Annotated in this window: 50 protein-coding genes, 3 tRNA genes and 1 pseudogene (2 of these 54 running past the window's edge); 26 read left to right on the top strand and 28 right to left on the bottom strand. The window is 72.7% G+C overall.

Annotation, left to right across the window (positions count from 1 at the left end):
• Window positions 1-382 carry the end of an alpha/beta hydrolase gene (locus ABT095_RS10110; protein ID WP_350528864.1) on the top strand. The gene continues 794 nt to the left of window position 1, outside the view, so only the last 382 of its 1176 coding nucleotides appear in the window; the start codon falls outside the window, past its left edge; the stop codon is at window positions 380-382.
• A 20-nt stretch (window positions 383-402) separates the two neighbouring features.
• Here ABT095_RS10110 and ABT095_RS10115 read toward each other — a convergent pair whose 3' ends face one another.
• On the bottom strand, window positions 403-1323 hold the full coding sequence (locus ABT095_RS10115) for a pyridoxal-phosphate dependent enzyme (RefSeq protein ID WP_350528865.1): 921 nt from the start codon (window positions 1321-1323) through the stop codon (window positions 403-405).
• Window positions 1324-1379: 56 nt separating this feature from the next.
• Here ABT095_RS10115 and ABT095_RS10120 point away from each other — a divergent pair.
• Window positions 1380-1804: pseudogene (locus ABT095_RS10120) on the top strand (GNAT family N-acetyltransferase).
• Window positions 1805-1811: 7 nt separating this feature from the next.
• Here the strand turns inward: ABT095_RS10120 and ABT095_RS10125 are convergent.
• The 3 genes from ABT095_RS10125 to ABT095_RS10135 form a co-directional block, all read right to left on the bottom strand.
• The gene (locus tag ABT095_RS10125; protein ID WP_350528866.1) at window positions 1812-2546 is read right to left on the bottom strand and encodes an MgtC/SapB family protein; all 735 of its coding nucleotides are present in this window, start codon (window positions 2544-2546) and stop codon (window positions 1812-1814) included.
• 285 nt (window positions 2547-2831) lie between these two features.
• Window positions 2832-4142, bottom strand: a complete 1311-nt coding sequence (locus tag ABT095_RS10130; protein WP_350528867.1) for an MFS transporter — start codon at window positions 4140-4142, stop codon at window positions 2832-2834.
• 38 nt (window positions 4143-4180) lie between these two features.
• Window positions 4181-4771: an ArsR/SmtB family transcription factor gene (locus ABT095_RS10135; RefSeq protein WP_350528868.1), complete on the bottom strand. Its 591-nt coding sequence runs from the start codon at window positions 4769-4771 to the stop codon at window positions 4181-4183.
• Between the two features lie 124 nt (window positions 4772-4895).
• On the opposite strand from ABT095_RS10135, the gene ABT095_RS10140 reads away from it, so the two are divergent.
• The 3 genes from ABT095_RS10140 to ABT095_RS10150 all read left to right on the top strand — a co-directional run bounded on the left by ABT095_RS10140 (window position 4896) and on the right by ABT095_RS10150 (window position 9281).
• The gene (locus ABT095_RS10140) at window positions 4896-6185 is read left to right on the top strand and encodes a deoxyguanosinetriphosphate triphosphohydrolase (protein WP_350528869.1); all 1290 of its coding nucleotides are present in this window, start codon (window positions 4896-4898) and stop codon (window positions 6183-6185) included.
• Between the two features lie 27 nt (window positions 6186-6212).
• Window positions 6213-8114, top strand: a complete 1902-nt coding sequence (gene dnaG, locus ABT095_RS10145; protein ID WP_350528870.1) for a DNA primase — start codon at window positions 6213-6215, stop codon at window positions 8112-8114.
• A 123-nt stretch (window positions 8115-8237) separates the two neighbouring features.
• Window positions 8238-9281, top strand: coding sequence for an RNA polymerase sigma factor (locus ABT095_RS10150; RefSeq protein ID WP_502884848.1), 1044 nt, complete (start codon window positions 8238-8240; stop codon window positions 9279-9281).
• 5 nt (window positions 9282-9286) lie between these two features.
• Here ABT095_RS10150 and gad read toward each other — a convergent pair whose 3' ends face one another.
• The 4 genes from gad to ABT095_RS10170 all read right to left on the bottom strand — a co-directional run bounded on the left by gad (window position 9287) and on the right by ABT095_RS10170 (window position 13389).
• Window positions 9287-10690 (bottom strand): glutamate decarboxylase, encoded by a 1404-nt coding sequence (gene gad / locus ABT095_RS10155; RefSeq protein ID WP_350528872.1) that lies wholly within the window; start codon window positions 10688-10690, stop codon window positions 9287-9289.
• Between the two features lie 123 nt (window positions 10691-10813).
• On the bottom strand, window positions 10814-11233 hold the full coding sequence (locus tag ABT095_RS10160; RefSeq protein WP_350528873.1) for a hypothetical protein: 420 nt from the start codon (window positions 11231-11233) through the stop codon (window positions 10814-10816).
• Between the two features lie 94 nt (window positions 11234-11327).
• Window positions 11328-12719, bottom strand: a complete 1392-nt coding sequence (locus ABT095_RS10165; RefSeq protein WP_350528874.1) for a sensor histidine kinase — start codon at window positions 12717-12719, stop codon at window positions 11328-11330.
• A complete protein-coding gene (locus ABT095_RS10170) occupies window positions 12712-13389 on the bottom strand; it encodes a response regulator transcription factor (RefSeq protein WP_350528875.1) in 678 nt (225 codons plus the stop codon). Before ABT095_RS10170 ends, ABT095_RS10165 begins: the two co-directional genes overlap by 8 nt.
• 132 nt (window positions 13390-13521) lie before the next feature.
• Here ABT095_RS10170 and ABT095_RS10175 point away from each other — a divergent pair, with 132 nt between their 5' ends.
• The 3 genes from ABT095_RS10175 (at window position 13522) to ABT095_RS10185 (ending at window position 15688) form a co-directional block, all read left to right on the top strand.
• Window positions 13522-13665, top strand: coding sequence for a hypothetical protein (locus ABT095_RS10175; RefSeq protein WP_350528876.1), 144 nt, complete (start codon window positions 13522-13524; stop codon window positions 13663-13665).
• A 203-nt stretch (window positions 13666-13868) separates the two neighbouring features.
• Window positions 13869-14978 carry an MGDG synthase family glycosyltransferase gene (locus ABT095_RS10180; RefSeq protein ID WP_350528877.1) on the top strand — a complete coding sequence of 370 codons (1110 nt, stop codon included), beginning with the start codon at window positions 13869-13871 and terminating at the stop codon, window positions 14976-14978.
• A complete protein-coding gene (locus ABT095_RS10185; protein ID WP_350528878.1) occupies window positions 14975-15688 on the top strand; it encodes a polysaccharide deacetylase family protein in 714 nt (237 codons plus the stop codon). Before ABT095_RS10180 ends, ABT095_RS10185 begins: the two co-directional genes overlap by 4 nt.
• On the opposite strand, the gene ABT095_RS10190 is transcribed toward ABT095_RS10185, so the two are convergent.
• Window positions 15685-17121, bottom strand: coding sequence for an FGGY family carbohydrate kinase (locus tag ABT095_RS10190; protein WP_350528879.1), 1437 nt, complete (start codon window positions 17119-17121; stop codon window positions 15685-15687). The genes ABT095_RS10185 and ABT095_RS10190 overlap by 4 nt on opposite strands.
• A gap of 102 nt (window positions 17122-17223) precedes the next feature.
• Window positions 17224-17517 carry a hypothetical protein gene (locus ABT095_RS10195; RefSeq protein ID WP_350528880.1) on the bottom strand — a complete coding sequence of 98 codons (294 nt, stop codon included), beginning with the start codon at window positions 17515-17517 and terminating at the stop codon, window positions 17224-17226.
• Window positions 17518-17828: 311 nt separating this feature from the next.
• Here ABT095_RS10195 and ABT095_RS10200 point away from each other — a divergent pair.
• Both ABT095_RS10200 and ABT095_RS10205 read left to right on the top strand, forming a co-directional pair.
• Window positions 17829-17901: transfer RNA gene (locus ABT095_RS10200), tRNA-Asn, on the top strand.
• 40 nt (window positions 17902-17941) lie between these two features.
• Window positions 17942-18014, top strand: a tRNA-Asn gene (locus tag ABT095_RS10205).
• Between the two features lie 90 nt (window positions 18015-18104).
• Here the strand turns inward: ABT095_RS10205 and ABT095_RS10210 are convergent.
• Together ABT095_RS10210 and ABT095_RS10215 are read right to left on the bottom strand one after the other, a co-directional pair.
• Window positions 18105-18866 (bottom strand): trypsin-like serine peptidase, encoded by a 762-nt coding sequence (locus ABT095_RS10210; RefSeq protein WP_350528881.1) that lies wholly within the window; start codon window positions 18864-18866, stop codon window positions 18105-18107.
• A gap of 123 nt (window positions 18867-18989) precedes the next feature.
• Window positions 18990-19862, bottom strand: coding sequence for a trypsin-like serine peptidase (locus tag ABT095_RS10215; protein WP_350528882.1), 873 nt, complete (start codon window positions 19860-19862; stop codon window positions 18990-18992).
• Window positions 19863-20110: 248 nt separating this feature from the next.
• Between ABT095_RS10215 and ABT095_RS10220 the strand changes: the two genes are divergently transcribed.
• Together ABT095_RS10220 and ABT095_RS10225 are read left to right on the top strand one after the other, a co-directional pair.
• Window positions 20111-20184: transfer RNA gene (locus tag ABT095_RS10220), tRNA-Ile, on the top strand.
• 324 nt (window positions 20185-20508) lie between these two features.
• Complete coding sequence (locus tag ABT095_RS10225) at window positions 20509-22596, top strand: alpha-galactosidase (protein ID WP_350528883.1); 2088 nt, start codon at window positions 20509-20511, stop codon at window positions 22594-22596.
• 71 nt (window positions 22597-22667) lie between these two features.
• Here ABT095_RS10225 and ABT095_RS10230 read toward each other — a convergent pair whose 3' ends face one another.
• Window positions 22668-23498: a polysaccharide deacetylase family protein gene (locus ABT095_RS10230; RefSeq protein WP_350528884.1), complete on the bottom strand. Its 831-nt coding sequence runs from the start codon at window positions 23496-23498 to the stop codon at window positions 22668-22670.
• Window positions 23499-23714: 216 nt separating this feature from the next.
• Here ABT095_RS10230 and ABT095_RS10235 point away from each other — a divergent pair, with 216 nt between their 5' ends.
• Together ABT095_RS10235 and ABT095_RS10240 are read left to right on the top strand one after the other, a co-directional pair.
• Entirely contained in the window at window positions 23715-24191 is a 477-nt protein-coding gene (locus ABT095_RS10235; RefSeq protein WP_350528885.1) for a hypothetical protein, read from the top strand.
• Window positions 24192-24390: 199 nt separating this feature from the next.
• On the top strand, window positions 24391-25053 hold the full coding sequence (locus tag ABT095_RS10240) for a class F sortase (RefSeq protein ID WP_350528886.1): 663 nt from the start codon (window positions 24391-24393) through the stop codon (window positions 25051-25053).
• Here ABT095_RS10240 and ABT095_RS10245 read toward each other — a convergent pair.
• On the bottom strand, window positions 24999-25763 hold the full coding sequence (locus ABT095_RS10245; RefSeq protein WP_350528887.1) for a sirohydrochlorin chelatase: 765 nt from the start codon (window positions 25761-25763) through the stop codon (window positions 24999-25001). The two genes, ABT095_RS10240 and ABT095_RS10245, sit on opposite strands and share 55 nt — an antisense overlap.
• A gap of 187 nt (window positions 25764-25950) precedes the next feature.
• Between ABT095_RS10245 and ABT095_RS10250 the strand changes: the two genes are divergently transcribed.
• From ABT095_RS10250 to nirD, 4 genes are all read left to right on the top strand, one after another.
• Window positions 25951-28023: a molybdopterin oxidoreductase family protein gene (locus ABT095_RS10250; protein WP_350528888.1), complete on the top strand. Its 2073-nt coding sequence runs from the start codon at window positions 25951-25953 to the stop codon at window positions 28021-28023.
• 212 nt (window positions 28024-28235) lie between these two features.
• Entirely contained in the window at window positions 28236-29558 is a 1323-nt protein-coding gene (locus ABT095_RS10255; protein ID WP_350528889.1) for an NAD(P)/FAD-dependent oxidoreductase, read from the top strand.
• Complete coding sequence (nirB, locus tag ABT095_RS10260) at window positions 29555-32155, top strand: nitrite reductase large subunit NirB (protein ID WP_350528890.1); 2601 nt, start codon at window positions 29555-29557, stop codon at window positions 32153-32155. Before ABT095_RS10255 ends, nirB begins: the two co-directional genes overlap by 4 nt.
• Entirely contained in the window at window positions 32152-32505 is a 354-nt protein-coding gene (nirD, locus tag ABT095_RS10265; RefSeq protein ID WP_350528891.1) for a nitrite reductase small subunit NirD, read from the top strand. The genes nirB and nirD overlap by 4 nt, the downstream gene beginning before the upstream one ends.
• Window positions 32506-32580: 75 nt before the next feature.
• Here nirD and ABT095_RS10270 read toward each other — a convergent pair whose 3' ends face one another.
• Both ABT095_RS10270 and ABT095_RS10275 read right to left on the bottom strand, forming a co-directional pair.
• The gene (locus tag ABT095_RS10270; protein WP_350528892.1) at window positions 32581-33555 is read right to left on the bottom strand and encodes an SGNH/GDSL hydrolase family protein; all 975 of its coding nucleotides are present in this window, start codon (window positions 33553-33555) and stop codon (window positions 32581-32583) included.
• 41 nt (window positions 33556-33596) lie between these two features.
• The gene (locus tag ABT095_RS10275; protein ID WP_350528893.1) at window positions 33597-34541 is read right to left on the bottom strand and encodes a proteasome assembly chaperone family protein; all 945 of its coding nucleotides are present in this window, start codon (window positions 34539-34541) and stop codon (window positions 33597-33599) included.
• A gap of 861 nt (window positions 34542-35402) precedes the next feature.
• Between ABT095_RS10275 and ABT095_RS10280 the strand changes: the two genes are divergently transcribed.
• Entirely contained in the window at window positions 35403-36122 is a 720-nt protein-coding gene (locus ABT095_RS10280) for a GNAT family N-acetyltransferase (protein WP_350528894.1), read from the top strand.
• A 92-nt stretch (window positions 36123-36214) separates the two neighbouring features.
• Here ABT095_RS10280 and ABT095_RS10285 read toward each other — a convergent pair whose 3' ends face one another.
• The 6 genes from ABT095_RS10285 to ABT095_RS10310 form a co-directional block, all read right to left on the bottom strand.
• Window positions 36215-36718, bottom strand: a complete 504-nt coding sequence (locus ABT095_RS10285) for a ribonuclease (RefSeq protein WP_350528895.1) — start codon at window positions 36716-36718, stop codon at window positions 36215-36217.
• 216 nt (window positions 36719-36934) lie between these two features.
• Window positions 36935-39643 (bottom strand): pyruvate, phosphate dikinase, encoded by a 2709-nt coding sequence (gene ppdK / locus ABT095_RS10290; protein WP_350528896.1) that lies wholly within the window; start codon window positions 39641-39643, stop codon window positions 36935-36937.
• 564 nt (window positions 39644-40207) lie between these two features.
• Entirely contained in the window at window positions 40208-41509 is a 1302-nt protein-coding gene (gene dusB, locus ABT095_RS10295; protein ID WP_350528897.1) for a tRNA dihydrouridine synthase DusB, read from the bottom strand.
• Between the two features lie 139 nt (window positions 41510-41648).
• A complete protein-coding gene (locus tag ABT095_RS10300) occupies window positions 41649-42581 on the bottom strand; it encodes a DUF4097 family beta strand repeat-containing protein (RefSeq protein WP_350528898.1) in 933 nt (310 codons plus the stop codon).
• Window positions 42582-43226: a response regulator gene (locus ABT095_RS10305; protein WP_350528899.1), complete on the bottom strand. Its 645-nt coding sequence runs from the start codon at window positions 43224-43226 to the stop codon at window positions 42582-42584.
• Window positions 43214-44443, bottom strand: coding sequence for a sensor histidine kinase (locus ABT095_RS10310; RefSeq protein WP_350528900.1), 1230 nt, complete (start codon window positions 44441-44443; stop codon window positions 43214-43216). Before ABT095_RS10310 ends, ABT095_RS10305 begins: the two co-directional genes overlap by 13 nt.
• A 134-nt stretch (window positions 44444-44577) precedes the next feature.
• On the opposite strand from ABT095_RS10310, the gene ABT095_RS10315 reads away from it, so the two are divergent.
• Complete coding sequence (locus tag ABT095_RS10315; RefSeq protein ID WP_350528901.1) at window positions 44578-45024, top strand: hypothetical protein; 447 nt, start codon at window positions 44578-44580, stop codon at window positions 45022-45024.
• Between the two features lie 465 nt (window positions 45025-45489).
• Here the strand turns inward: ABT095_RS10315 and ABT095_RS10320 are convergent, their stop codons facing one another.
• Together ABT095_RS10320 and ABT095_RS10325 are read right to left on the bottom strand one after the other, a co-directional pair.
• The gene (locus ABT095_RS10320) at window positions 45490-45645 is read right to left on the bottom strand and encodes a hypothetical protein (protein WP_350528902.1); all 156 of its coding nucleotides are present in this window, start codon (window positions 45643-45645) and stop codon (window positions 45490-45492) included.
• Window positions 45646-45711: 66 nt separating this feature from the next.
• Window positions 45712-46680: a helix-turn-helix transcriptional regulator gene (locus ABT095_RS10325; RefSeq protein WP_350528903.1), complete on the bottom strand. Its 969-nt coding sequence runs from the start codon at window positions 46678-46680 to the stop codon at window positions 45712-45714.
• Window positions 46681-46835: 155 nt separating this feature from the next.
• On the opposite strand from ABT095_RS10325, the gene ABT095_RS10330 reads away from it, so the two are divergent.
• Together ABT095_RS10330 and ybiA are read left to right on the top strand one after the other, a co-directional pair.
• Complete coding sequence (locus ABT095_RS10330; RefSeq protein WP_350528904.1) at window positions 46836-48350, top strand: MFS transporter; 1515 nt, start codon at window positions 46836-46838, stop codon at window positions 48348-48350.
• Between the two features lie 81 nt (window positions 48351-48431).
• Complete coding sequence (ybiA, locus tag ABT095_RS10335; RefSeq protein ID WP_350528905.1) at window positions 48432-49019, top strand: riboflavin biosynthesis intermediates N-glycosidase; 588 nt, start codon at window positions 48432-48434, stop codon at window positions 49017-49019.
• Window positions 49020-49212: 193 nt separating this feature from the next.
• Here the strand turns inward: ybiA and ABT095_RS10340 are convergent, their stop codons facing one another.
• Window positions 49213-50595: a glycine--tRNA ligase gene (locus ABT095_RS10340; protein WP_350528906.1), complete on the bottom strand. Its 1383-nt coding sequence runs from the start codon at window positions 50593-50595 to the stop codon at window positions 49213-49215.
• Between the two features lie 201 nt (window positions 50596-50796).
• Between ABT095_RS10340 and ABT095_RS10345 the strand changes: the two genes are divergently transcribed.
• The 4 genes from ABT095_RS10345 to ABT095_RS10360 all read left to right on the top strand — a co-directional run bounded on the left by ABT095_RS10345 (window position 50797) and on the right by ABT095_RS10360 (window position 54210).
• Window positions 50797-51801, top strand: a complete 1005-nt coding sequence (locus tag ABT095_RS10345; RefSeq protein WP_350528907.1) for a metal ABC transporter substrate-binding protein — start codon at window positions 50797-50799, stop codon at window positions 51799-51801.
• Between the two features lie 125 nt (window positions 51802-51926).
• A complete protein-coding gene (locus tag ABT095_RS10350) occupies window positions 51927-52835 on the top strand; it encodes a metal ABC transporter ATP-binding protein (RefSeq protein ID WP_502884849.1) in 909 nt (302 codons plus the stop codon).
• Entirely contained in the window at window positions 52832-53761 is a 930-nt protein-coding gene (locus tag ABT095_RS10355) for a metal ABC transporter permease (protein WP_350528908.1), read from the top strand. Before ABT095_RS10350 ends, ABT095_RS10355 begins: the two co-directional genes overlap by 4 nt.
• A gap of 35 nt (window positions 53762-53796) precedes the next feature.
• A complete protein-coding gene (locus ABT095_RS10360) occupies window positions 53797-54210 on the top strand; it encodes a Fur family transcriptional regulator (protein WP_350528909.1) in 414 nt (137 codons plus the stop codon).
• Between the two features lie 67 nt (window positions 54211-54277).
• Here ABT095_RS10360 and ABT095_RS10365 read toward each other — a convergent pair whose 3' ends face one another.
• From ABT095_RS10365 to ABT095_RS10375, 3 genes are all read right to left on the bottom strand, one after another.
• Window positions 54278-55102 (bottom strand): isoprenyl transferase, encoded by an 825-nt coding sequence (locus ABT095_RS10365; protein ID WP_350528910.1) that lies wholly within the window; start codon window positions 55100-55102, stop codon window positions 54278-54280.
• Window positions 55103-55107: 5 nt separating this feature from the next.
• A complete protein-coding gene (gene recO, locus ABT095_RS10370) occupies window positions 55108-55854 on the bottom strand; it encodes a DNA repair protein RecO (RefSeq protein ID WP_350528911.1) in 747 nt (248 codons plus the stop codon).
• Window positions 55855-56097: 243 nt separating this feature from the next.
• On the bottom strand, window positions 56098-56522 hold the 3' portion of the coding sequence (locus tag ABT095_RS10375) for a TerB family tellurite resistance protein (protein WP_350528912.1). The gene runs 121 nt beyond the window's last position; only the last 425 of its 546 coding nucleotides appear in the window; its start codon lies off the right edge, out of view; its stop codon occupies window positions 56098-56100.

A 56522-nucleotide genomic window follows, 5' to 3' on the forward strand; every position in this document is an offset into this window, starting at 1 on the left:
GGCCGGGTACTCCTCCGGCGCCCACTGCGCCACCCGCCTGGCCCTCTCGCACCCGAACCGCTACCGGGCAGCCGTCTCCTTCTCCGGCTACAACGACCCGAGCGGCGAGCCCTCCTCGCTGGTCGGCAAGGACCCGCACCTGCGCGAGGTCTCCAACCCGCTCTACCTGCTCTCGCACGCGGCCACCCCGCCGAACGTCGCCCTCTACGTGACCGGCCGCCGCGGTGACGGCCTGGAGGACGCGACCGCGCTCCAGCACGCGGCCCACGCCCCCACCACCGTCACCACCTTCGAGACCACCGGCGCCCACCTGATCTCCACCTGGCACCCGCTGGTGGTCCCGACCTTCAAGTGGCTCTCGACGATCATCCCGGCCCCGTAGCACCACCCCGGCCTCCCGGACTACGACTGGTCCGGGAGGCCCGTCACCACCACCGTCACCCGGGTACCCGCCGCGAACTCCCCTGCCGCCGCCAGCTCGTGGACCGCCAGCAGCGTCTTCGCCACGTACCGCAGCTCGATCGCCAGCCCGTGGCGCCGCTCGAACTCCTCCGCGAAAGACGCCAGTTCGACCCCGACCTTGCCGTAGCCCCCGCCGTGGTGCCCGTGGTGGACCCGCCAGTTGCCGAACTGCCGCCCGTAGGCCGCCTGGTGGAGCTCAGCGATCTCCCGCTCCAGGTACCCCTCGCCCCGCAGCACCGCCACCCCGAGCGCCCGCGCCCCCTCCGGCAGGCCCGCCGCGATCCCGGCCAGCGTGCCGCCCGTCCCGACGGCGCAGCAGAGCACGTCCCCGGCCCCCAGGCCCGGGATCTCCGCCGGAACGGCCGCCGCACCCCGGACGGCCGCCGCGTTCGAGCCGCCCTCGGGCAGCACCAGCCACCGGCCGTCGGCCTGCTCGGGGAGGTCCTCGGAGATGTCCTCGGGGAAGTCCTCCGCGGAGTCCACGCCGCCGCCCGCCAGGGCCCGGTAGCGCGAGCGGGTGACGAACCGCAGCTCCATCCCCGCCGCCTCGGCGGCCCGCAGCGACCAGTTGCGCGGCGCCGCCGCCAGCTCCTCGCCCCGGACCACCCCGATGCTCGCCAGCCCGAGCGCCGCCGCGGCGGCGGCCGTGGCCCGCAGGTGGGTCGAGTACGCCCCGCCGAAGGTCAGCAGCCCGGTCCGGCCCTCGGCGAGGGCCAGGTCGAGGTTGGGGGCGAGCTTGCGCCACTTGTTGCCGGGCACGGTGGGGTGCGCCAGGTCGTCCCGCTTGAGCCGCAGCTCCACCCCGGGCGCCAGCTCCCCGAGACTCACCAGCGGGGTCGGCAGGGCGGCGGCAGCGAGCATCCGGCCACCCTATATCCGCTGGCCCGGCCCGCCACCCGGCTGCTTGGATGCCGCCCATGAACCCCCAGGACAGCTCACTCCCCGCCGGTTACGAGATCTCCACCGACCCGGCCCGCCTCGACCCCGCCCTGATCCGACGCGAGTCAGACGCCAGACCCTTGGCCGCCCGCGCGAGAAGCAGGACACCGCGATCGCCAACTCGCTCAACTTCGGTGTGTACCAGGGGGATTCCCAGGTCGGCTACGCCCGCGTCGTCACCGACCTGGCCACCTTCGCCTGGCTGTGCGACGTCTACGTCGCCCGCGAGGCGCGCGGCCGCGGCCTGGGCACCGCCCTGGCCGCCGCCGTCCGGGACCACCTGGCCCCGCACGGCCTGCGCCGCATCCTGCTGGCCACCGGCGACGCCCACGGGGTCTACGCCAAGGTCGGCTTCGCCCCGCTGGGCGTACCGGAGAAGTGGATGATCCTAGGCCAGCAGTAGGCCCCGTTCAGGCCAGTGCTCCCCGCTCGGACGGCTCGTGCGCGTGCTCCTCGTCGAGGTGCCAGTGCAGGTCACGGACACCCGGTTCGAGGGAGAGCCGCGCGACCACCTGTTCGAGGGCCCCGGCGACGTCGCCGCTGATCGCCACGGTGGCCCGCAGCTCGGTGTGCTCGTCGGCGCGACGGGCCCGCAGAGCGGTCGGAGCCAGGTGCGAGGCGGTCAGAGCCTGGAGCAGCAGCGCGCGGATGTGCGTCTCGGCGGCGCGTTCGCACTCCAGGTGGACGGTGGCGCGGGCGGTGGAGTCCGGGTCGGTCCCCGCCGCGGGGGCCCGGTCGAGCAGGCGGCCCGCCGGGCGGAGCACCAGGTGGACGGCGAGCACCGCCAGGGTGCCGAGCAGGGCGAACCGGACCTTGCCGGAGGCCGCGAGCACCCCGACGGCCGCCGAACACCACAGCGTGGCGGCCGTGTTGAGCCCTCGGACGCCGGCGCCGTCGCGCAGGATCACCCCGCCGCCGAGGAAGCCGATGCCCGAGACGACGTAGGCGGCGACCCGGGTGGGGCTGCCCGCGTCACCGACGGCCTCGCTGTAGAGCACGAACAGGGTGGCCCCGGCCGCGACCAGGGCGTTGGTGCGCAGGCCGGCCATCCGGGCCCGCCACTGGCGCTCGACGCCGATCAGCGCGCCGCAGGCGACTCCGACGGCCAGCCGGAGGATGAAGTCGAAGGTGGTGAGGGCGTGCATCGAGATGCCTCTCTCTCGCGGAGGCATACGCCCGGGCGGCTTGCGCCGGGAACGGCAGGCCGAGGAGTCGTCAGGCGTACGCGCGGAAGCGGTGGTCACCCGGGGTCCGCGAGCGGCGGACACCGGCGGGGGCGAGGCTGGGGTGGCCCGGACTACTGCAGTCCATGTCTCTCGCCTCCTCCGCTCCGGGCCCGCCGCGACGGCGGGCACGCCTGCTCGGCCTACGAACGGCCGTTGAACAGCATAGCCCCCCCCGGCGAGCCGGGAGGGCTGGGGCGGAGCCGGTCAGCTGCGGACGGTCACCGGCCGGGCGGCGGCGGTGCTCACCGTGGCGCGGCCGGTCGGCAGGTCGCGCAGGCGCCGCATCGGCGAGCCCCAGAGGAAGACCAGCGCGGCCAGCGGCACCCCGGCGGACATGATCCACATGGTGGCCCGGACCCCGATCTCCCCGGCCAGCAGACCGGCCGAGAGCGCACCGACCGGCATGGTGCCGTAGTTGAGCACGGCCTTGCTCGCACTCAGGCGCCCGAGCAGCTCCGGCGGGCAGTACCGCTGATTGAAAGTCGAGCTGATGACATTCCCGGCCACCACCCCGGCCGAGACCCCGAAGCCGCCGATCAGGTAGCACGCCAGACCCAACCCGTCCGTGGTCAGCGGCATCAGCAGCGCCAGCGCCGGCAGCCCCAGCTCGAAGAGCAGCATCCCCCGTGCCGAGCCGACCCGCGCCGCGACCCGCCGGGCCACCGCCGCCCCGGCGATGCCGCCGGTCGAGGCCAGCGCGATCAGCAGGCCGACCAGTCCGGAGTCCAGGCCCACCTCACGCACCAGGAAGACCACCAGGACCGACTGGTACCCGGTCAGCACGAAGTTCGAGGCGGCCCCGAAGAGCGTCATCGTCCGGACCCAGACGTCCCCGGCGACCAGGCGCAGCCCCTCCCCGATCTCCTGCCCGATCGCCCGCCGCTCGGGCGCCTTCGTGGCCTCCTCCCGGTACCGGATCCGGCCGGTGCACAGCAGCGAGACCAGGAAGGTCACCGTGTTGGCGAACATCCCGCTGACCGGCCCGGCGAGCTGGGCGATCACGCCGCCCCCGCCGAGGCCGACGAGCTGGGCGGCCGAGGCGCTGCCGTGCAGCTTGGCGTTGCCCTCCGCCTGGTCCCCGGGCGACACGAGCTTCGGCAGGTAGGCGGTGTAGGCGGTCTGGAAGAAGACCGAGGCGACACCGGTCAGCATCGCGACCAGCAGCAGCTGGCCCATCGTCAGCCAGCCGGCCCAGGCCGCGAGCGGCACCGTCGCGTAGAGCAGGAGCGAGGCGGCCGAGGCCGCCAGCATGATCGGGCGCGAGCGCAGCCGGTCGACCCAGACCCCGGCCGGCAGGCCGATCAGCAGCCAGGGCAGCCAGGCTGCCGCCGGCAGCAGACTCACCGCGAAGGCCGAGGCGTGCAGCGTCTCGACGGCGATCAGCGGCAGGGTCAGCCCTGTCACCGCCGACCCGAACTTGTTGGCCACCTCCCCCGTCCACAGCCGCCGGAAGTCCGGGTGCCGCCGCAGCAACCCCTTCGTCAGCTCCGCCTCGACCTGCTCGACCTGCTCCATGACCGTGCCCTCCCCGTTCAGGTGATCCCGCTGATCCGTCAGACCTGCTCGTTGCCGCTGTCCGCCCGGGGCATCGCCCGGACCTGTACGAGCACCTGCCGCGCCCCCGGCTCCGGCTCCCCCGCCGCGGCGAGCTCCTCGTACCGGTTCACCACGGCCATCAGCTCCTCGTTGAGGGCTGTCAGCTGACCGGCCGTGAGGCGCATGTTGTTCCAGTCCGAGATCGACCCGACGCCCAGCCACTCGCCCTGCCACTCGGCGGCCAGCGACTCGGCCACCCGCTGCTGCTGCACCTGCAGCATCTCCCGCAGATACTCGTCGGCGACCAGCTTGGTGCCCGGGTCGTCCCGGAAGTCCGTGGTGGCCAGCACGTGCTGGGCGCGCACCCGGCGCCACCACCGCTCGCGCTTGGTGCCGCGCCCGGCCTCCTCCTCGATGAAGCCGTGCTCGGCGAGCTGCCGCAGGTGCCAGCTGACGGTGCCGGTGTTCTCGCCCAGCCGCTCGGCCAGGCGGGCCGAGGTCGCCGGGCCGGTGGTGAGGTCCTCGAGGATGCGGACCCGCAGCGGGTGCGCCAGGCCTCGCAGCGCCCGCGCGTCCAACCGCCGCTTCGGCGGCTCTTCGGTGTTCATGGCTTCAACCTACCTTGCAGAGAAGTCTCTGCATAGAGTTCTTTGCAGAGACTTCTCTGCATCATGCCGCCGCCGCGCGCGGCACCGGCCCAATGTCCGTCACCGGGCGTACGGTGAAAGGCATATGGACGACACCGCGCACCGCCCCGAGGACTCGTACGCCCCCTCCGCCGAAGCCCGCTGGCTCCCCGAGCCGGACAAGCGCCCGGGCCGGACGGCCTTCCAGCGCGACCGCGCCCGCGTGCTGCACTCCGCCGCGCTGCGCCGCCTGGCCGGCATTACCCAGGTCGTCGCCCCGATGACCAGCGACTTCCCCCGCACCCGGCTGACCCACTCGCTGGAGTGCGCCCAGGTCGGCCGGGAGCTCGGCGCGGCGCTCGGCTGCGACCCCGATCTGGTGGAGACGGGCTGCCTGGCCCACGACATCGGGCACCCGCCGTTCGGCCACACCGGCGAGGAGGCGCTCGACCAGGCCGCCGAGGCCTGCGGCGGCTTCGAGGGCAACGCGCAGTCGCTGCGCATCCTGACCCGCCTGGAGCCCAAGCGCTTCGCCCCGCTGGACGAGGAGCCGGCCCGGCTCGCCCCCTGGCCCGGCCACAGCGTGGGCCTCAACCTCACCCGCGCCGCCCTCGACGCCGCCACCAAGTACCCCTGGACGCGCGGCGCCCACCCCACCGACCCGGCCTCCACCAAGTACGGCGTCTACGCCGACGACCTGCCGGTCTTCCGCTGGCTGCGCAAGGGCTCGCCGGCCGACCGCAAGTGCTTCGAGGCCACCGTGATGGACTGGTCCGACGACGTCGCGTACTCCACCCACGACGTGGAGGACGGCCTGCAGGCCGGCCACATCGACCCGGCCGCGCTGCGCTCGGCCGAGGAGCGGGCCGAGCTGTTCAAGATCGCCGAGCGGTACGCCCCGGAGGCCGACCCCGAGGAGTTCGGCGAGGCGCTGGACCGGCTGCTCGCCCAGGAGTGGTGGCCGCGCTCCTACGACGGCTCGGCCCGCGCCCGGGCCGGGCTCAAGGACCTCACCAGCCAGCTGATCGGCCGCTTCTGCCTGGCCGCCGAGCAGGCCACCCGGGCCCGCTACGGCCCCGGCCGGCTCACCCGCTACGCCGCCGAGCTGGTCGTCCCGGCCGCCGTCCGGGTCGAGTGCGCCGTGCTCAAGGCCGTGGCCGTGCGCTACGTGATGCAGCGCGACGAGCAGGCCCAGCTCCGCTCCCGCCAGCGGATCGTGATCGCCGAGCTGGCCGACACCCTCTACCGCACCGCCCCGCACGGCCTCGACCCGGTCTTCGCCGCCCTGCACCGCGAGGCCGAGGACGACCGCGCCGCCCTGCGCGCCGTGATCGACCAGATCGCCACGCTGACCGACGCCTCGGCACTGGCCCTGCACGCGAAACTCTGCGGGTAGCCGAGCGGGTTCCCGTACACTTCCGGGGTGGCAGGGCGGATCAGGGACGAGGACGTACAGGCGGTGCGCAACGCGCTGCCCATCGACGCGGTGGTCGGCGACTACGTCCAGTTGGTCAACGGGGGCGGAGCGCAGCTCAAGGGCGTCTGCCCGTTCCACGACGAGAAGTCCGCCTCCTTCTACGTGCACCCCGGCAAGGGCGTCTTCCACTGCTTCGGCTGCCAGGAGAGCGGCGACTCGATCTCCTTCCTGATGAAGATCGAGCACTTCTCCTTCGCCGAGGCCGTCGAGCGGATGGCCGCCCAGGCGGGCATCACCCTCCGCTACGAGGAGGGCGGCTACAACACCCGGGGCCAGCAGGGCGAGCGCACCCGCCTGGTCGAGGCCCACAAGGTGGCCGCCGCCTGGTTCCAGGAGCAGCTGGCCTCCCCCGAGGCCGAGATCGCCCGGAACTTCCTCGCCGAGCGCGGCTTCGACGAGGCCGCCGCCAAGCACTTCGGGGTCGGCTACGCCCCGGCCGGCTGGGAGCACCTGGTGCGCTACCTGCGCGGCAAGGGCTTCACCGACAAGGAGATCCTGCTCGGCGGCCTGGCCTCGCAGGGCCAGCGCGGCGGCCTGATCGACCGCTTCCGGGGCCGCCTGCTCTGGCCGATCCGGGACACCGCGGGCGAGGTGATCGGCTTCGGCGCCCGCCGCCTGCGCGAGGACGACAACGGGCCGAAGTACCTCAACACCCCCGAGACGCCGATCTACAAGAAGTCGAACGTGCTCTACGGCCTGGACCTGGCGAAGAAGGACATCGCCAAGACCGGCCGGGCCGTGGTGGTCGAGGGCTACACCGATGTGATGGCCTGCCACCTGGCGGGCGTCACCACGGCGGTGGCCACCTGCGGCACCTCGTTCGGCGAGGACCACATCAAGATCATCCGCCGGCTGCTGATGGACACCTCCAACTACCGGGGCGAGACGGTCTTCACGTTCGACGGCGACGCCGCCGGCCAGAAGGCCGCCCTGCGCGCCTTCGAGGACGACCAGAAGTTCGCCGCCCGCACCTCGATCGCCATCACCCCGGGCGGCATGGACCCGTGCGAGCTGCGCCTGGCCAAGGGCGACGAAGCCGTCCGGGAGCTGATCGAACACCCCGTCCCGCTCTTCGAGTTCGCGCTGCGCACGGCCGTCTCCCGGCACCGGGTGGACACCGCCGAGGGCCGGGCCGCCGCCCTGGAGGAGGCGGCCCAGATCATCACCAAGATCAAGGACCGCTCGATCCAGCACGAGTACGCCGTCCAGCTGGCCGGCCTGCTCGGCATCCTGGACGAGCAGTTCGTGGTCCGCCGGATCGGTCAGCTCGCCCGCTGGCAGCGGGAGAACCCGCAGGCGCAGCCCCGGTTCCGCCGGGAGGAGCCGCCCCGCCCGGCCGCCGCCCCCGCCCGGCCCGCCCTGCTGCTCAACCCGAAGGACCCGGCCCAGTTCGTCGAGCGCGAGCTGCTCAAGCTCGCCCTCCAGCACCCGGACATGGTCACCCCGGCCTTCGACAACTACCTGGACGAGGAGTTCCCCACCCCGCCCTACACCGCCGTCCGCCAGGCCGTCCGCCAGGCCGGCGGCACCGCCTACGGCGCGAGCCTGCCGGACTTCACCGCCGCCGTCCGCGAGGCCTGCCCGGACGACCAGGTCCGTTCGCTGGTCTACGAGTTGACGGTCGAGCCGATCCGCACCCGGCGCGCGGTGGACGCCATCTACGCGGGCGAGTTCCTGGTCAAGCTGCGCCTGCAGGCGGTGGACCGGCGGATCGACGAAGTCCGGGCCCAGCTGCGGCGGCTCGGCGACCGCGCACCCGCCGAGCAACTCTCGCCCGTCCAGGGTGAGTTGTGGGCCCTCCAGCAGTACAAGGACGGCCTGCGCAGCCGGGGCGCGGCCGGGCTCTGACGCACGGCGTTCGAAAACCTTCTCAGGTCCGACCGCCGCGAAGTGTGGCGCACCGCACACTGATGGGTATCCCAGTCCGTGTGGCGCGGCCTCCCCCACGAGCCGCGCGCGGCCCAGAGAGGGATGCCCGTGGAGCTCGCCCCAGCGCAACCGTCGGCGGCCGATGCGACCGCAGCCGAACCGGCCCCCGCCCAGCTCGCCGACGCCGAGGAGGAGCCGGAGCAGGACGAGGCCGAGGTGGTCGAGGAGTCCACCGGCCCGGCGGCCGACCTGCTCAGACAGTACCTGCGGGAGATCGGCCGGATCCGGCTGCTCACCGCCGCCGAGGAGGTCGAGCTGGCCCGGCAGGTCGAGGCCGGCCTCTTCGCCGAGCAGGCCCTGGCCACCGGCAGCTTCCCCGACGACCGCCTGGCCGACGAGCTCGACCTGCTCGTCCTGCTCGGCCGCCGCGCCAAGCGCCGCCTGATCGAGGCCAACCTCCGGCTGGTGGTCTCCGTGGCCAAACGCTACGTCGGCCGGGGCCTGACCCTGCTCGACCTGGTGCAGGAGGGCAACCTCGGCCTCATCCGGGCGGTGGAGAAGTTCGACTACGCGCGCGGCTACAAGTTCTCCACCTACGCGACCTGGTGGATCCGGCAGGCGATGAGCCGGGCGCTGGCCGACCAGGCCCGGACGATACGGGTGCCGGTGCACGTGGTGGAGCTGATCAACCGGGTGCTGCGGGTGCAGCGGGCGCTGCTCCAGGAGCGCGGCGCCGAACCGAGCCCGGCCGAGGTCGGGGCCGCGCTCGAACTGTCCGAGGTACGGGTGCGCGAGGTGCTGCGCCTCGCCCAGGAGCCGGTCTCGCTGCACACCCCCGTCGGCGAGGAGGACGACGTCGCCCTGGGCGACCTGATCGAGGACGCCGACGCCGCCTCCCCCGTCGAGACCGCCGCCTTCCTGCTGCTGCGCGAGCACCTGGAGGCCGTGCTCGCCACCCTCGCCGAGCGCGAACGCCAGGTCGTCCAGCTCCGCTACGGCCTCGACGACGGCCGCCCGCGCACCCTGGAGGAGATCGGCCACCTGTTCGGCGTCACCCGCGAACGCATCCGCCAGATCGAGGCCAAGACACTCACCAAACTCCGCGAGCACGCCTTCGCGGAGCAGCTGCGCGGGTACCTGGACTGACCTTCCTAGTGGTGGAAGCCGGGTTGCGGCTCGATCCCCAGATCCCGCAACGGTGCGGGCTGGCGGGAGAGTTCGGGCAGCAGCCGGGTCAGGTCGGCGAGCAGCAGGTCCGCCAGGTCCCGGGAGAAGCCGTTGCGGCAGACGATCCGCAGCACCGACAGGTCCGTCCGGTCCGCGGGGAAGGTGTACGCGGGCACCTGCCAGCCGCGCTCGCGCAGCCGGCGCGAGACGTCGAACACGTCGAAGGGCTGGCCCTCGGCGGTGGTGAAGGCGAAGACCGGCAGTTCGTCGCCCCGGGTGAGCAGCCGGAAGGCGCCCAGCTCCTCGACGGCGCCGGCCAGGTACCGCGCCACGTCCCGGCAGGCCTGCTGCACGGCCCGGAAGCCCTCCCGGCCCAGCCGCAGGAAGGTGTAGTACTGGGCGACCACCTCCGCGCCGGGGCGGGAGAAGTTCAGCGCGAAGGTGGGCATCTCCCCGCCCAGGTAGTTGACCCGGAAGACCAGTTCCTCGGGCAGCGCCTCCTTGCTGCGCCAGAGCGCCCAGCCGACCCCGGGGTAGACCAGCCCGTACTTGTGCCCCGAGGTGTTGATCGAGGCGACTCGCGGCAGTCGGAAGTCCCAGACCAGCTCCGGGTCGAGGAACGGCGCGACCATCCCGCCGGAGGCCCCGTCCACGTGCACGGGGATGTCCAGGCCGGTCCGCTGCTGCAGCGCGTCCAGCGCCGCGCAGATCTCGGCCACCGGCTCGTAACTGCCGTCGAAGGTCGAGCCCAGCACCCCGACCACGCCGATGGTGTTCTCGTCGCAGAGCTCCAACGCCCGCTCGGCGTCCAGGTGGTAGCGCTCCCCGGCCATCGGCGCGAGCCGGGCCTCGACCTCCCAGAAGTTGCAGAACTTCTCCCAGCAGACCTGCACGTTGATGCCCATCACCAGGTTCGGCCGCGCCCCGGCCCGGTACCGCTCGGGGTTCTTCCGCATCCAGCGCCGCTTGAGCGCCATCCCGGCCAGCATGCAGGCCTCGCTCGAGCCGGTGGTCGAGCAGCCGACCACCGACTCCGGCTCGGGTGCGTGCCACAGCTGGGCGAGGATCGCCACGCAGCGGCGCTCCAGCTCCGCCGTCTGCGGGTACTCGTCCTTGTCGATCATGTTCTTGTCGAGGCACTCAGCCATCAACTGCTGCGCCTGCACCTCCATCGAGGTGGTCACGAAGGTCGCCAGGTTGAGCTTGGCGTTCCCGTCGAGCAGCAGTTCGTCATGGATCAGCTGGTACGCGGTGGCCGGCGGGATCGGCCCGTCGGGCAGCCGGTGCAGCGGCGGCGAGAGCCGCATCGCCCCGAGCGGGTCCGCCAGCCCGAGCAGTGGGGCGGGCGAGAGCCTGCGGTTGCGTGCGTCACCGTGGTGCAGAGCCATTCCCGCACTATCGCCCACCCGCGCCGCCCAGGGCCGTGCGGCGCCCGCGCGACGCCGCCAGAAGCCGACCTACCGGTGACCGCGTTGAGCCGAATGCACCAACCGGCGGCGCGGCCGAGGGGCTCAGAGCCCGGGGAACTGGTAGTCGGCGGTGATCCGCCCGTCCCGGTCGAGCAGCACGAACTCCGTCCCGCCGCCGACGACGTCACCACCGGCGGTCTGCACCATCTCCCAGCTGAACCTGACGGCGTCGCGCAGCCGTACGGCGTCCTGGCGGGCCCGGAAGGTGAACTCCCCCGGCGCCACGAACTCCTGGTACGCGCGCTCCACCCGGACCTCCAACTCCCGGTACCCGCGGGTCTCGAGGACCTGCTCGTCGAAGCCGACCCGGGCGGCGATCTCGCGCAGGTCCGCCGGCGGGTGGAGCAGGTGCACGCCGTCCTCCGTCCAGAGCGCCCCGATCTCCTGCCGGCGCCGTCCGGCGTCCGGCTCGTTCCACAACGCAGCGTAGCGGTCGGCGAGTTGCTGGGTGTTGCCGGTCATGTCGTCCTCCGGTGCGATCGGTGTGACCCCATCCTGCGATCCACCGCGCGGCCGGACAATTCCCGCCGGGGAATGACGGCCGCCGGCCCGTCCGTCAGCAGTCACGACCGATCCGCAGCCGGAAGCAGGTGCCGGTCGCCGTGTCCGCCACGGTGAGGGTGCCGCCGAGGTGGGTGGCGATGTCCCGGGCGATGGCGAGGCCGAGGCCCGTGCCGCCGGCCTCGCGGCTGCGGGCGTCGTCCAGCCGGGCGAACCGCTCGAAGACCCGCTCCCGGTCGGCCGCCGGGATGCCCGGCCCGTCGTCGGTGACCTCCAGGACCGCCGCCCCGCCGTCACTGCGGAGCGAGAGGGCGACCCGGCGCTCGCCGTACCGCTGCGCGTTGTCGAGCAGGTTGGTCACCAGCCGCCCCAGCCACAGCGGGCTCCCCTGCACCAGGATCCCGTCCGTGGCGACCGAGGTCTCCACCGGCAGCCTGTCCCCCCGGCGTGCCACCGCGAGCTCCCGGACCAGCTCGCCGAGGTCGACCTGGGCCGTGGTCACCGGCTCCGCCGCGTCCAGCCGGGCCAGCAGCAGCAGATCGGCCGCCAGGCTCTGCAGCCGGGTGGTGTCCTCGAGCGCGCCGGAGACCAGCTCCGGCCAGAACGCGGGGTCCGGATGGGCCAGCGCCACCTCCAGCTGGGTCCGCAGCACGGTGATCGGGCTGCGCAGTTCGTGCGAGGCGTCGGCGATGAACTGCCGCTGCCGGACGCCGGAGGCCTCCAGCCGGTCCAGGGTCGCGTTCATGGTGCAGGCCAGCCGGGCGATCTCGTCCCGGCCGGCCGGGACGGGTACCCGCCGGTGCAGGTCCCGGTCGGTGATCTCGGCCATCTCGGCCCGGATCGCCTCCACCGGACGCAGCGCCCGGCCGGTCACCTGCCAGGTGACCAGGGCCACGGTGAGCACTAGGAGCGGCAGGCCCACGGCCAGCGAGGCCGAGGTGAGGCTGTCCACCGCGTCCGCGTCCCGCAGCGAGGTGCCGGCCAGGACGGTGACCAGACCGTCGGGGGTGTCGGTGGTGACCTCCACCACCAGTTGCCGGGGTTCGCCGTGCAGCAGCCCGGTGGCCCAGGTGGAGGTCAGGGTGCCGGGGCGCACCGGCCGCCGGGGGCTCAGCGCGGGCCGCCCGGCGAGGTTCGGGCTGGCGGCCAGCACCCGGCCGTCCACCGCGATCACCTGGAAGAAGTCGGCGCCCCGGGTGACCTGCGGCAGCGGGGTCAGCCGCCCGACCTCGGCCAGCGCGGCGACGGTGGTGGCCTGTTGCTGGGCCGCGCTCTCGGCGTTGTCCACCAGGTTGGCGTTCAGCAGCCCGACCAGCGCGAGGGAGGCCACGGCGAGCGCCGCGGCCACCACGGCGGTGGCCCCGAGCGTGGCCTGGGCCCGGACCGTCTTCGGCCCGAACCGCCGCCAGGCCCGCCCGAACCACCGGGTGGCCCGGGCCTCAGCCACCGTCCACCACCAGCCGGTAGCCGGCGCCCCGGACGGTCTCCACGGCGGCCCGGCCGAACGGCGCGTCGATCTTCCGCCGTACGGCGCTGACGTGCACCTCGACCAGGTTGAGGTCGCCTTCGTAGGCCGAGTCCCAGACCTGCTCCAGGATCTCCCGCTTGGGCACCACCTCCCCGGCCCGCCGGGCCAGGTACTCCAGGACGGCGAACTCCCGGGAGGTCAGCCGGACCGCCACCCCGCCCCGGGTGCAGAGCCGCCGGGCCGGGTCGACCACCAGGTCGCCGAACTCCAGCGTCTGCGGCGCCCGCCGCCCGGTCCGCCGGATCAGCGCGCGCAGCCGGGCAAGCAGCACGACGTAGCTGAAGGGCTTGGAGAGGAAGTCGTCGGCGCCGGTGTCCAGCGCCTCCGCCTCGTCGTACTCGCCGTCCTTGGCGGTGAGCATCAGGATGCCTGCCTCGACCCCGGCCGCCCGCAGCCGGGCGCAGACCCGGTAGCCGTTGAGGCCGGGCAGCATGATGTCGAGCACGATCACGTCGTAGTCGTGCTCGGTGGCCATCCACAGGCCCTGCGGGCCGTCGTGGGCCACGTCGACGGAGAAGCCCTCGGCCTGCAGGCCGCGCTGCAGCGCGGCGGCCAGCCGCTGTTCGTCCTCCACCACCAGTACGCGCATGGGGTCAAGGGTCGCAGGCCGGGCGTCCGTTCAGCTGAAGAGGTCTTCAGCTGGCTTCAGCGCAGCTTCAGCATCGCGCCAGCATGCTCTGCTTCCTACCGGGTGTGGTGCCCGGCAGGCACGAGGAGTCGTATGTCCCAGTCCTTCCCGCCCCGGCCCGGGCAGCCCGCCGCCGACCGTCCGCGCAAGCGGATCGCTCGGACCGACGGCACGCCTACGGGCAACACCGTGATCACCGGCCGGACTCCTGCCGGTGGCCCGGCCGTCATACACTAGGTCGACCCTTTACCCAGCCGGGCTGCTCAACGGGCCCGCCACCGCTGCACGTTCACCGTTCCACGCTCCACGTTCACTGCACTGTCGCATCCGACTCCGGCCGCTCGGCCGCGAGTTGCCGCGCACCACCGAACCTCGGCGTACGGGGGCCGAGAGCTCATGGCCAGATCCGTCCCGCCGGGCTGTTGCCCTGAAGGAGCCTGATGCCATCACGACGGACCCGGATCACCGTGGTTTCGGCCAGCGTTGGAGCCGGCCACGACGGCGCCGCCGCCGAACTCGCACGGCGCCTGACGGACTTGGGGTACGGAGTGGACCGCCACGACTTCCTCGATCTGCTGCCGCCGGGCATCGGCCGTCTGCTGCGCGGGAGTTACGCCTTCGAGCTGCGGGTGGCGCCCTGGGCCTGGGGCGGGCTGCTGAAGGCGCTCGAGCGGAACAGCACGTTCCGCTCGCTGGTCGGGCGGCTGTTCGCCCGCGCCGCGGCCCGGCGCGCGCGGGCGGCGATCGGGCCCGACACGGCCGCCGTGGTCTCCACCTACCCCCTGGCCAGCCAGGCGCTCGGGGCGCTGCGGGCCGCGGGCGAGATCAGTGTCCCGGTGGTCACCTTCCTGACCGACATGTCCGTCCACCCGCTCTGGATCGGCGCCGGCGTCGACCTGCACCTGGCCCTGCACCCGGTGGCCGCCGCCCAGGCCCGGCAGCACGGCGCCGACGCCGTCGAGGTGTGCGGCCCGCTGGTCGGCCCGGCCTTCCGCCCGTCCCGTTCGGCCGCCGAGCGGGACGCCGAGCGGGTCCGTTTCGGACTGCCGACCGACCGGCCGGTGGCCCTGGTGGTGGCCGGCTCCTGGGGTGTCGGCGAGATCGAGGAGACCGTCCGGGAGATCGAGGCCGGCGGGCTGGCCGTGCCGGTCACCGTCTGCGGGCACAACACCGCCCTGCGCACCCGGCTGCTGCACGCGGCCGCCGGCGTACCGCTCGGCTGGGTGGCGGACATGCCCGCGCTGCTGCGCACCGCCGACGTGGTGGTCCAGAACGCGGGCGGCCTCACCTCGCTGGAGGCGATGGCCAGCGGCGTCCCCGTGGTCAGCTACCGCTGCCTCCCGGGCCACGGCGTCACCAACGCGGCCGCCCTGCACGAAGCCGGCCTGGCCACCTGGATACCCGACCGGGCGGCCCTCGCCCCCGCCCTGCGCACCGCCCTGGCCGACGACGCCGTCGCCTGGCCCCCGACCGTCCCCGCCGACCAGCACCTCATCCGGCTGGCCGGGCCCGCCGCCGCGATGGGCGCCCCTCTCGAGGAGGCCGCGTGACCCGCCTGATCAAGCCGCTGGCACTGGCGGCCGGCGGGCTCGCCCTGGCCCACGGCCTGCCCGCACTCAGCTCGATCGGCCCGCTGCGGCCGCACCTGGCCCCGGGCCTGAGCGGCACGGGCCGCCGGGACCACGTCGCGCTCACCTTCGACGACGGGCCCGACCCGCGCTCCACCCCGCTCTTCCTCGAAGCGCTGGACCGGGCGGGCGTGCAGGCCACCTTCTTCCTGCTCGGCCAGATGCTGCTGCGCGACCCCGGCCTGGGCCGGGAGTTGACCGCGGCCGGGCACGAGGTCGCGGTGCACGGGCTGCGGCACCGGCCCCTGCTGGTCCGCTCGCCCCGGGCCACCCGGGACGACATCGCCCGGGCGCGGGACCTGATCGCCGACCTGACGGGTCAACAACCCCGTTGGTACCGGCCGCCGTACGGGGTGCTCAACCTCTCCGCCCTGACCACCGCCCGCCGGCTCGGCCTCACACCGGTCCTCTGGACCCACTGGGGCCGCGACTGGACCGCCAAGGCCACCCCCGACTCCGTCCTGCACACGATCACCCGTGCGCCCCTCGCCGGAGCCACCCTGCTCCTGCACGACTCGGACTGCACCTCGGCCCCGAACGCCTGGCACTCCACCCTCGGCGCCCTGCCGCGGATCCTCGACACCTGCGCGGCCCAGGGCCTGCGGGTGGGCCCGCTACGGGAGCACTTCTAGCCGACGGCCGTCTCCGGGTGGTTCTGCACCCGGATCGTCGCGTACTGCTGCCGCACGGCCTTCCCGACCGCCGGGTCGTGGAACTGGTCCGGCGCCACCGTGACCGCCTCCGGCAGGCCCCACTGCGGCGGCTCGGCCGTACCGGCCAGCGCCCAGGCCGCCTGCCGGGCGGCGCCGCGCGCGGCGTAGTCCCCGGCGGGCGGTATCACCACCGGGAGGCCGAACAGCAGCGGAGCGATCTCCCGGACGGCCTGCAGCCGCCCGACCGCCCCGAGCAGGAACACCCGCCGCAGAGCGACTCCCTGGGCCCGCAGCACGTCCAGTGCCTCGGCGACATTGCAGAGCATCCCCTCCACCGCCGCCCGCGCCAGGTGCTGCGGCGCCATCGACTCCGCCCGCAGCCCGGTCAACGTCCCCGCCGCGGCGGGGAGTTTCGGCGTGCGCTCACCGTCCAGGTAGGGCAGCAGGACCAGCCCGTACGAGCCGGGCGTCGACTGCAGTGCCAGCTCGCTCAACCCGGCCAGGTCGGTGCCGAGCAGGCCGGCCATCGAGCGCAGCACCTGGGCGGCGTTGAGGGTGCCCACCATCGGCAGGTGGTGGCCGGTGGCGTCGGCGAAGGAGGAGACGGCGCCGCTGAGGTCGGTCACCGGCTGGTCGTGGACGGCGAAGATGGTGCCGTTGCCGCCGAGCGAGACGACGGCGTCGCCCGGGGTGAGGCCGAGGCCGAGCGCGGCGGCCATGTTGTCGCCCGTCCCGGCGGAGATCAGCAGGCCCTCGGGGGTGTGCCCGGCGGGCTCGTTGGGGGCCAGCACGTCCGGCACCCGGAGCTGGTGGCCGAGGGCCAGCTCGATCAGGTCCTGGCGGTACTCGCCGGTGATCGGCGACCAGTAGCCGGTGCCGGAGGCGTCGCCCCGGTCGGTGGTGCGGCGCTTGGGGTGGCCGAGCAGCTGCCAGACCAGCCAGTCGTGCGGGAGCAGCACCTCGGCGATCCGCTTGGCCGAGGTGGGCTCGTGCTCGGCGAGCCAGCGCAGCTTGGCCACGGTGTAGGTCGGGGCGGGCACCGCGCCGATCGCCTGCACCCAGGCCTCCTGACCGCCGAGCGCGTCGATCAGGGCGGCGGCCGAACCGGCCGAGCGGGGGTCGTTCCAGAGCAGGGCGGGCCGCACCAGCACGCCGCCCGCGTCCAGCCCGATCAGGCCGTGCTGCTGGGCCGAGACCCCGATCGCCCGGACGCCCTCCAGCAGGCCGCCGGTGGCGGCGTCGCCGAGCGAGTGCAGCCAGTTCTGCGGGTCGGTCTCGGTCGCTCTGGCGTCGGGGCCCTCCTGCACGGGGTGCGGGGCCTTGCCGTCGCGCAGCACGGCGCCGGTGTCGGCGTCGCACGCGACGATCCTGGTGCGAGTGGTCGAGCTGTCGATGCCCGCGACGATGGCCATGTCGAGATCATGCCTCAGCCGGTGGCCCTGATGTCGGCGGGTCGGCCAAGTGTTGCCCACTCGGTACCGGCGAGTAGCCCCGACCCGCCACGACGGCCGGCCTCAGCCGCGGACGGTGCCCCAGCTGTCGTCCGCGGCCTGCTGGCGGTGGAACAGCGCCACCCGGTCGGTCACCGCGTTCGGCAGCCGCTCCCCCACCCGGTCGGCCACCGCCCCGGCCGCCTTGCCGGCCACGGCCCCGGCCTGGTGGCGGGCCTTGTCGGCGGCGTCCTGGACGCGGGGGTTCTGGGCGATCTGCCGGGCCGCCTTGGAGATCTGCTCGTAGCGCTGCCGTCCGGCCCGGGCGCCAAGGACGTACCCGATCCCGACTCCGACGGCCATGCTCAGCTTCCACATGCTCGGCTTCCACCCTTCCTTGCGGACTCTGCCGCGTTGCCCTACCCGTCCGGCCCGGCGGCGAACCGTTCGGACCCTGGCGGGTCGGGGCCACCGCCGCACTGCCGCCCCAAGCATCCCCGCCCGGGCGGGCGGTCGCGCGCCGGGCGCGCCGAGCGGGGCCCGCGCCACCCCCGTCCGACGCCCCCCACCGGGCCCCCACCGGGCCCGCGGCGAAAGCGATTGGCGGAGCACCCCCCTGAGTGCGCTAATGTATGTCCCGCAGCGAGCGCCGAAGGGCCGGGTGACCGACCCCCGCAGCAGAAGCTCATTCCCCCATAGCTCAATTGGCAGAGCAGCCGACTGTTAATCGGCAGGTTATTGGTTCGAGTCCAATTGGGGGAGCTCGGAAGGCCCAACCGGCCTTCCGGCACTGCGCGTTCAATCCCCCATAGCTCAATTGGCAGAGCAGCCGACTGTTAATCGGCAGGTTATTGGTTCGAGTCCAATTGGGGGAGCTTCACCCCGGTCCGGGGTGAGTTGCGCAGAGCGAAGGCCCTCCGGTGACCGGAGGGCCTTCGTGTTTCCCCGGTCACACCGCGAGGCCCTCAGGCCGTGGCCTGCCGGTACAGCTCGGCCACCCGGTGGTCGAAGGTGACGCTGTACGAAGTCCGGTCGGTGTCCCCGCCCTGCTGGTAGCCGCCGATCACGCCGATCACCCGGCCGCCCTTGGTCAGCCACGGGCTGCCGCTGGTGCCGTCGGTGTAGCCGTAGCAGTCGAACCGCTCCTGGGTGTCACTGAAGCGCAGCGTCCGCACCGAGCAGGTGATGGGCGTCTCACTCGTGCTCGGGTAGCCGCTGACCGAGACCCGCTGGCCGAAGCCCTGGTCGGTGGCCAGCTCGTTGGCCCCGAGCAGGTCCTCGATCTCCCGGCCGCCCTTCGGCTCCACGGTGAGGAAGGCGACGTCGTACTCCGGGTCCTCCGAGGCCGTCCAGTGCGGGTCGACGAAGGTCTGCTTCGCCGTCCAACTACCGTACGGTGCCTGACCGTTGCGGTAACCGGGCACGAAGACCAGGTCGTCCAGGCGGCCGTTGGTCGCGGTGTAGACGCAGTGCGCGGCGGTCACCAGCAGATTGTGCCGGGGGCTGTCGACCACGCTCGCGGTGCAGCCCCGCGGCCCGAACACGTCGCCGACGAAGAGCGCGCCGATCCGGTCCTGCGTCCCGCCCGCCTCGGCCGGCCGCGAGCTCGGGGTGCCGTCCGGGCCGGCGCCGCCGCCCGTGGCGCAGCCGGTCAGCAGGGCGGCGGTGGCAGCCGCCGCCGCGAGCGCGCGCGCAGCCGCGCGGGCGGCCGACCGTACGCGTGCCATCCGGGCCCCTTCGTGAGCGTCGCACCGCTGCCCGGCGCGTCCGGAGGCAAGGTCTACCAGCCGGGCGGCCTCGAACGCCAGCCTGAAGGCGGCCGGACGGCTCACCCGCCGGGGGCGGGCCGCTCAGCCGGTCGCGCGGTCGTACAGCTGCTGGACCTGGTCCCCGAAGTAGCTGCTGTACGAGGTGTCCGGGCTGTCCCCGCCCTCCTGGTAGCCCCCGATCACCCCGACCACGGTGCCGGTGTGGGTCTTCGGGTCGAGGTCGGTGATCCAGGGGCTGCCGCTGGTGCCGCCGGTGTAGTCGGGGCAGTCGATCCGCAGCTGGGTCGGGCTCTGCCGGCTGGTGACGTTGGAGCAGGTGATCGGCACGTCCCCGCTGCTCGGGTAGCCGGTGACCTTGACCGGGAGCTGGTAGCCCTTGTTGATCCCGAGGGAGTTGCCGCCGAGCACCTGCTGCACCTGCTTGCCGCCCTGCGGCTTCACGATCGCGAAGGCCACATCCAGGTCCGGGTTGCCGTTCTCGGACCAGCTCGGGTCCACCGTGATGGCGACCAGCGGCCAGACGCCGTTCGGGGTCTCGCCGTCCCGGTAGCCGGGGATGAAGACGAGATCGCTGCGCTGGCCCGCGATCGGGTCGTAGACGCAGTGCGCGGCCGTGATGATCAGGTTGAGCCCGGCGCTGTCCACCACGCTGGCGGTGCAGAAGTGGTCGCCGTCCTCGTTGTGGGTGAACACGGCGCCGACCAGGCTGTTGAGCGGGCTGGCCTTGGCCGTCCTCGTGGTGCCGGCGTGCTTGGCGATGGCGCTGAGGATGCGGTCGCGCGACCAGCCGTGCGCGTCGGAGCCGGCACTGCCGCTCGGCCGCGGCGAGCCCGCCGCCGACGGGCCGTCACCGGCCGCGCCGCCCGAGCCGCACGCCACCGGGCCCAGCGCCAGCAGCAGGGCCGCCCCCGCGCCCGTCCAGCCGCGCACCGTCGTCCGAACCACCGAACTCACCTCCGGGCCGCCTCGACCGGTCAGCGTACCGGCCCACCCCAGCCTCACCCGGCCGACGGGCCGCCGCACATCGGCACGGAGCGGCAGGAGACCTGCCATCCCTCGGCCGTGCCCCCGACCGTGCGCCCGTGCCCCCCGGATGCGCCCCCGGCGCGCACCACCGCTGATCGACCGGCTATGCTGCCGGAGACGGCCCTGAGGGGCCGTCTGCTGCTGCATCGGCACCACGCCGCGCTGCACGGCGAACCGGGGCGGTAGCTCAGCCGGTTAGAGCAGGGGACTCATAATCCCTTGGTCGTGGGTTCGAGTCCCACCCGCCCCACCTCAGCACCGCACATCGCAAGCCGGGCCGAGCGCGCCTGACGTACCGTCGGCGCCACCCGCCGCCGCTCCGGCCGCGGCCCTCACCCGAGCCCCTGGCGCAGATCCTAGGCCAGCCACCCTCGCGCCACCCCCTAGGCACACCGAATTTCACCCCTTCGGGGACACCCGTACACCCCCGCGCCAAGCGAACACAATCCGCCATCACCCAACAGAAGTCCCCGCACGAGTCTGTTGGACATGTCACATGTGCCATTACACTCGCTGCCCAGCACCCCACCTTCAGGCTGCCTCCCCCACCCCCACGCGTCCTCGGAGTTGCTCCATGCGCGCTTCTCGCGGCAGAACCTCCCGCCTGCCCAGCCTCCTGCTGGCCCTCGGCCTGGCCCTCCCCGGGCTCGGCACCCTCTCGCTCGCCACCGCCTCCCCGGCCGCCGCCCTCGACAACGGCACCGCCCTGACCCCGCCGATGGGCTGGAACTCCTGGAACGCCCTGGGCACCCAGGTCAACCAGCAGCAGGTCGTGCAGACCATCGACTTCATGTCGGCCAACGGCCTGGTGGCCGCCGGCTACGACACCGTGACCATCGACGACGGCTGGTCGCAGCTCTACCGCACCGGCCAGTCCAGCTGGTTCACCCGCACCGCCGAGGGCGCGATGCAGCTGTACGACAACAGCGGCAACCCGGTCAGCGGCACCGACGGCACCGGCAACGACCCCACCTCCGGCCACCTCCAGGCCGACCCGCGCAACTTCCCCAGCCAGGTCGTGAACGGACAGACCCTGGGCGGCATCCAGTACCTGTCCTGGTACGCGCACAGCAAGGGCATGAAGCTCGGCCTGTACGCCACCGACACCTACGAGACCTGCCAGATGCACCCCGGCAGCCTCGGCCACGAAGCCACCGACGCCGCGGACTTCGTCTCCTGGGGCGTCGACTACGTGAAGTACGACGACTGCCCGTACGGCCCGCAGATCATCGGCCCGGACGGCCACAACTACTACACCCAGGGCGTGGGCAAGGAGCTCACCAAGTCGATCTACGCCCGGGTGCAGACCTTCCAGCGCGCGCTGGACTCGGCCTCCGCCGCCCAGGGCCGCCCGAAGGTCGCGCTCAGCGTCTCGGCGCAGCCCGTGCACAGCGGGGTGCCGTACCTGCTCGAGACCGGCGACCCGGCCCGTACGGACCCGGTGATCAAGGCGGCCGGCACCCCGGCCTTCCAGTCCCCCGGCTATGCGCCGACCGGCGTCTGGTGCGGGCAGGTCGCCAATCTCTGCCGGATCGGCGGGGACCGCGACAGCGAGCTGAGCGGCGTGCTCTGGAACGGCCAGCTGCAGACGGCCCTGCAGTACCCGGGCAACGTCCGGCCGGGCAGCTGGAACGACATGGACATGATGTTCACCGGCTGGAAGTACGCCTACGGCCTCTACGGCGTGACGGACACCTGCGTCTGCCACAAGCCCTTCACCGACGACGAGTCGCGCAGCGAGCTGTCGATCCTGGCGATGATGGCCTCCCCGCTGATCTCCGGCGCCGACCTGCGCACGGCGGCGCAGACCCAGGTCAGCCGGGACGGCTACAGCTGGTCCACCGGCATCGACGCGAGCAGCCTGGCCCTGCTGAAGAACCGCGACATGATCGCGATCGACCAGGACAGGCTGGCCAAGCCGGCCACCCTGGTCGGCAGCGCCCCGCGCTCGGGGACCGACCCGGTCGTGCTCGAGCGCCGGCTCGCGAACGGTGACACCGCCGTGCTGCTGGTCAACCAGGACCCGAACAACTGGCAGACCGTCACCACCAGCCTCTCCGCCCTCGGCCTCAGCGGCGCCGGCTACACGTACAAGGAGGTCTGGAGCGGCGCCACCGGCAGCACCAGCGGCACCGTCGGCGGCAACTGGGTCGCCCCGCACGGCGTCGCGCTCTACCGCCTGACCGCGCAGGCGGCCACCGTCACGGCCACTGTGATCAACGACGGCAAGTACCACAGCCTGAGCGCGGGCGGCACCGGCGGCCAGGCTCTGGAGGCCTCCGGCACCTGCTCGGCCCCGGTGGGCCAGAACGCCGACATCAACACCTGGTGGTCGGACCACACCTCCGAGCAGTGGACCTTCACCACCAACCCGGACGGCACCGTCCGGATCAGCGACAACTGCAGCACCGCCACCCAGCAGCACACCGTGCTCGCGGCCGGCACCCAGCCGGGCAACAGCGCCTACCTGCTGGGCTACTCGCCGGGCAACCCCTGGCAGGAGTGGAAGGTCGTGCAGTCCACCGCGACCGGCGCGCTCACCATCACCAACGTCGCCACCGGCCTGGTGCTCGGCACCTCCGGCACCGGTGCCGGGTCGGTGGTGGTCACCGACAACCCGAACGCGGCGGCCCCGGGCCAGTCCTGGACGCTGCTGTCCTGAGCCCGCACCGCCCCTGAGGGGGGACCGACCGCCGGGTCGGTCCCCCCTTCGACGTCGGCCCGGTGGCCCGCTCACGCGGGCGCCGTGAAGCGGTAGCCCTCGTCGATCAGCACCGGAAGGTAGGTGCGCAGCGCGGCGACGGTCTGCGAGCGGTCACCGCCTCCGTCGTGGTTGAGCACGATCGAGCCGGGCCGGATCGCGTCCAGCACCCGGCTGGTGATCCGGGAGGTGCCCGGGCGGGCCCAGTCGCGCGGGTCCACGGACCAGCCCATCGGGCGCATGCCGAGCTCGTTGCAGACCCGCAGCGAGACGTCCGACCAGTCCCCGCCGGGGGCGCGGAACCAGGTCATCGGCTTGCCGGTGGCCTCGCGCAGCAGGTCCGAGGTGCGTTCCAGCTCGTCGCGGACCTTGGCCTCGGGGAGGTGGCGCAGATCGGGGTGGCTCCAGGTGTGGTTGGCCAGGTGGTGGCCCTGGCGGGCGATCTCCCGGACCAGCCCGGGGTGCTCGGCGGCGTTCTCGCCGATCAGGAAGAAGGTCGCCCGGACGCCGTACTGCTGGAGGATCGACAGCACGGCGGGGGTGTGGACCGGGTCCGGCCCGTCGTCCACGGTGAGGGCGACCAGCTTGTCGGCGGCGGCGAGGGAGAAGAGCGGCGCGGCGTTGTGCGGGCGGGGGGCCGTGCTGGGTGGCGGGGTGCTCTGCGGTGGGGTGGCCGGCTTCGGCGGGCTGGCCAGCGCGGGGCTGGGGACGTTGACCGCCTTGGGCTGGGGCTGCGCGGGGGACGGGGCGGGGGCGAGCTGCTCGGCCTGGTCCGTGCCGCAGGCGGTGGTGGCGGAGAGCAGGGTCAGGCCCGCTACGCTCAGTAGCAGACGCCGTCCGATGATCTGATGGTCTGACAGCATGTGCGGATGTGTCCCCCGTTCACGCCGGACAACGCACCGACACGCCCGAGCAGTCGTCCTGACCACCCCAACGGCTGACAACCCGTCGGTCCACCGGAAGGACCTGGGCGGTGGCGGGCTCCGCCTCCGTGACCGACCGTGATGAAGGTGCGACCGCGAACCCTCCGCCGGCGAAGGCCCGGCAGTCGCCCGTCGCCACCGGAAGGACTCACTCAGATGCGTGTCGAACGCTCCCTCCTCGCTGGAGCGGCCGTGGCCGCCGTCCTGGCGCTCACCGCCCCCGTCGCCCACGCCGATACCCAGCCCGGCGCCCGCGCCGTGACCGAGGACCAGCAGGTCTGGCAGGACGCCCCGGCGGCCCCGGCCGCGCCCGCCCCCGCTGCGGCCGCCCCGGCCGCCCCGGCGGCTCCGGCCGCTCCGGCCGCTTCGGCTGCACCTGCCAAGGAGCAGCCCAAGAAGGAGGAGCCGAAGAAGGAGGAGCCGAAGAAGGAGGAGGCCAAGGAGCACGAGGACGCCACGGAGGAGGCCGAGGAGGCCCCCTGGCACGACCAGCAGAAGCCGCACGGCGGCGTCCACACGGGCGGCGGCGGCCTCGCGGTCTCCGGCGGCGGCCTCGCCACCGGCGCGGCCCTCCTCGCCGGCGGCCTCGGCGTCGGTGCCTACTCCCTCCGCCGCCGCTCCACCGGCACCTGAGCTCCGCCCCTCACCCCCAGCGGTGCCCGCACCCAGCCGGGCACCGCTTCCCGGCTGCACAGCCAGTTGCACCACCCTGGGGCGCGGGGAACTGCGCGAAGCGGTAGGCCGCAGGCCGGTGCCTCCCGTCTCGCGCAGTTCCCCGCGCCCCCGGACAGTGCATCTGATCCTTCTGCCCATCTCTCCGAAGGAGCCCCCGTTGGCCGACCACACCGGCCCTCCCAACACCCTCTTCCGCTGGGCGGTGGGCGCCGCCCTGCTGGGGCTGCTGGTGATCTACCAGTCCGTCGACGACTCTCCCGTCCAGCCCCCGGCCACGGCCGCCGCCGCGCCGGTCGCCGCCCCCGCGCCGAGCGCTCCGGCGGCCCGCCAGAAGGCGAAGGCCTCCCCCACCCTCCCCCGCTCGCGCCCCACCCGCCTGCGGGTGCCGCAGCTCTTCCTCGACGCGCCGTTCACCGAGCTCGGTCTGGCCCCCGGCGGCACCCTGGAGGCCCCCTCCGCGGACGACAAGAACCTGGTCGGCTGGTACCGGGGCGGCGCCGCCCCCGGCGAACGCGGCAGCGCGGTGGTCGCGGGCCACGTCGACACCAGGACCGGCCCGGCCGTCTTCCTGATGCTCCATCTGCTCACGCCGGGCAGCACCGTGGACATCACCCGCGAGGACGGCATCACCGCGACCTTCGTGGTCGACTCCACCCAGACGTACCCCAAGAACGCCTTCCCGGACGCCAAGGTCTACGGCGACACCGAGGACGCCCAGCTCCGCCTGATCACCTGCGGCGGGGCCTACGACAAGAAGCTCAAGGACTACACCGACAACGTGGTGGTCTTCGCCCACCTGCAGTCCTCCCGCACGGACTGACCCAGGACGGCGGCCGCGTAGCGTTCGAGCACCACTCGCACCACCCCCGGGTGCGCACCGAGCGCAGCCGCCGTCACCCGGCCGCCGGCCGCCGCGGCCAGCCGCGCGAAATCCCCGGGCGCGGTGAAGTACCCCGCCACGGCGGCCTCGCCCAGCTCCGCGACGGCCGCCGCCACACTCGGCCCGCTCCCGGTCACGTACCCGGGCCGCACCTCGACCCCGAGCAGCCCCGCCAACAGCCCGGCCTGAGCCGCGACGTCCTCGGCGGCGGCCGGATCCCGCGAACCGGCGGCCGCCAGCACCACCGGTTCGCCGGCCCAGCCGGCCTCCCGCAGCCGGCCGGCCAGTGCCTCGGCCAGCAGCCGGTCCGGCCCGAGCGGCGGCGTCACCACCCCGTGCACCTGGGGCGCTCCGGCCAGCGCCGCCGGTAGGTCCACCCGCAGGTGGTAGCCCCGGCTGAGCAGCAGCGGCACCAGGACGGCGGGCCCGGCCAGCTCGTCCAGGACTTGCGGCAGCAGCGGCCCGTTCAGGCCCAAGTAGGCGAGCCGGACGTCGAGTTCGGGCCGGGCCGACCGGACGGCCGCCGCCAGCCGCCTTACCTCGGCGGCGGCCACCGGATCCCGCGAGCCGTGCGCGACCAGCACCAGGGCGGGGCGCCGGGCGGCGTGCAGCACCCGGACCGGCGGAGCAACCACACAGGAGAGCGTCATCCCGCCACCGTCCCCGCCCGCTGTTTCCCGCCCGTTGCGCGCTCGTCACGACTGCCGCCCGTTCTCCTCTCAGCCCGCCCCTCCCGGCCCGGCCCTCACAGCCGGGCCCACCTGCGGTGAGCCCGGCGTACGCGGCCCGTAACCATCGGGCCGCCACCTTGAAACAGCCCGCCCGCAGGGTGGCTCCATGGACGCCCCCACCGACACCCACTGCCCCTACTGCGCGCTCCAGTGCGGCATGGCCCTGCGCCCGACCACCCGGGGGCCGGTCCCCGTCACGGTGGTCGAGCGGCCCGCCTTCCCGGTCAACCAGGGCGCCCTGTGCGGCAAGGGCGCCAATGCCGCGGCCGTGCTCGACCCCGCCGCCCGGCTGACCACTCCGCTGGTGCGCCGCGACGGCGTGCTGACCCCGGCGAGCTGGCCGGAGGCCCTGGACGCGGTGGCCGCGGGCCTGGCCGGGGCGGCCGCCGCCCACGGCCGCCATGCCGTAGGGGTGTTCGGCGGCGGCGGGCTCACCAACGAGAAGGCCTACCTGCTCGGCAAGTTCGCCCGGGTGGTGCTCGGCACCTCCTCGATCGACTACAACGGCCGGTTCTGCATGTCCTCCGCGGCCGCCGCCGGGGTGCGCGCCTTCGGCACCGACCGCGGCCTGCCCTTCCCGCTCGCCGACATCCCGCACACCAAGTGCCTGATCCTGGTCGGCGCCAACCCGGCCGAGACGATGCCGCCGTTCGTCCGCTACCTGCGCGAACTCCAGGAAGGCGGCGGCACGTTGATCGTGATCGACCCCCGCCGGACCAGAACCGCCGAGCTGGCCGACCTGCACCTCGCGCCCCGCCCCGGCACCGACCTGGCCCTGGCGCTGGGCCTGCTGCACCTGACCGTCGCCGACGGCCGCACCGACGAGACCTTCATCGCCGAACGCACCACCGGCTGGCCCGAGGCCAGGGCCGCCGCGATGGCCCACTGGCCCGAGCACGTGGAGGCCGTCACGGGTGTGCCGCTGCCCCGGCTCCGCACTGCGGCCCGGCTGTTCGGCGAGGCGGAGCGCGCCATGGTGCTCACCGCCCGCGGGCCGGAGCAGCAGGCCAAGGGCACCGACACGGTCAGCGCCTGGATCAACCTCTGCCTGGCCACCGGCAACATGGGCCACCCGTACGCGGGTTACGGCTGCCTGACCGGCCAGGGCAACGGCCAGGGCGGCCGGGAGCACGGCCAGAAGGCGGACCAGCTGCCCGGCTACCGCAAGCTGGACGACCCGGCGGCCCGGGCCCACGTCGCGGCCGTCTGGGGAGTGGACCCGGACAGCCTGCCGGGGCCGGGGCCGAGCGCCTACGAGCTGCTCGACTCGCTGGGCACGGACGTGCGGGCGCTGCTGGTAGCGGGCTCCAACCCCGTGGTGTCGGCGCCGCGTTCGGCCCATGTCGCCGAGCGGCTGCGCTCGCTGGACTTCCTCGCGGTCTGCGACGTGGTGCTCTCCGAGACGGCTCAGCTGGCGGATGTCGTCCTGCCGGTCACCCAGTGGGCCGAGGAGACCGGCACCATGACCAATCTGGAGGGCAGGGTCATCCTGCGCCGCCAGGCCGTCGAACCACCGGCCGGAGTGCGCAGCGACTTGGTCGTACTGCATGAACTGGCCGACCGGCTGGGCGGGTTCGGCAAGGGCTTCCCGACCGAACCGGAGGAGGCCTTCGAGGAGCTGCGGCTGGCCTCCGGCGGCGGGGTGGCCGACTACGCCGGCATCAGCTACCGCCGGATCGCCGCCGAGGACGGCGTCTTCTGGCCCTGCCCGAGCCCCGAACACCCCGGCACGCCGAGACTGTTCCTCGACCGCTTCGCCACCCCGGACGGCCGGGCGCGGTTCACCCCGGTGCAGCACCGCCCGGCGGCGGAGGAGCCCTGCGCCGAGTACCCCGTCCGGCTGACCACCGGCCGGGTCCTGGCCCAGTACCAGTCCGGTGCCCAGACCCGCCGGGTGGCCGCCCTCAACTCGGCCGCCCCCGGCCCCTTCGTGGAACTCCACCCCCACCTGGGCGAGCGGCTCGGCCTGCGCGAGGGCGACCAGGTCGCCGTCGTCAGCCGCCGCGGCCGCGCCGTCGCTCCCGCCCGCCTGACCACCGCCATCCGCCCCGACACCGTCTTCATGCCCTTCCACTGGCCCGGCGAGGGCAACGCCAACCTCCTCACCAACCCCGCCCTCGACCCCACCTCCCGGATGCCCGAGTTCAAATCCTGCGCCGTCCGCCTCGAGCGCCTCTGAACAGGCAGCCAGTTGCACAGTCAGGGGCGCGGGGAACGGCGCGGCCCGCCAAGCACATCGCCGCGCCGGCCGCCTCCGAGCCACTCGCACTACCCCCGGGCGGCTCCGCCGCCCCTCCTCACGGCCCCTCCCCACCCCCGCTGAGCTCGAAGTTCCGGCCGCGAAACAGCCGGAACCCCACCGGGAAACACCGCCCCGGCAAGCTCACAGCCATGACAGCCACCGACACCCCCACCGCCGGCCACCCCGTCGTGGTGGTCGGCGCCGGCCTGGCGGGCCACCGCCTCGCCCAGCAGCTCACGCTGCTCGGCGAGCGCGAGGTGGTGCTGATCAGCGAGGAGCCGCACCCGCCCTACAACCGAGTCCTGCTCGCCGAAGTCCTCGCCGGCCGCTACCACCCAGGCCTCGCCACCCTCGCCGCCCTGCCCCCCGGCATCGCCCACCACCACAGCCGCGTGGTCCGGATCGACCGCCCCCACCGCCGGGTGCTCTGCGACGACGGCGCCGTGATCGAGTACGGCAGCCTCGTCCTGGCCACCGGCAGCAACCCGGTGCTGCCGCCGCTGCGCGGCCTCTTCGAGGACCCGTCGCTGCGCCTGCACACCCGCCAGTACCGCGAACTCCCGTCCGGCGTCTTCACCTTCCGCACCATGACCGACTGCACCGACCTCGACGCCCGGCTGCCGCAGGCCGAGCGCGCGGTGGTGGTCGGCGGCGGCCTGCTCGGCGTGAGCGCGGCCCGCGCCCTGGCCGCCCGCGGCGTCCAGGTGCTGCTCGCCCACCAGGGCGAGCACCTCATGGAGCACCATCTCGACCACCAGGCAGCCGAGTTGCTGCGCCGGCACCTGGCCGCCCAGAAGATCGAGGTGCACACCGAGTGCCGCGTCCGGGCCGTCCTGACCGACGCCGCCCGCACCGTCACCGGGGTCGAGCTCGCCGACGGCTTCCGCCTCGACGCCGAGCTGCTGGTCCTCGCCACCGGGGTCCGCCCCCGCACCGGCCTGGCCCGGGCAGCCGAGCTGACGATCCGTCAAGGAGTTTTGGTGGACGACCAGTTGCGCACCAGTGACCCCCGCATCCACGCCCTCGGCGACTGTGCCGAACACGACGGCGTGGTCTACGGACTGGCCGGCCCGGCCCTGGAGCAGGCCGACGTGCTCGCCCAGGTGCTCAGCCACCGCGCGGCCGCCTACCGGGGCAGCCGCCTGCTCACCCGCCTCACCCTCAACACCCCCCACCCCGCCGAACCCCCGCTCGATCTCGCCACCTTCGGCGTCCCCGAGCCCACCGGGCCCCAGGACAGGGTCGTCCGGCTCGCCGACGGCGGGCGCGGCACCTACCGCAAGGTGATCGTCCGCCGCGACGCCGACGGCGACGACCGCCTGGTCGGCGGCGTGCTGCTCGGCGACCTCGACACCGTCGGCGACCTGGCCCACACCTGGCAGGGCGACGAAGCCCTGACCGCCCACCCGCTCCACCTGCTGACCACCCACAGCACCGCAGGCACCCGCACCCTCGAAGGGACACCCCGATGACCTCCACCACTCGGCCGACAGTCCTGCTCATCGGGTACGGCATGGTCGGCCACCGCTTCCTCGCCGCGCTCGCCGAGGCCGGCGCCGCCGACCGCTACCGCGTCGTCGTGCTCGCCGAGGAGCCCCGCCCGGCCTACGACCGCGTCGCGCTCACCTCCTACTTCTCCGGCCGCACCCCGGAGGACCTGCTGCTCGCCGACGACGGCTTCGCCGCCCAACACGGCTACGAGGTCCGTCTCGCCACCCCCGCCACCGCGATCGACCGCGCCGCCAAGCAGGTCACCACCGCCGACGGCGAGGTGATCGGCTACGACACCCTGGTGCTCGCCACCGGCTCGTACCCGTTCGTGCCGCCGGTCGAGGGCAAGGACGCCGAGGGCTGCTTCGTCTACCGCACCATCGAGGACCTGCGCGCGATCGAGTCGTACGCCGCCGGGGCCAAGGTCGGCGCGGTGGTCGGCGGCGGGCTGCTCGGCCTGGAGGCGGCCGGGGCGCTTCTGGGCCTCGGCCTGGAGACCCACGTGGTGGAGTTCGCGCCCCGGCTGATGCCGGTGCAGGTGGACGGCGCGGGCGGCGAGGCGCTGCGCCGCACCATCGAGGAGATGGGCGTGGTGGTGCACACGGGGGTCGGCACCAACGCCGTGCTGGTCTCCCCCGAGGGCCGGGCCAGTGCGATGACCTTCACCGACGGCACCAGCCTGGACACCGAGCTGGTGGTCTTCTCCGCCGGCGTCCGGCCCCGCGACCAACTGGCCCGGGACTGCGGCCTGACCGTCGGCGAGCGCGGCGGCATCGCGGTGGACGAGCACTGCCGCACCTCGGACAGCGACGTCTACGCGATCGGCGAGTGCGCCCTCGCGGCGGACGGCCGGGTCTACGGCCTGGTCGCCCCCGGCTACGAGATGGCCACCACCGTCGCCCACCAGCTGGCCGGACAGGCCGCCAAGCCCTTCACCGGCGCCGACCTCTCCACCAAGCTCAAGCTGCTCGGTGTGGACGTGGCCAGCTTCGGCGACGCCTTCGGCACTACTGCGGGCGCACTCGACGTGGTCTACTCCGACTCCCGCGCCGGGATCTACAAGAAGCTGGTGGTCACCCCCGAGGGTGCCCTGCTCGGCGGCATCCTGGTCGGCGACGCCGAGGCGTACGCGACGCTGCGCCCGCTCACCGGCACCGGCGAGCCGCTGCCCGTGCCCGCCGAATCGCTCGTCCTGCCCGCCGGGATGGCCCCGCCCCTCTCGCTCGGCGGCTCGGCCCTGCCGGACGACGCGGTGGTCTGCAACTGCCACAACGTCACCAAGGGCCAGATCCGCGGCGCCGTCACCGAGCACAGCTGCACCACCGTGCCGGAGGTGAAGACCTGCACCAAGGCGGGCACCGGCTGCGGCTCCTGCATCAAGCTGCTCTCCACCCTGGTCACCGAGGAGCTGGAGGCCTCCGGCGTCACCGTCGACAAGGGCCTGTGCCCCTGCTTCGAGCACACCCGCGCCGAGCTTTTCGAAATCGTCCAGGTCACCGGCATCGCCACCCACTCCCGGCTGCTCGCCGAGCACGGCCGGCTGCCGGGCGAGGGCTGCGAGGTCTGCAAGCCGACCGTGGCCTCGATCATCGCCTCGCTCGCCCCCGAACTCCCCGCCAGCGGGCACATCCTGGACGGCGAGCAGGCCGCCCTGCAGGACACCAACGACCACTTCCTGGCCAACCTCCAGCGCAACGGCTCCTACTCGGTGGTGCCGCGCATCCCCGGCGGCGAGATCACCCCCGAGAAGCTGATCGTGATCGGCGAGGTGGCCCGCGACTTCGGCCTCTACACCAAGATCACCGGCGGTCAGCGGATCGACCTCTTCGGCGCCAGCGTCGACCAGCTCCCGCAGATCTGGGGCCGCCTGGTCGACGCCGGCTTCGAGTCCGGGCACGCCTACGGCAAGTCACTGCGCACGGTGAAGTCCTGCGTCGGCTCGACCTGGTGCCGGTACGGGGTGCAGGACTCGGTCGCGATGGCGATCCAGCTCGAACTGCGCTACCGCGGGCTGCGCAGCCCGCACAAGCTGAAGTCCGCCGTCTCGGGCTGCGCCCGCGAGTGCGCGGAGGCCCGGGGCAAGGACTTCGGCGTCATCGCCACCTCGAACGGTTGGAACCTCTACGTCGGCGGCAACGGCGGCGCCACCCCCCGGCACGCCGACCTGCTGGCCCAGGACCTCGACGACGAGCAGCTGATCCGCCTGATCGACCGCTTCCTGATGTTCTACATCCGCACGGCCGACCGACTGGAGCGCACCTCCGCCTGGCTGGAGCGGATCGACGGCGGACTCGACCACGTCCGGGACGTGGTGGTGCACGACACTCTCGGCCTGGCCGCCGAGCTGGAGGGCCTGATGGCCCGCCACGTCGGCAACTACCAGGACGAGTGGGCCGCCACCCTGGCCGACCCGGAGCGCCTGAGCCGCTTCGTCTCCTTCGTCAACGCGCCCGGCGTGCCGGACCCGAGCATCCGCTTCACCCCCGAACGGGACCAGGTCAAGCCCGACCTGGCCGTACTGGCCACCGCCGAGGACCTGCTCGCCGGCCTCGACCTCCCCCTCCTGGAGATCCGATGACCACCTCCGCCACGCTCGCCCCGAAGGTAGCGCTGCACACCGACAACGGCTGGCTGCCGGTCTGCGACTGGGACAGCCTGATCCCCGGCCGGGGCGTCGCCGTGCTGCTCCCGGACGGCCGCCAGGCCGCGGTCTTCCGCGACGGCGCCGGCCAGGTGCACGCGCTGGCCAACCGCGATCCGTTCACCGGCGCCTACGTGCTCTCCCGCGGACTGCTCGGCTCGACCCCCGAGGGCCGGGTCTACGTCGCCTCGCCACTGCTCAAGCAGCGCTTCGACCTCGGCACCGGCCAGTGCCTGGACGACCCGGCCGTCCAGATCACCACCCACCAGGCCCGGCTGCAGAACTGACGCCCGCCGGGGGCTCCCTGACGAGACATTGATCACGGCCACCCCCGGCGAGATCTTGATCACGTCGGGGGCGCCTCAGCCGCGGACGGCGGCCAGCACCGCGGCCGCCATCCCCTGCTGGCCCAGGGCGTTGGGGTGCACCGGGGCCAGCCCGGGGTCGGGCAGCGGCGGCTCGACCCAGCGGATACCCGAGCCGGCGCACATGTCGTGCCCGGCCGAGGGGGTGGAGGTGTCCACGTACGCCGCGCCGGCTGCCTTCGCGTGCTCGGCCAGCACCGTGTTGAGCGCCCCCTCCTTCTCGCGGAGGAAGCCCAGGTCACCGGCGCTCACCCCCTGCCCGAGGGTCTGCTCGCAGGCCGCGCCGTCCGCCGGGAGGAGCGCGGGGTACCCGACCACGTACACCTTGGCCCGCGGCGCCCGCTCCCGGATCTGCCGCAGTGCCACGTCCAGCCGGGCGCCGACCGTCTCCACCCGCCGCTGCAGCTCGTCCCGCCCGTTCTCGGTGTAGTGCCGGCGGCACGGCGCGTCGGTGCCCTTGACCAGGCCGAGCACCTGCTTGAGGCCCTGCGCCGCGCACTCGGTGACCACCCCGACGAACCCGGCGTCGTTGCCGCCGATCCCGAGCGTCACCAGCCGCGTCGCGGCCGAGAGGGCATCCAGCTGCGGGCCGTTGGTGCCGCCCGCCGTCCGCTGCGCCGCCGTGAGGTCCGCCGTGGTGGCGCCGCTGCAGCTCACGTCCGTGAAGCCCGCCCCGGACGCCCCGATCGCCCTGGCCACCAGCGAGGGGTAGTTCACCCCGGAGCGGCCACACCCGCTGGGCTCACCGGCCTTGGGCTCGACCCCGAGCCCCGAGGTGTACGAATCGCCCAGCGCCACGTAGGGCCCGGCCGGCTCCGCCTTGGGGCTCGGGCTCGGGGTCGGGGTCGGGCTCGGGTAGGCCGCCTGGTGGCTGGCGGGAGTCTCGGCCCGGGGCGCCGCCGCGCCGGAACACCCGGCCGCCGCCAGCACCCCCGCCAGCCCGAGCAGCAGCCCCGCCCGCCTCACGTCCACGGCCCCTCCGCTGCTCGGCCCCACCCCTACCTACCGCTCCGCTACTCCGTGTCGCGCTCGTGCTCGGCCAGGAACTCCTCGAAGCGCCGCCCCAGCTCCTCCGCCGAGGGCAGGTCGACCGGCTCGGCCAGCAGACTCTCCCGGCCCTCCGACCCGGCCACCGCGTCGTACTGGCTCTCCATCCCCCGGATGGCCGAGCGCAACTCGTCGTCCCCGCGCGCCAACTGCTCCTCGATGTCCGCGTAGACCTCGCCGACCCTGTCCCGCAGCTCGGTGCCGGGCAGCACCAGGCCGCTGGCCGACTGCACGGCCTCCAGGATCAGCACGGCGGCCGCCGGGTAGGCGGAGCGGGCCACGTAGTGCGGCACGTGGACGGCGAAACCCAGCACGTCGTGCCCGGCGTCGGCCAGGCGGTACTCCAGCAGGCCCTGGGCGCTGCCGGGCACCTGGGCCTGGTCGAACCAGCTCGGGTGGCCGGGCGCGAGGTCCAGCCGGTTGCCGTGCGGGGTGAGGCCGACCGGGCGGGTGTGCGGGACACCCATCGGGATGCCGTGGAAGTCCACCGCGAGGCGCACCTCGAAGCGCTCGACCAGCTCACGGACGGCGGCGGCGAACAGCTCCCACTCGGTGTCCGGCTCCGGGCCGGTCAGCAGCAGGAAGGGGGAGCCGACAGAGTCGTGCACCAACCGGAGCAGGATCTCCGGCGGGTCGTAGGAGGTCCACCTGTCCCGGGTGAAGGTCATCACCGGGCGGCGGGCCCGGTAGTCCACCAGGCGGTCGTGGTCGAAACGGGCCACGACCTGCGGCTTTCCGTGCTCCAGCAGGTGCGCGACGACCTGGCCGCCGGCCTCACCGGCGTCCATGAAGCCCTCGAAGTGGTACAGCAGCACCAGCCCGTCACCCTCGGGCCCGGCTGCGGCGTCCGCGGCGACGAGCGCGGCCACGCCCTGCGGCTCCAGCTGGTACAGCTCCTTGGGATCCCGCACTGCGCACCCAACCCCGTTCTGTCTCGTCCGTCGTGTCTTCGGCTGCCGTCCACCCAGGACCAACCGCCTGACCTGGCCTTTCGACCCGCCCTGCCCTTTGGGGCACGGTCGGGCCGTCCGCTCAGTCCAGCGTGCCGGAGGCCGCCGACATTCCCGGTGACTGACGAGGTAACGGAGATGTCCCCGCCCAGGTTCCGGCGCCCGCCTTGCGCCCGGCTTCAGCGGGGTCCGCCCGCCCCGGCACGGCCGCGCCATCATCCCACCCCCCGAAGCCGTCGAATCCGCTGGTGAGCGTGGCCGCCGAGGCCTTACACTGCCGTGGCGACGATCACTCACGGGCTGCTCCGGGCCGCCCGGGAGGCTCTGTCTGGCCCCCGCCGGGGGCACCGAGCAGCCGCACACGGGGGCCCCACCACCCCGTTGGCGCGCCGCGAGGTGACGCACCGCGTTCTGACGGGTATCGTCCTCTCGCTGACCCGCATCGCCGCGCCGTCGTCACGTCGTTCGTCACGCCGTCGTCCCGGCCCGGCACGATACGGTCAGCCACTCGCACCGCACCTTGCCTTCACTTGGCCGCCTGCTTCCCTTCGCGCTCTCTTTCCTCACTCGGCCATATCGCGGACGCACACTGTCCCCTTCGCTCGTCATGCCGGACCGGTCCGATGACCCGTGTCCGCCCGGCACCGAGCTGCCCGCCTCCGGGCGCCTCTCACCGCCGCACGACCGGGCCCTGCCGGCGTGAGCGACCCGCCCCCCACGGCGGGTGGCGGCGCGTAACCGGAGCTGGGGCGAAACGACCACCGCCCTCGTGCCGTCACCTCGGCACAGGGTCCCTCCGACCGCCGAAGGACCGAAGGTTCCGTGCCCGTACCCGTAACCCTCATCGGCCGCACCACGCGGCTGGAGCCCCTCGCCGAGCACCACGCGGAGGCTCTCGCCGAGGCAGGCGCCGAGGATCGTACGACCTACGCCTTCACGCCCGTTCCCCACAGCCTGGAAGCCGCGCAGGAGTACATCGGCCGCGCGCTCGCCGACCAGGCAGCCGGGCGTTCGCTGCCGTTCGCCACGGTCAGCGTCGCTGACAACCGGGTGGTGGGCGCCACCCGGTTCCAGGAGCTCGACTACTGGCAGGGGCCGATGGTCTGGCCCCCGACCCCGGGCGTGCCCCACGGTGACCCGCTGCTGGCCGTGCCGGACGCCGCCGAGATCGGCGGCACCTGGCTCTCGGCCCGTGCCCAGGGCACCGGCATCAACACCGAGGCGAAGCTGCTGATGCTGCGCCACGCCTTCGAGACCTGGGGCGTGCAGCGGATCTCGCTGCGCGCCGACGCTCGGAACCTTCGCTCGCGCACCGCGATCGAGCGTCTGGGCGCGACCTGCGAAGGCGTCCGCCGAGCCCACTCCCGCGGGCTGGACGGCATCGTCCGCTCCACCGCCTTCTACTCCATCCTCGACGAGGAGTGGCCGGCCGTCCGGGACATCATCGAGCTCCGGATCGCCGCCGCCACCTCGCCGAGCGCCCCGGACCCGGCGCTCTCCCAGGAGTGTCTTAGACAGGGCGTCCCGCTGATCCACATCTGATCCACGTCCGAGGCCCGGCCTCGGACGGCACATGTGAAGGCGCCCACCCCCCGCTCAGGGGGTGGGCGCCTTCACGTGTGCCCGGCGTACGCCTAGCAGCGGCCGTCGATCTCCTGGAAGCTCGCGTAGTGGTCGCTGGTCCAGTACTCCTCGCCGACCGAGCCGGTGACGACCCGTCGGGCACCTCGGTCGTCCGAGCCGGGCGTCACCACGGTGTACTCGTGGTAGTAGCCGGTGGCCTGCTTGGGCAGCCGGTTCTCGCGGTTCTCGAAGACGATGCCGTCGTTGCGGTAGGGGTACGGGCCACCCTTGTCGATCAAGGTCAGGGTGTCCCGGGCCTGGCTCGGCAGCTTGCTGCGGCAGACGTCCGCCAGCGAGGGGTTGTTCGGCACCCAGCTGCTCTTCGTGCCGGTCGGCGCTCCCGGCTTGGCCGGGGGCGGCGAGGGCTTGGCGGTGACGCTCCGGGCCGGGCTCGCCGAGCCGGCCGCGGGGGTGCTCGGCTTCGACGAGCCGCCGGAGGAGGCACAGGCGGACGCCCCGAACAGGGCGAGGACAACGATCGCCGGGACGGCGATCAGACGGTTACGGCTGCTCATGCGCCATAGCTTGCCGGACACCTGACCCGCACGGCGAAAAACGGGTCTCCCGGTCTCAGGTACGGGAAACGGCGCCGGGGCGGGAACGGACGCCATTGTCCGTTCCCGCCCCGGCTCCTACGTACGGCGGCTCTCCTGCGCCGAGCTCCGCCGTACGCCCCTCCCCGGTAGGAGGGGAGCGGTCAGCGCTGCAGCACCGATCGGGTCAACCCCCGATCAGCGCGAGTCGCTGCCCGCGGCCTCGAGGGCGGCGCGGCCTGCCTCCAGGCGCGCCACCGGGATGCGGAAGGGAGAGCAGGAGACGTAGTCCAGCCCCACCTCGTGGAAGAAGTGCACCGAGTCCGGGTCACCGCCGTGCTCGCCGCAGACACCGAGCTTGAGGTCCGGGCGGGTGGCCCGGCCGGCCTCGGCGGCCTGCTTGACCAGCGAGCCGACACCGTCGCGGTCGATGGTCTCGAACGGGCTGACGCCGAAGATGCCCTTCTCCAGGTACGCGGTGAAGAAGCTCGCCTCCACGTCGTCCCGGGAGAAGCCCCAGACGGTCTGGGTCAGGTCGTTGGTGCCGAAGGAGAAGAACTCGGCGGCCTCGGCGATCTGACCGGCCGTCACGGCGGCGCGCGGCAGCTCGATCATGGTGCCGAGCTTGATGTCCAGCTCGACGCCGGTGGACTTGGCCACCTCGGCCAGCACCCGCTCGCACTCGTCCTTGACGATCTCCAGCTCCTGGACGGTGCCGACCAGCGGGATCATCACCTCCGGGCGCGGGTCGCCGCCACCGAGCTTGCGCTCGGCCGCCGCCTCGGCGATGGCGCGGACCTGCATCCCGAACAGGCCGGGGATGACCAGGCCCAGGCGCACGCCGCGCAGACCCAGCATCGGGTTCTGCTCGTGCAGCTTGTGCACGGCCTGGAGCAGGCGCAGGTCGTTCTCGTTCGGGTCCTTGCGGGCCTCGGCGAGGGCGACGCGCACCGACAGCTCGGTGATGTTCGGGAGGAACTCGTGCAGCGGCGGGTCCAGCAGACGGACCGTCACCGGGAGCCCGTCCATCGCCTGGAAGAGCTCGACGAAGTCGCCCTTCTGCAGCGGGAGGAGGGTGGAGAGGGCCTGCTCGCGGTCCTTGTCGTTGTCCGCGAGGATCAGGTGCTCGACCTCCTTGCGGCGCTCCTCACCGAGGAACATGTGCTCGGTGCGGCACAGGCCGATGCCCTGGGCGCCGTACCGGCGGGCGCGGTTCGCGTCCTCGGCGTTGTCGGCGTTGGCCCGGACGGCCAGGCGACGGCGGCCGTCGGCGTGCGCCATCAGGCGGTGCACGGCCTGGACCAGGCCGCCCTGGACGTCGGCGCCGGCGTGCAGGGTGCCCTCGAAGTACTCGACCACGGGGGACGGCAGGACGGGCACCTCGCCGATGTACACCTTGCCGGTGCCACCGTCGATCGAGACGACGTCGCCCTCCTCGATGACCAGGCCGTCGGCCGTGACCATCTTGCGGCGCTTGGTGTCGACCTCGAGCTCCTCGGCGCCGCAGACACAGGTCTTGCCCATGCCGCGGGCGACCACTGCCGCGTGCGAGGTCTTGCCACCGCGCGAGGTCAGGATGCCCTCGGCGGCGATCATGCCGTCCAGGTCGTCCGGGTTGGTCTCCCGGCGGACCAGGATGACCTTCTCGCCGGAGCGGGACCACTTGACGGCGGTGTAGGAGTCGAAGACCACCTTGCCGACGGCGGCACCCGGCGAGGCGGCGATGCCGCGGCCGATCTGCTTGGAGGTGGCGTCAGGGGCGAACCGGGGGAACATCAGCTGGGCCAGCTGGCCGCCGGTGACGCGGTGCAGCGCCTCGTCCAGGTCGATCAGGCCCTGGTCGACCAGCTGGACGGCGATCCGGAACGCGGCGGCGGCGGTGCGCTTGCCCACGCGGGTCTGCAGCATCCAGAGCTTGCCGCGCTCGATGGTGAACTCGATGTCGCACAGGTCGCGGTAGTGCGTCTCGAGCTTCTGCATGATCGCCATCAGCTCGTCGTACGACTTCTTGTCGAGCTGCTCGAGGTCGGCCAGCTGGAGGGTGTTGCGGATACCCGCGACCACGTCCTCGCCCTGGGCGTTCTGCAGGTAGTCGCCGTAGACGCCGGCGGTGCCGGTGGAGGGGTCGCGGGTGAAGGCGACACCGGTGCCGGAGTCCTCGCCGAGGTTGCCGAAGACCATCGAGCAGACGTTGACGGCGGTGCCCAGGTCGTTCGGGATCCGCTCCTGGCGGCGGTACAGCCGGGCGCGGTCACCGTTCCAGGAGTGGAAGACGGCGTAGATCGCCAGGTCCATCTGCTCGCGCGGGTCCTGCGGGAAGTCCCGGCCGGTCTCGCTCTTGACGATGCCCTTGAAGGTCTCGACCAGGCCCTTGAGGTCCTCGGCCGTCAGGTCGAGGTCGTTCGCGGTGCCCTTGGACTCCTTGAGGTGGTCCAGGGCCTCCTCGAAGAGCTCGCCGTCGACGCCCAGCACGGTCTTGCCGAACATCTGGACCAGGCGACGGTAGGAGTCCCAGGCGAACCGCTCGTTGCCGGCCTGCGCCGCGAGGCCCTGCACGGAGGCGTCGGACAGGCCGATGTTGAGGACGGTGTCCATCATGCCGGGCATGGAGAACTTCGCACCGGAGCGGACGGAGACCAGCAGCGGGTTGTCCGCCTGGCCCAGCTTCTTGCCCATCTCCTGCTCGAGGGAGACGAGGTGCTCGGTGATCTCGGCGTGCAGCGAGGAGGGCTCGCTACCGGTCTCCAGGAAGACCTTGCAGGCCTCGGTCGTGATGGTGAACCCCGGAGGTACGGGGAGGCCCAGGTTGGTCATCTCGGCGAGGTTGGCACCCTTACCGCCAAGAAGGTCCTTGAGGTCCTTGTTTCCTTCAGTGAAGGAGTAAACAAACTTCTGCTCGGACGGCACGGGTCGGTCTCCTCGTACGCGGTTGCCCTGACGCCGGAGAACATACCCATTTCGAAGGCACTTTCGCGCTACTGATAGGCCCTACGAATCTCACAGTGGGCACAGACCCAACAGATCGAATGCCCGTCAGGGCGTTCACCTCTGTTGGCGAAATCGTCCGGCTGACGTTAGATACCGTTCAAGTAGTGAAGGCATTGAAACGCCAAGATCACACGAACCGGACAGAGAGTGACGGCCTGAGGTCCGCCATGTTGCTCCGGGTTGATTTCCTGCAGCCAGCCGGGCCGATCCGCCGCGAAGCCCTTCGGGAAGCGATTTAGGACCTGTTGTCCAACGAACCCACCTGACCAGCCGTCAATCGCCACGATATGTGGCCAGCGTCACGGGCGCATCTCAGCCGTTGAGCCGAGCCGATCTCAGCACTTTGTCACCTTGCGTCGACACTCTGTCAGCTCAGCGTAAGCAAAATCTGCCAGAAAGGAGCCCTCTTGGCCAGACTGTCCAAGAGGGCTGGGACGGACCGTCGATCCGCCCCCGGGGGCCGAATTCGCCCATTCGTCCTACTCAGCCGCCGGATGTGTCCAACTCGGCGTCAATGCTCGGCAGGGCGCAGTCGTACGGATCGTCCAACCACCCCTCCGGGAGGACCACCCGGTTGTTCCCACTCGTCCGACCCCGGGGGCCGTCCGCCCCGGCGGGCCAGAGCTGGGTCTGCTCCACCTGGGCGAGGGACTCCGCCAGCTCGGCGAGCGAGCTCGACATCGCCAGCTTCACCCGCAGCTCGGACCCGACCGAGAATCCCTTGGTGTACCAGGCCACGTGCTTGCGGAAATCGACCACGCCACGCGATTCGTCCCCCATCCACTCACCGAGCAGCTGGGCGTGCCGGACCATCGCCCTGGCCACGTCGGCGAAGGCCGGGCGGGCGTAGTCCACCTCGCCCTCGAAGATCGAGACCAGATCCTTGAACAGCCACGGGCGCCCCAGGCAGCCGCGGCCGACCACCACACCGTCGCAGCCCGTTTCGCGCATCATCCGCACGGCGTCCTCGGCCGACCAGATGTCCCCGTTGCCCAGGACGGGGATCTCGGCCGGCACCGACTCGCGCAGCCGGGCGATCGCCGACCAGTCCGCCGTACCGCCGTAGTGCTGCGCCGCCGTCCGCCCGTGCAGCGCGATCGCCGAGACACCTTCTTCGGCGCCGATCCGCCCAGCGTCCAGGTAGGTGAGGTGGTCGTCGTCGATGCCCTTGCGCATCTTCATCGTGACGGGGAGATCGCCCGCGTTGCCGACGGCCTCGCGCAGGATCTCGCGCAGCAGGTTCCGCTTGTACGGCAGCGCGGAGCCGCCGCCCTTGCGGGTGACCTTGGGGACGGGGCAGCCGAAGTTGAGGTCGATGTGGTCCGCCAGGCCCTCGTCGGCGATCATCCGGGCCGCCTTGCCGACCGTCGCCGGGTCCACCCCGTAGAGCTGGATCGACCGGGGCTTCTCGCTCGGGTCGAAGTGGATCAGCTGCATGGTCTTGGCATTCCGCTCGACCAGCGCCCGGGTGGTGATCATCTCGGACACGTACAGGCCCTTGCCGCCATTCTGCTCCCGGCACAGCGTGCGGAAGGGAGCGTTGGTGATCCCGGCCATCGGGGCCAGCACCACCGGCGGCCACACCTCCAGCGGGCCGATGGTCAGCGGCCGGAACTCGCCGACGGGCTCGGTGGCGGGGGCGGTGGCCGGGGTTGTGGCGGCCCGGGTTGTGGCGGCCCGGGTTGTGGCGGCCTGGATTGTGGCGGTGGCGGTGACAGGGGCGGCAGCCGGCTCGGGAGTGAGCTCAGCGGCGGGGGCTGGCGTGGGGGCGGGCGCGGTGGTCATGCGTGGTGGTCCTCAACGGGTGGGCGGCGCGGCGGCGCGGGGCTCTTCATTGTCCCCCACCTGGCGCAGTGGCCGTGGGCGCAGTGAGTGGCCGTGGGTGTGAAGGTCGGGGCGGCGGGATCGGTGGGGGCGGGTGGGCTCAGTGGGGCTGGGTGGGCTCGGTGGATTGGCTGAGCCCGGTGGTTTGGCTGGGCCCGGTGGATTGGCTGGGCTCGCTGGTCGGCCGGGTGGTGGGGGTGGCGGGGACAGTGGGCTCGGTGGTCGGGGTGGTGGACACGGAGCTGGAGTCGGCGGCAGCACCGGGCGGCGTCGGGAGGACTTCGACGTCACCCGAGGTGAGCGACACGTCGATGTGGCGGGGCGACCCGGTGCTGTTCAGGCTCGGGTCGACCATCCAGGAGCCGGAGGTGGTGTGGCCGTCCACCCGGTACCCGACGCCGTCGGGTGGGACGGAGACCCGGACCGTGCCGGAGGTCGCCGTCGCGGTGACGCTCTGCGGCGGCTTGGCGAATCCGAGGTCGATCCGACCGGAACTCACCGCGGCCTGCACCTGGGAGGAGCCCAGGCCGGTACCGATGATTTCGCCGGAGGTGCACTGGGCCCAGACCTGGCCACTCAGCCCGTGCAGCACCACCTGCCCGGACTGTGCCTGAGCCCGGACCTTCCCAGAAGTACCGGTCACCTCGGTGGCCCCGGAGCCGCTGAGCGTCTGCACCGAGGTCTGGGCCGGTACCTGGACGGTCAGCGAGACCGAGCAGAGGTTGGTCACGAACGGGGTGCGGCACTGGGCCTTGATCTTCAGGGTCTGGCCGACCAGGCGCAGGCTGACCGCCGGCTTCCGGATCGCCCACTCCATGGACTCCTGCACCGTGACCCGGTCCGCCGCCCCGGCAGCGATCTTGACGTCCGCGCCTCCACCGTCCACCTCCACCGCCGCGACGGGCTGCCAGTACACGTGCTGCTCCCGTTGGCTCTGGCTGGCCAGCCAGCTCCAGGTGCCGACCGCGCCGACCAGGACGGCCGCCACCAGCAGCACCCGCCCGATGCTCCGCCAGACCGCCCGCTCGGACACCTACTCCACCTCCAGGAACCGGAGCACGGCCAGCACCCGCCGGTGGGTGGCATCGGCCGGAGGCAGGTCGAGCTTGGTGAAGATGCTGTTGATGTGCTTGGCCACGGCGCTGTCGCTGATGATCAGGGCACCGGCGATGGCCGTGTTGGAGTGGCCCTGCGCCATCAGTGCCAGTACGTCCCGCTCCCTGGGGGTGAGACGCTCGAGCGGGTCGCTGTGGCGACGGATCAGCAGCTGGGCCACCACCTCCGGATCCAGCGCGGTGCCGCCCTCGGCGACCCGCTGCAGCGCTTCGACGAACTCGTCCACGTTGGCCACCCGCTCCTTGAGCAGGTAACCCACTCCGCTGGTGTTGCCGGCGAGCAGATCGGCGGCGTACCGCTCCTCCACGTACTGGGAGAGCAGGAGGACCGCGACCTCGGGCCACTGCCTCCTGATCATCAGCGCGGCCCGGACACCCTCATCGGTAAGGCCGGGCGGCATCCGGACGTCCGTCACGACCACGTCGGGAGCGTGCTCCTCGACGGCGGCCAGCAGCGCCTCGGCGTCGCCCACGGCGGCGACCACCTCGTAGCCGACCGCCTCCAGGACCTTGACCAGGCCCACTCGAAGCAGGACCGAGTCCTCGGCGATCACAGCTCGCACGGCAACTCCACAGTAATAATCGTCGGACCCCCGAGGGGGCTGGATATGGCGAGGGTGCCGTCCACCGAGGCCGCGCGTTTTCGCAGCCCGACCAGGCCCGTCCCCCGCGTCGGGTCGGCACCACCGACGCCGTCGTCGGTCAGCACGATGCGCAGCCGCCCCTGGTGCTGGCGGAGGGAGAGCTCCACCCGGGAGGCCTTGGCGTGTTTGGCCACATTGGCCAGGGCCTCGGAGACGGTGAAGTAGGCGACCGCCTCGATGGTGGGCGCCAGCCGCTCGGGCAGCTCGGCCGTCAGCCGCACCGGGACCGGGGACCGCGCGGCGATCCCGGAGAGCGCCGCGTCCAACCCCCTGTCCTCCAGGACCACCGGGTGCAGCCCGCGGACCAGGTCTCGAAGCTCGACGATGGCGGCCTGGGCCTCCTCGTGCGCCTCGACGATCACCTGCATGGCTTCGGGCGGCACGTCTTTCAAGGTGCGGCGGGCCAGGCCGAGGTTCATCGCGAGGGAGACCAGGCGCTGCTGGGCCCCGTCGTGCAGATCCCGCTCGATCCGGCGGCGCTCGGCATCGGCCGCGTCCACCACGCCGGCCCGGCTCTCGGCCAAGTCCTCGACCCGACGGGCCAGCACCTCGGCTCGGTTGGGGCCGAGCAGCGAGACGGCGGCCAGCTCGTCGAACCGGGCCAGCCAGTGGGCCAGCCACGGGACGGCCCACAGGAGCAGCAGGCCGCAGAGCGTGATCGCCGCATCGTCGGTGGTCCAGGCGGCACCGGATCTCAGCGTGCTGCCGCGCGGCATCGCGAAGGCCCAGCCGTAGACCGTGGCCATCAGCAGGCCCGAACCCGCCCCGGCCAACACTGCGGCACCGGCGAGGGTGAGGCTCGGGGCGACCAGGAAGTGGTACAGCGCCTGCCGCCAGACCAGCCCTGCCCGCAGCCGGGCCAGCCACCTGGCGTCGGTGCCCACCCGGCTGGGCACCTTCACGCCTCGCAGGGCGCGGAGGCGACTGCGCTGAGCCGTCGTCAGGAGATCCAGGCAGACGACCAGCAGCAGCGCTGCGGGGAGGAAGCTCTTCTTGCCCATGAGACAGGCCAGGACGGCCGGCAGCCCGAGGGGCAGCCCGGCCGCGATGAACAGGGCATCACGCCGAGCAGCCACCGACCACGGGGCGTGCTCGGCACCCCGGGCGAGCACGCGGCGGAGAGCGGAGATCGACATGCGGGACAGCCTAGGACCCCTGCTCAGCGCCTGACCATGAACCCAGGTACCCACTTGGGGTGTACCTAGGTACACCCCAAAGACGGCAGCAGGCGCTACCGACAGACCCTCAGATTTTCGCGAGCCTTGTGGACATGACGACGAGGACACCGCAGACCGGGGCTGACCTGACGCCCCTCCCCACCCACCACCCGACTGGCCCGGCGGCCCCGGCCCGGGGCCCCTGGTCGGTCCGGCTCACCCACCAGCGCGGGGCCCGGGCCGCCCTGGAGGTCTATGAGCAGGGCGAGTTGCTGGACGTCATGGTGGCGTCCGCCCTCAGCCCGGACCTGCTGCGCGGCGCCCGGCACTGCGAGCTTTCCGACGGCCGGAGCGGCTTCGCCTGGGGCCGGCTGACCGCCGCCGTGGGCCACCCCCGCGTCACCTTCACCACGGGGCGGCTGAAGCGGCTCCACCTCCCCACCGAGGTGCTGCCCCTGGCCGGCGAGTTCTGGCTCGCCTGGGCCGAGGGCCAGTGCGACGGCGTGCAGGTCGAGCTCCCCACCGGAGCCGTGGAGCGGCTGCGTACCCGTCGGATATGACGGCCGACTCGGGCCGGCCGTCCGCCTTCGCGCCGCAGCTCCACCGGCCGGCCGCACCACAGCACGACAAGCCCTACACAGCCGACGGTCAACGGTCCTCCGCCACAGTGGCGGCACCACCGTCCGGCTCCACCCGCCGCCACCGGCGGCCGACTCGCGAGGGAGGCGAGCAGCATGCAGCACGTACACGGGGTGACGGAGGTGAGAGAAGCGCGGGCGGGGGCAGCGGTCAGCATGCCGCGGGGCGGTCGGTCGGCGCCTCGCCGCACCGGTGAGGAGCAGATCCAGCGGCTGCTGCTGGCCTGCGGCCTGTTGCTGGTGCCGTGGTTGACCCTGCTGGCCAGTCTCCCGGGTGACGGCGGCTGGGCCGTGCTCGACGCCGCCGAGGCCACCGCCCTCATCACCACGGCCGCCCTGCTCCGCCGGGGCGGCGACACCCACCGCTGGCCTGCGGCCCTCGCCGCGCTACTGCTCCTGGCCGACGCCTGGTACGACCTGCGAGCCGCCGCGCCCGGCGCCGAGTTGGCCACGGCCGTCGCGATGGCCCTCTGCGCCGAGCTCCCGCTGGCCTGGCTCTGCGCGGTGCTCGCCCTGGGCGGTCTCGCCCCCAACGCTCTTCATCCCAGCACCATCACCCCGGCCCGGCCGTTCACCCCGCCCCGGACGCTCACCCCGGCCGACGCACCGTCAGACTTCCCGCTCCGCCGTCACCTCTCGGTGGCGCTGTCCGGCCTGACCGCCCTCTCCGGCTTGACCGCGCTCTCCAGCTTGACCGCTCTCTCCGACATGACCGTCCCCTCCCGTCTGACCGTCCGCCTCGCCGGAGTCGAACAGTTCCATCTGAGCGCGGGTCTCCTCGTCCGCCGGGGTGTAGGTGATCAGCCGGGTGCCGCCGTTGGGGCCGAGCCAGAGGTTGGTGTAGTCGAAGCGGAGCAGCCCCGCACCGGGGATCAGAAACCGCTTCATGCCGTTCCCCAGTCCCTCGACCTCGTGCCGGGCCCAGAGCGCCTCGAACTCGGGCGAGACCTGGCAGAGCCGGTCCAACAGCTCCGTCCAGACCCGCTCGGAGCCGTGGTCCGCCAGCCCGGCACGGAACCGGGCGACGATCGAGGCCCGCGCCTCGTCCCGGTCCACCAGTACCGAGGAGAAGTAGGAGTCGGTGAAGGCCAGCCAGAGGACGTTCCGTTCCTCGAACGGCATCGCGTCGAGGTCCCCGACGATCATCTTGTACGCCCGGTTGTAGGCCACGATGTCGTACCGGCGGTTGACCACCGCCGCGGCCATCGGATTGATCTGCTCGAGCAGCAGGCGGACGGCCGGGGTGACGGTCGGGCAGTCGTACACCGGCGTCGGATCCTCGGCCCCGGCCAGTGCGAAGAGGTGCGCGCGCTCGTTCCGGTCCAACAGCAGGGTCCGCGCCACCGAGTCCAGCACCTGGGCGGACACCTGGATCGGTCGTCCCTGCTCGAGCCAGGTATACCAAGTCACCCCCACGGCGGCGAGCAGCGCTACCTCCTCGCGGCGTAGCCCCGGCGTGCGGCGGCGTCCGGTCGGCGGGAGCCCGACCTGCTCCGGCGAGATCCGCTCCCGACGGCTCCGGAGGAACGACGCCAGCTCATGACGACGGCTGTCGGCCAGGGCACGACTGTCCGCCAAGGTACGGCTGTCCGCCAAGGCGCGGCTGTCAGCGGAAGCAGTAGAGGTGGCCATGTGCCAAGCATGCGCCATCGCGAAGCCTGTTGCCAGGTAGTCCTTATACCTGGATAAACACTGTCTGGTACCAGGGTAAGAAAGGGCGGATCGTAGTGGCCGTGACCCAGCAGACGACGCTCACGAAGCCGACACCCAGGGTGGCACGACCCGCCGCCGCCTCCGCCGCCCCCACCGCTGCCTCCCCCTCCGCCGCCGCGACTCCCACCCCACTGACCATCAGCCTCAGCGTGGCCGGTCTCGTCACCGTTCTGCTCGGTGCGTTCCTGCCGATGCTCGACTTCTTCATCGTCAATGTCGCCCTCCCCACCATCGACCGGGACTTGGGGGCCGGGCCCGCCGTCCTGGAGCTGGTGGCGGCGGGGTACGGCATCGCTTTCGCCGTGCTGCTGGTGCTCGGTGGCCGGCTCGGTGACACCTTCGGTCGCAAGCGGCTGTTCATCGCGGGGGCCGGCGCCTTCGCGGTCACCTCACTGCTCTGCGGCATCGCCCCCACCGCCTGGACCTTGGTGGCGGCCCGCGCGGCCCAGGGTGCCTCGGCGGCCCTGCTGCTCCCCCAGGTGCTGGCCACCATCACGGCCATCGGCCACGGGCCGCAGCGGGCCAGGGCGCTCAGCATCTACGGCGCGGTCGGCGGCATCTCCGTGGTGATCGGGCAGGTGCTCGGCGGCATGCTGGTCGCGGCCGACCTGTTCGGCAGCGGCTGGCGCGCGGTCTTCCTGCTCAACGTGCCGTTCGCCCTACTCACCATGGTGCTGGCGTACTTCTTCGTCCCGGAGACCCGTTCGCCCCAGGCCGCCCGGGTCGACCTGCCCGGCACCGTCCTGCTCACCGCCACCCTGCTCTCGCTCCTGGTGCCGCTGATGGAGGGCCGGGCGATGGGCTGGCCGCTCTGGTCCTGGCTCCTGCTCGGCGCCTCCCCCTTCCTCGGCGCGGCCTTCCTCCTCACCGAGCGCCGGATAGAGCAGCGCAGCGAGCAGACCTCGGACGGCAGGATGCCGCTGGTGCCCCTGACGCTCCTTCGGATACCCGAGATGCGGCGCGGGCTGGGCATCGCGCTCCCCTACTTCACCGGGTTCGGCGGGTTCATGTTCGTGGTCGCGGTGATGCTCCAGCAGGGGCTGCGGCTCGGGCCGGTGGCCGCCGGTTGGGCGCTGGTGCCGATGGCTGTCGGGTACTTCTCCGCCTCGCTCAGCGGCCCTCGGCTGATCAGCAGGTTCGGCAGCCGGGTGATCACGGTCGGCGCCGTCGTCCAGGGGCTTGGGCTGGCGGCGCTGGTGGCCACGGTCCTGGCCGACTGGGCGCACTTCTCCGCGCTGCGGATGCTCCCCGGGGTCGCCCTCGCCGGGATCGGCCAGGGCCTGATCGGCACCCCGCTGTTCCGGGTGGTCCTGTCCAAGGTGCCGGTGGCCCGGGCCGGGGTCGGGAGCGGGGTGCTGGCCACCACCCAGCAGTCCAGCCTCGCGCTCGGCGTCGCCACCCTCGGCACCCTCTTCGTCTCGCTCGCCCCCACCCTCGGTATGGCCCACGCCCTCGCCCTGGTGCTGACGATCCAGCTGACCGGTTCCGCCGCCGTCTTCATCCTCAGCCGCCGCCTTCCCCGCACCATCGGCTGACCCCGCCATCGGCTGACCCCGCCACCAGCTCGCCGTCGGAAATCAGTGGGCGCTGTCAGTAGTTAATGTCAGGATGACGATATGAGCACTGCACACCCCGTCCAGCCCATCCACCCCGCCGACACCCGCAACCGTGAAGAGCTGACCGCCCTGGTGGCCGCAGGCGCTCAGCCGAAGTACCTGCACTTCTGGGGCCACCAGCCCCAGCGGGACGGGCAGATCGGATCCGGATCGCTCAGCCAGTGGTGGCCGGCCGAGTTCACCGTCGACGGGGTCACCTACTCGAGCGCCGAGCACTGGATGATGGCGGGCAAGGCCCGGCTGTTCGGTGACGAGCAGGTGCTCCCCCGCATCCTCTCCGCCCGGACGCCGGCCGAGGCCAAGAAGCTCGGGCGGCTGGTCGCCGGCTTCGACGACAAGCGTTGGGAGGCCGCCCGCTTCGAGTTGGTGGTCGAGGGCAATATCGCCAAGTTCGGGCAGGACGAAGCACTGCGCACCTACCTCCTCGGCACCAGTCAGCGCGTCCTGGTCGAGGCCAGCCCGCGGGACCGCCTCTGGGGCATCGGCCTCGTCGCCACCGACGCACGCGCCGCCGACCCGGCCCAGTGGCGAGGCCTCAACCTCCTCGGATTCGCCCTAATGGAGGCCCGCTCCCGCCTGGCCCAGTAGCCCAAGCCCGGGCACCGACCCCGAGCCCAAGCCCCAATCCCCAACCCCGGGCCCCAAAAACGCCGACGGCCCCCTCCGCGATCACCTCGCAGAGGGGGCCGACCCGTTCGAGAACGGATCCGTCCGAGAGCGGATCCGTCCGAGAGCGGATCCGCCCTAGAACGGATCCGCTCAGGAACGGCGGAGCCCGGACCTAGCAGCCGATCAGACGAGCACCCAGGTAGGACTTGACCTGGTCGAGGGAGACCCGCTCCTGCGCCATGGTGTCCCGCTCGCGGATGGTGACCGCGTTGTCCTCGAGGGTGTCGAAGTCGACCGTCACGCAGAACGGCGTGCCGATCTCGTCCTGACGGCGGTAGCGCTTGCCGATCGCACCGGCGTCGTCGAACTCGACGTTCCACGCCTGACGCAGGTCGGCGGCCAGGCCACGGGCCTTCGGCGACAGGTCGGCGTTGCGCGAGAGCGGCAGCACCGCGACCTTGACCGGGGCCAGTCGCGGGTCGAGCCGCATGCCGACGCGCTTCTCCATGACGCCCTTGGCGTTCGGCGCCTCGTCCTCGAAGTAGGCATCGAGCAGGAAGGCCAGCATGGCGCGGTTGAGACCGGCTGCCGGCTCGATGACGTACGGGAAGTACCGCTCGCCCGACTCCTGGTCGAAGTACTTGAGGTCCTGACCGGAGTGCTCGCTGTGCACGGTCAGGTCGTAGTCCGTACGGTTGGCGAGGCCCTCCAGCTCGGAGAACTCGGTACCGCCGAAGTTGAAGCGGTACTCGATGTCCACCGTGCGCTTGGCGTAGTGGGAGAGCTTCTCCTTCGGGTGCTCGAAGAAGCGCATGTTCTCGGTGCGCATGCCGAGGTCGACGTACCAGTCCCAGCGCTGCTGCAGCCAGTACTCGTGCCACTGCTCGTCCTCGCCCGGCTTGACGAAGAACTCCATCTCCATCTGCTCGAACTCGCGCGTGCGGAAGATGAAGTTGCCAGGGGTGATCTCGTTGCGGAAGCTCTTGCCGACCTGGGCGATGCCGAACGGGGGCTTCTTGCGCGAGGTGGTCTGGACGGCCTTGAAGTTGGTGAAGATGCCCTGCGCCGTCTCGGGGCGCAGGTAGGCCAGGCCGGAGGCGTCCTCGGTGACACCGAGGTGCGTCTTCAGCATGCCCGAGAACTCCTTGGGCTCCGTGAAGGCGCCCTTGTTACCGCAGTTCGGGCAGTTGATGTCGGCGAGGCCGTTGCCCGGCACCTTGCCGTGCTTGGCCTCGTACGCCTCCTCCAGGTGGTCCGCGCGGTAGCGCTTGTGGCAGGAGGTGCACTCGGTCAGCGGGTCGTTGAAGGTGGCAACGTGGCCGGAAGCCTCCCAGACCTCGCGGGCCAGGATCACCGACGAGTCAAGTCCGACGACGTCCTCCCGAGCGGTGACCATCGAACGCCACCACTGGCGCTTGATGTTCTCCTTGAGCTCGACGCCCAGTGGCCCGTAGTCCCAGGCGGCACGGGTGCCACCGTAGATCTCGCTGCAGGGGTAGACGAAGCCACGGCGCTTGCTCAGGCTGACAATCGTGTCGATCTTGTCGGCTGCCACAGTGCTCTCTTCAATACGACGTCGCACCCGGTGCGACGGCACGGTCAAGGCGCGGCTGGTTGCACGCACCCGAATACCTCAGGTTACCGGGCACGTGGGGATGGGGTTCAAATCGGTTTCGCCGCCCTGCGCGCCGCCTTGTACGCCTCACCCGTTCGAGTGAGTTGACAATCATTTCCATCTGAGATGAGAATGATTGTCATGACGCTCAACCGATCCTCCCGCTCCGGCCGCCTCTCCACCTCGATAGCCCTGACCGCCACCGCCCTGGTCGGCGCGCTCGCCCTCACCGCCTGCGGCGGCAACAGCAGCGCCAGCACCGAGAGCGGCAAGTCGGGCGGCGGGAGCGGCGGCAAGCTGGACGTGGTCGCGTCGTTCTACCCGATGGAGTACCTGGCCGAGCAGATCGGCGGCGACCACGTCAAGGTCACCGGCCTCACCGCCCCCGGTGTCGAGCCGCACGATCTCGAGCTGACCGCCAAGCAGGTCGGCGCCGTCCAGAAGGCCCACCTGATCCTCTACCTCAAGGGCCTGCAGCCCGCCGTCGACCAGGCCGTCTCCCAGGCCGGCACCAAGTACAAGGTCGACGCCACCGCCGCCTCCCCGCTGGTGGACCACCACCTCGACGAGGGCGAAGTCCCCACCGACCAGGCGAGCCAGGACGGTGACGGCCACAGCCACCCCCAGGGTGACCCGCACATCTGGCTCGACCCGACCCGCTACGCGGCCATCGCCAAGAGCGTCGGCTCCGAGCTGGCCAAGGCCGACCCCGCGCACACCGCCGACTACCAGAAGAACACCGACGCCGTGGTCGGCAAGCTGGCCACCCTGGACCAGGAGTTCCGGGACGGCCTCAAGAACGTCAAGACCAAGACCTTCGTCACCAGCCACGCCGCCTTCGGCTACCTCGCCGACCACTACGGGCTGGACCAGATCGCGATCAACGGCGTCGACCCCGAGTCCGAGCCCACCCCGGCCCGCCTCGCCGAGATCCAGAAGGCCGCCAAGGAGCACGGCGTCACCACGATCTTCTTCGAGACCCTGGTCAGCCCGAAGCTCGCCGACACCGTCGCCAAGGACCTCCGTCTCAAGACCGCCGTGCTCGACCCGCTCGAGGGCGTCAAGGACCCGGCCAAGAGCGACTACTTCTCGGTCATGCGGCAGAACCTCACCAACCTGAAGGCCGCCCTCGGCGCCACCGGCTGAACCGCCACCAGCCAACCCGCCACCGCCTGACCCACCCCCGGCTGAACCGCCACCGGCTGAAACCCCGCCACAGCACCGACCACCTCCTGCTGCTCCGGCACCACCGGCCGAGAGGACACCCCCGCATGAGCTCCGTCATGACCGAGGCGCCGCACCGAGCCGCCTCCCCCGCCGACGACCCCGACCCCGTCGTCCGCCTCAGCGGCGCCGTCGCCTCACTCGGCGGCCGGCCCGTCCTGCGCGGGGTCGATCTGACCGTCCGCCGGGGCGAGGTGGTCGCCCTGCTCGGCGCCAACGGTTCGGGCAAGTCGACCACCGTGAAGACCGTGATCGGCTCGGTCGGGCTGGACCAGGGCGGGTTGGAGCTCTTCGGCACCCCGTACCCGAAGTTCCGCGACTGGCGGCGGATCGGGTACGTGCCCCAGCGCACCACCGCCGCCAGCGGGGTGCCGGCCACCGTGCGCGAGGTGGTCTCCACCGGGCGGCTGCCGCAGCACCGGATGCTGCCGTTCCGCCGCCGGGACAGGCAGGCGGTCGACCGGGCGCTGACGGCGGTGGGGATGCTGGACCGGGCCGAGGACAGCGTGGCCGCGCTCTCCGGCGGCCAGCACCAGCGGGTGCTGATCGCCCGGGCGCTGGTCGGCACGCCGGACCTGTTGATCATGGACGAGCCGATGGCCGGGGTGGACATGGCCAGCCAGCAGGTGCTGGCCGACACCCTGCGCACCGAGGTCGCCCGCGGCGCCGCCGTGCTGCTCGTGCTGCACGAACTAGGCCCGCTGGAGCCGCTGATCGACCGAGCCGTCGTCCTTCGGGACGGCTGCGTCGCCCACGACGGCCCTCCCCCGCCCGCCGCCGGGCAGCACGCACTGCCCGGCCACGACCACGTCCACCCGCACGCGGACTACTCACACGCGGACGCCCCCCACCCGAACACCCCCCACCCGAACGCCCCCCACCCGAACGCCCCCCACCCGAACGCCTCGCAGGCGGGCGAGCACCACCTCACCAACACCCCGGGACTCCTGGCATGACCGAGATGCTCAGCTACGACTTCATGCAGCGGGCGCTGATCGCCGCCGTACTGGTCGGCATCACCGCCCCCGCCGTCGGGATCTACCTGGTGCAGCGCCGCCAGTCCCTGATGGGCGACGGCATCGGCCACGTCGCGCTGACCGGTGTCGGCCTCGGGTTCCTGTTCCAGAGCAACCCGGTCTGGATGGCGCTGCTGGTCTGCGTGGCCGGCGCCGTGGTGATGGAGCTGGTCCGCGCCCGGGGCAACAAGCAGGGCGACATCGCGCTCGCGATGCTCTTCTACGGCGGGATGGCCTGCGGGAAGATGCTGGTCAGCGTCAGCGCGCAGTCCAGCGGCGGCAGCGGCAGCCTGGACAGCTACCTCTGGGGCTCGATCCTCACCGTCTCCCCCACCGACCTGGTGACCATCGCCGTGCTCGGCGTGGTGGTGATCGCCTTCACGCTGGGCCTGCGGCGCCAGCTGTTCGCGATCTGCCAGGACGAGGAGTTCGCCCGGGTCACCGGCATCCCCGTCCGGCTGCTCAACCTGCTGCTGGCCGTGACGGCCGCCGTCACCGTCACCGTCGCCATGCGGGTGGTCGGCGTGCTGCTGGTCAGTGCGCTGATGGTGGTGCCGGTCGCGGCCGCCCAGCAGTTGACCCGGTCCTTCGCCGCCACCCAGGCCGCCGCGATCGGCCTCGGCGTGGTGGTCTCGCTGGCCGGCGTCACCGGCTCCTACCGGGCCGACCTCCCGCCCGGACCGGCGATCGTCCTGCTCGCCATCGCGGTGTTCGCCCTGCTGAGCGCCGTCGCCGCCCCGCTCGCCCGCCGTCGGCACCGCCACGCGGCGCCCGCCGGCCCGCAGGTCTGCGACGTCGTCCTTCCGAAGCAGGGCGGTACGACGACGGACAGGGGCCCGGCGGCAAGTCAGGGGCTGGCACAATGATGTGCGAGAAGCCCCCAGCCCCAGGAGGACCCACGGTGACCACCGCAGGCCCGTCGCCGCGCGCGCGTTCCACTCGGCAGCGAGCCGCCGTCTCGGCGGTCCTGGACGAGATCGAGGACTTCCGCAGCGCGCAGGAGCTGCACGACATGCTCAAGCACCGCGGCGACTCGGTCGGTCTGACCACCGTCTACCGGACTCTGCAGTCGCTGGCCGACGCCGGTGAGGTGGACGTGCTGCGCACCGCCGACGGCGAGGCCGTCTACCGCCGGTGCAGCAGCGGTCACCACCACCACCTGGTCTGCCGTCACTGCGGCGCGACCGTCGAGGTGGAGGGCCCGGCGGTGGAGCGCTGGGCCAATGCCGTCGCCGCCGAGCACGGCTACAGCGACATCGCGCACACGCTGGAGATCTTCGGCACCTGCGGCGAGTGTGCGGCGAAACGCACCTGAGCCACGACCGCCCAGGGGCGCGGGGTTCGGTTGATCGACCGAACCCCGCGCCCCTGGGCGTTGTCACTCAACGCTGAGCGGGAAGCTCGACCTCGTTCGGGATCGCCCCGCCGAACCGGCGGTCCCGCATCGCGAACTGCTCGCAGGCCTTCCACAGGTCACGCCGGTCGAAATCCGGCCAGAGCACGTCCTGGAACACGAACTCGGCGTAAGCGCTCTGCCAGAGCAGGAAGTTGGAGGTGCGCTGCTCACCGCTCGGCCGCAGGAAGAGGTCCACGTCCGGCATGTCCGGGTGGTACAGGTACTTGGCGATGGTCTTCTCGTTGACCTTCTCCGGGTTCAGCTTCCCGGCCGCGACGTCGCGGGCGATGGCCGCGGTGGCGTCCGCGAGCTCGGCCCGGCCGCCGTAGTTGACGCACATGTAGAGGGTGACGGCGTCGTTGCCCTTGGTCTGCTCCTCGGCGATCTGGAGCTCCTGGACGACGCTCTTCCACAGCTTGGGCATCCGCCCGGCCCAGCGGATCCGCACGCCCATCGCGTCCATCTCGTCGCGGCGGCGGCGGATGACGTCCCGGTTGAAGTTCATCAGGAACTTCACCTCGTCCGGGGAGCGCTTCCAGTTCTCGGTGGAGAAGGCGTACAGCGAGATGTTCTTCACGCCCAGCTCGATCGCGCCCTTGAGCACGTCGAGCACCACCGACTCGCCGACCTTGTGGCCCTCGGTGCGAGGCAGGCCGCGCTCCTTGGCCCAGCGGCCGTTGCCGTCCATCACGATCGCGACGTGGTTCGGCACCAGCTCGCCGGGCAGCTTCGGCGGCCGGGCACCGCTCGGGTGCGGGGTCGGCGGGGCGTAGTCCCGCTGCTTGCTGCCGAAGAGCCGTCGCGCTGCCATGGTGCTCACTTCTCCACGTATCTCATCGAGCGGATACCCCGCTCCAGGTGCCACTGCAGGTAGGCGGCGACCAGACCGCTGCCCTCCCGCCAGTACCGTGGCTCGCAGGTGTCGGCCGTGTGCCAGTCCCCTGACAGCAGCGCGCCGAGCAGTACCAGTGTCTCAGGGGAGGGTACGGCACTTCCCGGCACTCGGCAGTCCGAGCAGAGCACCCCGCCCGCCTGCAGCGAGAAGAAGCGGTTCGGGCCCTCCAGACCGCACTTGGCGCAGTCGGTGAAGCTCGCGCCGTAGCCGTTGACGGCCAGCGAGCGCAGCAGGAAGGCGTCCAGCACCAGGTGCGACTCGTGCAGCCCCTGGGCCAGCGTGCGCAGCGCGCCGACCAGCAGCAGGTACTGCTGGACGGCCGGCTCACCCTCGTTCTCGGCGAAGCGCTCGGCCGTCTCCAGCATCGCGGTGCCCGCGGTGTAGCGGCCGTAGTCGGTGACGATCGCGCCGCCGTACGGGGCGATCGTCTCGACCTGGGTGCAGAGCGGCATCGAGCGGCCGATCAGCTCGGTGTTCCGGCTGAAGAACTGCACGTCCACGTGGGAGAACGGCTCGAGCCGGGCGCCGAACTTGGACTTGGTCTTGCGGATGCCCCGGGCGACCGCGCGCACCTTGCCGTGCTGGCGGGTGAGCAGGGTGATGATCCGATCGGCCTCGCCGAGCTTCTGCACGCGGAGCACGACACCGTCGTCGCGGATGAGGCTCATGGGCGGCCGCCGTCGAGTCGAAGGGAGGCCTCGGGCAGAGTGACCATCCCACCATTGTCCCGCACCCGGGGAGCGCTCCAGGACAAGGGCAGCCGTACGCCCGCACCTCGGCCCGTGGGGGTGGACACCGCTGGTGCGGGTGACGGCGGGCCCGGAGGGGGGAGTCGGGCCCGGCCTGGGGGGAATGCGGAGACGAACGGAGGACCGAGGGGAAACGAGTCGTGCGGAGTACCGAGGAGAGAGTCAGTGCGGCGCGCTGGTCGCCGACTCGAGCAGTTCGCCGACCCTGCTCTCCGCGAGCTTGAGGCAGCGGCCGACGGCCGCCAGGGCGGTACGTTCCTGCGGGAGGTAGCGGCCGTCGGCGAGGGCGATCCAGGCGCCCTGCAACAGCAGCCGCTCGCGGCCCTGCTGGGCCAGGTGCGGGGCCAACGGCTCGAGGGCGGCGTGCAGTTCGATGGTCAGGCCGCTGCCGGCGCCGTCCAGGTCGACCGGCGCGTCCCCGCCCTCGCCCGAGAGGGCGGCCAGCGCGGCGAGCACCTGGGCCTCCCCGCAGTCCTCGAACCCGGCCTCCCGGACCACGGCGCAGGCGGCCTCCCGGGCGGCCCGGCCGCCGGTGCCACCGGCCGCGAGCACGGCCAGCGCGACGGTGTACTGGGCGTCCCGCAGCA

Origin of the sequence: Kitasatospora sp. NPDC002227 (assembly GCF_040296285.1) — a bacterium.
Lineage (GTDB): Bacteria > Actinomycetota > Actinomycetes > Streptomycetales > Streptomycetaceae > Kitasatospora.

Bases quoted from the DNA above. Each gene is read 5' to 3' on its own strand.
- ABT095_RS10115 (WP_350528865.1), bottom strand. From the start codon at position 1,323: ATGCTCGCTGCCGCCGCCCTGCCGACCCCGCTGGTGAGTCTCGGGGAG.
- ABT095_RS10125 (WP_350528866.1), bottom strand. From the start codon at position 2,546: ATGCACGCCCTCACCACCTTCGACTTCATCCTCCGGCTGGCCGTCGGA.
- ABT095_RS10130 (WP_350528867.1), bottom strand. From the start codon at position 4,142: ATGGAGCAGGTCGAGCAGGTCGAGGCGGAGCTGACGAAGGGGTTGCTG.
- ABT095_RS10135 (WP_350528868.1), bottom strand. From the start codon at position 4,771: ATGAACACCGAAGAGCCGCCGAAGCGGCGGTTGGACGCGCGGGCGCTG.
- ABT095_RS10140 (WP_350528869.1), top strand. From the start codon at position 4,896: ATGGACGACACCGCGCACCGCCCCGAGGACTCGTACGCCCCCTCCGCC.
- ABT095_RS10150 (WP_502884848.1), top strand. From the start codon at position 8,238: ATGCCCGTGGAGCTCGCCCCAGCGCAACCGTCGGCGGCCGATGCGACC.
- gad (WP_350528872.1), bottom strand. From the start codon at position 10,690: ATGGCTCTGCACCACGGTGACGCACGCAACCGCAGGCTCTCGCCCGCC.
- ABT095_RS10160 (WP_350528873.1), bottom strand. From the start codon at position 11,233: ATGACCGGCAACACCCAGCAACTCGCCGACCGCTACGCTGCGTTGTGG.
- ABT095_RS10170 (WP_350528875.1), bottom strand. From the start codon at position 13,389: ATGCGCGTACTGGTGGTGGAGGACGAACAGCGGCTGGCCGCCGCGCTG.
- ABT095_RS10175 (WP_350528876.1), top strand. From the start codon at position 13,522: ATGTCCCAGTCCTTCCCGCCCCGGCCCGGGCAGCCCGCCGCCGACCGT.
- ABT095_RS10180 (WP_350528877.1), top strand. From the start codon at position 13,869: ATGCCATCACGACGGACCCGGATCACCGTGGTTTCGGCCAGCGTTGGA.
- ABT095_RS10190 (WP_350528879.1), bottom strand. From the start codon at position 17,121: ATGGCCATCGTCGCGGGCATCGACAGCTCGACCACTCGCACCAGGATC.
- ABT095_RS10195 (WP_350528880.1), bottom strand. From the start codon at position 17,517: ATGTGGAAGCTGAGCATGGCCGTCGGAGTCGGGATCGGGTACGTCCTT.
- ABT095_RS10210 (WP_350528881.1), bottom strand. From the start codon at position 18,866: ATGGCACGCGTACGGTCGGCCGCCCGCGCGGCTGCGCGCGCGCTCGCG.
- ABT095_RS10225 (WP_350528883.1), top strand. From the start codon at position 20,509: ATGCGCGCTTCTCGCGGCAGAACCTCCCGCCTGCCCAGCCTCCTGCTG.
- ABT095_RS10230 (WP_350528884.1), bottom strand. From the start codon at position 23,498: ATGCTGTCAGACCATCAGATCATCGGACGGCGTCTGCTACTGAGCGTA.
- ABT095_RS10235 (WP_350528885.1), top strand. From the start codon at position 23,715: ATGCGTGTCGAACGCTCCCTCCTCGCTGGAGCGGCCGTGGCCGCCGTC.
- ABT095_RS10245 (WP_350528887.1), bottom strand. From the start codon at position 25,763: ATGACGCTCTCCTGTGTGGTTGCTCCGCCGGTCCGGGTGCTGCACGCC.
- ABT095_RS10250 (WP_350528888.1), top strand. From the start codon at position 25,951: ATGGACGCCCCCACCGACACCCACTGCCCCTACTGCGCGCTCCAGTGC.
- ABT095_RS10255 (WP_350528889.1), top strand. From the start codon at position 28,236: ATGACAGCCACCGACACCCCCACCGCCGGCCACCCCGTCGTGGTGGTC.
- nirB (WP_350528890.1), top strand. From the start codon at position 29,555: ATGACCTCCACCACTCGGCCGACAGTCCTGCTCATCGGGTACGGCATG.
- nirD (WP_350528891.1), top strand. From the start codon at position 32,152: ATGACCACCTCCGCCACGCTCGCCCCGAAGGTAGCGCTGCACACCGAC.
- ABT095_RS10285 (WP_350528895.1), bottom strand. From the start codon at position 36,718: ATGAGCAGCCGTAACCGTCTGATCGCCGTCCCGGCGATCGTTGTCCTC.
- dusB (WP_350528897.1), bottom strand. From the start codon at position 41,509: ATGACCACCGCGCCCGCCCCCACGCCAGCCCCCGCCGCTGAGCTCACT.
- ABT095_RS10310 (WP_350528900.1), bottom strand. From the start codon at position 44,443: ATGTCGATCTCCGCTCTCCGCCGCGTGCTCGCCCGGGGTGCCGAGCAC.
- ABT095_RS10315 (WP_350528901.1), top strand. From the start codon at position 44,578: ATGACGACGAGGACACCGCAGACCGGGGCTGACCTGACGCCCCTCCCC.
- ABT095_RS10320 (WP_350528902.1), bottom strand. From the start codon at position 45,645: ATGAAGAGCGTTGGGGGCGAGACCGCCCAGGGCGAGCACCGCGCAGAG.
- ybiA (WP_350528905.1), top strand. From the start codon at position 48,432: ATGAGCACTGCACACCCCGTCCAGCCCATCCACCCCGCCGACACCCGC.
- ABT095_RS10345 (WP_350528907.1), top strand. From the start codon at position 50,797: ATGACGCTCAACCGATCCTCCCGCTCCGGCCGCCTCTCCACCTCGATA.
- ABT095_RS10350 (WP_502884849.1), top strand. From the start codon at position 51,927: ATGAGCTCCGTCATGACCGAGGCGCCGCACCGAGCCGCCTCCCCCGCC.
- ABT095_RS10355 (WP_350528908.1), top strand. From the start codon at position 52,832: ATGACCGAGATGCTCAGCTACGACTTCATGCAGCGGGCGCTGATCGCC.
- ABT095_RS10365 (WP_350528910.1), bottom strand. From the start codon at position 55,102: ATGGCAGCGCGACGGCTCTTCGGCAGCAAGCAGCGGGACTACGCCCCG.
- recO (WP_350528911.1), bottom strand. From the start codon at position 55,854: ATGAGCCTCATCCGCGACGACGGTGTCGTGCTCCGCGTGCAGAAGCTC.